Below are 57,671 nucleotides of genomic sequence, written 5' to 3'. Positions count from 1 at the left end.
GTGGAAAACGAAATCCTCACCTATGAAGGCGAACCGATAATCGTCGCCTTTCACGCCGCTTCAAACGGTCATACCCAATCCGCCAAAAACGCATGGGGAGAGGATATCCCATATCTTCTGTCAGTAGACAGCTCCGCTGACAAAGACCTTGACACCACAGAATGTACCCAGACGCTCACCGCCAAGGAATTTCAAGACAAGCTTCTTGACCGCTTCCCCCATATTAATTTCACTCCCCTCGCCAATGCTGACAGTTGGCTCAAAACAAAAACAGACGGCATAGGCTATGTAACGAACCTGACCGTCTGTGGCTATGATATCCAACCCAACACATTCTGCGATATCCTAGATATCTCCTCGCCATGTTTCGAGTTCACCTTTGCCAATACAAAATTCACTTTCACCTCTCACGGCTTCGGACATCTCGTAGGAATGAGCCAGTACGGTGCAAATGCCATGGCAGAAAAAGGCTCAGACTACAAAGCCATTTTGACCCACTATTTCACAGATACAAAGCTGCAAAAATCTACTGAGCTGGCACAACTGCAATAAACACAAGGTCTCTGTCGCCGTCATTGATAAAGCTATGCTCATGACCCTCGGGGCAGTAATGGAAATCTCCTGCCGACAGTCTTTCCTCACCGCTGTCATAAAGCATTTTGCCACTGCCCTCAAGAACATATATCATCTCGCAGTTGCCCTCATGTCTGTGCAGACCGATAGAAGCCCCCGGCTCGAGCCTGCCTTTCATCATCTTGTTCTTTCCGTCAGAATAGGCCCTGCTTGCAAAGCTTTTCTCGCCGCCCTTGAAATTCGGTGCAAGGCTCTCTTTAATATCATCAAAAACTATACGCATAAAAAAACACCTCCGCAGTTTATAAATCAATTATACCACTACCTCGATAAAAAAGCAATAAAAAAAGACCTGTCCCGAAAGACAGGTCTTTAATTATTCTAAGTAAGAATTATCTGAATTACAGATTACTTTCTCTTCTTAGTAGCAACTACAGCAGCACCAGCAAGTGCAACACCTACAGCAGCAAGAGCAGCAGCGCCTGTGCTTGGGTTTGTGTTAGATGCGTTGTTAGCAGCCTTAGAAGATGTAGCAGCAGAGTTAGTCTTAGAATCTGTAGAATCTACGAGAATAACCTTTGACTCGTCAGAATCTGTTGAATCTGTTGACTCTGTTGAATCAGCTGTTGACTCAGAAGAAGCTGGAGCGTCCTTAAGTGTAAGAGCCTTTACGCTTGTAACCTTAGCTGCGAAAGGAATATCGTCATCTGTTGCAGCCTCGAATGCAGACTGAAGATCAAGGAAAAGATCACCGTCTACTGTGAGTGGCTCGTCAAACTTGAGCAGGAATGTGTATGAGCCGTCAGCGTTAACTGTTACAGCCTCTGTTGAGCAACCCTTGTTAGCTGCGTTGCCCTCGCCCCAGTACTGAGGACCATTGTCTGAGAAGATAGCGAAGTTGATAGCGAAATCAACAGGATCTGTGATAGCATCAAATTCAGCTGTTACAGCAATAGCGTCAACGCCCTCGAAATCAGCAGGTGTGATGAGCTTGTCAACGTCTTCGCCCCAAGGATTGTTAACGTTAACTCTTACCTTACCAGTGTCAACCTTAGCCTTACCATTGCCTGCGAGTGTAACTTCTGTAGCATCATATGCGCTGAGGTCAACAGAGTTTCCACCTGGGTTTACGTCAGTGCCCTCGATCTCTTTGCCGTCCTTGTCGAGAAGAACGATCTTAGAGAAGTCGATGTCTCCGCCCCACCACTCACAGAAAGCGATCTGAGCGTACTCACCCTCTGCATCTGAAACGTCAACGTCTGTCCAGAAAGGAGTCTCCTCAAGTCTTGTGATAGACTTTGTAGCTGCATCATACTGAATGTCGTGTGTCTCACTTTCACCGCAACCATTGCACCACTGCTTCTGATTCCAGTTGTTGCTCTTAGAACTGAAAATAAATCCGCCGCCTGCGCCCTGCTCAACAACACCTGCTGCTGAATCAGAGAAGTAAGCTCTAACGCCATAAACATCGCTGATCTTGATATTGTTTGCCTCAGTAAGTGTCTTAACATCATAAATCATGTTTCCGTTAGAATCAGCACCTGTGATAGCAGCGGAAGCGCCCATAGTCATCATTGAAGCTGCGAGAGCCATAGCTGACATACCAGCGAGAATCTTAGAGATTTTCATTTGTTTTTCCTCCATTTTTGTTAATAATTTTTTAGATACATATTGAGCGATATCTCCTCAACATACATCTTGCCTATATTGTAACACACATTTACAAGTATTTCAATAAACGTTTTTCACAAATTAACCACAAATCTTTAGCCACTTTTCACAAATTTGCATATTATTTTTGCTACATACAGCCAAATATATTATCAAATCATGTACAAGCATTCTATATAACGTTAATATTTTTATATTTATTCAGATTTTGTTGTAATCGTATTCAGCCTTTCACGCTCTCTTTTTGAGAAGATACAGCCGCAGTAATCCTGCCTGTAAAGCCCGTATTCTGATGAAAGCTGAATGGAACGCTTGTAGCCCTCACGCTTCTTGAAATCCGCAGGAAGTGCCTTTACATCATATATCTCCCCAAGCTTCTCCGATATCTCGTTGAGCTTCTGAGCATTCTTGTATGGTGAAATAGACAGCGTTGTGGTAAAATAATCCACACCAAGCTCCTTGGCAAGCTGAGCCGTCCGTTCAAGCCTGAGCCTGTAACATCGAAAGCATCTTTCCCCACCCTCAGGTATATTCTCAAAGCCCTTAACAGCCTGAAAAAACTCACCCTCGTCATACCCACGCTCCACGAACGTAACAGGATTTTTCATAGGCATTTGTGCTATGAGCCTTTGAAGCTCCGCCACACGCTTATCGTACTCCTCACGGGGATAAATGTTCGGATTGTAGTAAAACACAGTTATCTTAAAATACTGCGACAGATATTCAAGCACATAAGAAGAACACGGCGCACAACAGCTATGCAAAAGCAAAGTCGGCACTTCGCCCTTTTCCTCGTGTTTTTTTATAATGCCCTCCAGCTTTTTCTGATAATTTACTTTCTGCATTCCTGCCGCTCCCTTTTCGCAAAAAAATCGTACCTGACACACTCCCGTAGGGGCTGGCGTCCTAGACAGCCCATTTCCATTGTCCTTGCACCCCTACAGTATCATACTATATTATATAGTATAGCACATTTCCGCAAATTCCGCAACAGGTCAGATCTTCACCTTGAACTTATTTGCACAGTTAGGGCATTTCACAGTATGTTCACCCTTTACCTTTGGAAGCCTTAACATCTTTTTGCATACACCGCACTTTATATAAACATGAGTCTTTCTGTCAGCGAACTTTCTCTTCCAGAATGAAAATTTTCTGCCGATTCCCCCGAAAGCCCTCTCAAACTTCATGTTTTCCTCGTATCGCTTCTGGCAGTTTCTCGACATCGCCCTCACTACCGCCAGCACCAGCACAGCGTATACCATAAGCTGTAAAATAAGCGACCTTACAAACAAATTCGCCGCACTAAGCACCACAGCCACACCGCAAATGCCGTAAAAAAGCTTGTCTATACCATATCTGCCCTGAAAAAATCTCGCTACCTTATACATAAATCCGTTCATAAGCTTTTACCTCTTTTCTTTTTTATATTATAAATAGTACACCCGAAATTTAAACTGACTATTAACTTTTATCAAATTTCACCTACCTTTCACAAAACTTTCAACGTTCACCCTCAAACAGCGAACGGCATATACTGAAGTGTATTCGTAAAAGCGTATACGGACAAGTACAGCATAAAGGAGCAACAAAAATGAAAAAGAGTCTTATAGCCATGACTTCCATAACCTATGCAATGAAAGCAAAAAACTTGCTGAACAGTTTAAAATACTACTGCGAAATACAGCGCACCCCGAAAGACCTTGGCACAGGCTGCGGCTACTCCATAGCCGTCACCGCACCCCCGGAAGAAATAACCGCCATACTTGAAAAAGAGCGCATACCATTCAGAAACGTGATATTCGAGCAAAAGAGGTGAGAAAAATAAACACCCGAAGCATAATAAACTTTGATAACTCCGCCACCACCTACCCCAAGCCCCCTGCCGTAGCAAAAGCCGTCGCTCAGGCAGTAGAACGCTATGGCGGCAACCCGGGCAGAAGCGGTCATAAGCTTTCCATGCGAGTGTCTGAAAAGATATTCACCGTCAGACAGCAGGCGGCAGAAATGTTTGGAGCACAGACCGAGAACGTGGCTTTCACCGCCAACTGTACCCATGCCCTTAACATGGCGATAAAAGGTGTCATGCAGTACGGTGGTCATATGATAATCTCAGACCACGAGCATAACGCAGTAGCAAGACCCGTCTATGCCCTTTCAAAAACAAGAGGCGTGAAATATTCTATTGCCCGAACAGGGGAAACAGACAGCGAAACAGTAGAAAACTTCCGCCGCCTTATAACCCCCGAAACTAAGTGTATCTGCTGTACAGTGGCTTCAAACGTCACAGGCAGGCTCATGCCGTACCGTGAATTAGCCGCCCTCTGCAAAGCCCACGGCATATGCTTTATAGCCGACGGCGCACAAGCCTGCGGGCTTTTGGAGCTTTCTCTCTCAGACGGCTTCAACTTTCTCTGCACCGCAGGTCACAAAGCCCTCTACGGACCAACAGGCACAGGGCTTCTTATCTCAGACGGCGAATATTCTTTGTCTACCATAATCGAGGGTGGCACAGGTGCGACCTCCGCCCTGCTTGAACAGACTCCTTTCCTCCCCGAAAAGCTTGAAAGCGGCACCATTAACACAGTGGGCATAATCGGTCTTGGCGAGGGACTAAAATTCGTACGTCAAAAGACCCCTGCCGTAATAAAAGCCCACGAAGAAAAACTCTGCAGACAGCTCTACGAACAGCTTTCAGACATAGATAAAATAAAGTTCTATGAAGCAGACCAAAAGAAAGTCCCCATACTTTCATTTAACATCGGTGATATCCCTTCCGCTGAGATCGCCTCCTATCTCAGCGAAAAAGGCTTCGCCCTCCGTGGAGGACTTCAGTGTGCCGCCGTCACCCATACCACCCTCGGCACAATAGAGCAAGGCACAGTGCGTTTCTCACCCTCTGCATTCAGTACCCCTCAGCAGGTAACAGCACTTTCACGAACAATAAAAATATTTGCCGCAAATAACTAAGCATAAGTGGCAGGTCTGATGTAAAATATCACGTCCTGCCGCTCATTCTATTGCAAAAAGTACCTTTAGGTGCTATAATAAGGCATGAGCAAACAATTTTTCACGAAAGAAAGTGGTATTATGTGGTTCGTGTTTGCGCTTCTCTCCGCTGTTTTCGCAGCGCTCACCTCTGTCCTTGCAAAGGTCGGCATTGAAGGAGTAAACTCAAATCTTGCCACCGCACTGCGTACCTGCGTTGTGCTTGCTATGGCATGGCTCATGGTGTTCATCACCCACACACAAAGCGGCATAGGCTCTATAGGCAGAAAAAGCTGGGTATTCCTTATCCTTTCAGGACTTGCAACAGGTGCTTCGTGGCTATGCTATTATAAGGCTATCCAAATGGGCAGCGTTTCAAAGGTCGCCCCCATAGACAAGCTCAGCGTTGTCATCACCCTTATCCTTGCAGTGATATTTCTCCACGAGGACTTCACAGTAAAATCAGCCATAGGTGCGGTGCTTATCACTGCAGGCACAGTATTAATGGTACTATAAGGAGAACGCCATGATAATAAGAACAGTTACCGAGAGAGACGCTCACGAGCTTCTTGAAATATACCGTCCCTACGTTGAAGACACCGCCATAACATTCGAGTATGACGTCCCCTCCGTTGAAGAGTTCGCAGAGCGTATCCGCCGCATATCCGCAAATTATCCCTACATAGCCGCAGTAGAAAACGGCAAAATAGCAGGCTATGCCTATGCAGGCGTTTTCAAAAACAGAGCCGCCTATGATTGGTCGGTCGAAGTCACAGTTTATGTAAATAAAGGGCTTCACCGCAAAGGCATAGGTGCAAAACTCTACTCCGCCCTTGAAAAGCTCCTTGCGGCACAGCATATAACAAACCTCTATGCCTGCGTCGCCTATCCCGAAAAAGAAGACGAGTATCTCACCTTTGACAGCGTAAGGTTCCATGAAAAAATGGGCTATACTATAATAGGTACGTTCCATAGATGTGCCTTTAAGTTCAACAAGTGCTATCATATGGTTTGGCTCGAAAAAATACTCACCCAGACCGATATCACCCCTCTGCCCGTTATCCCATTTTCCAAACTCGATAAAGCCTTAATTAACAAAATAGTTCTTGAATAAAGGCAGAAAATATGATAAAATAATGTCATTCTGTCTGTTAAGGAGCGTAAAAATGGATCTTCAGGAATTAAGAAATGAAATAAACGATATAGACAGCCAGCTTCAGGAGCTTTTCAATAAGCGTATGCAGATAAGCTTCAAGGTGGCTGAGTATAAGATAGCAAACAATATGCCTGTTTTTCAGAGCAAGCGTGAAAACGAGATACTTGACCATGTAACAGAAAGCTCACCAAAGGGCTTGGAAAGTGCGTCAAGAGTGTTCTTCCAAAACATCATGGATATTTCAAAGTGCCGTCAGTATCAGGAGTTTTTTGCAGACTCAGATAAGATAGGGTACAAAAAGTTAGACTTAACAGGTCATAAGACCGTCGCCGTCCCAGGTACAGTGGGCTCATATTCACATATAGCCTGCAAGCAGATATTCAGCGACTTTGAGCCAATGTTCTTTGAAGATTTTGAGGACGTTTTTTCATCAGTTGAAAACGGCTCAGCGGATTTCGGCATACTTCCCATAGCAAATTCCACCGCAGGCTCAGTTGGTCAGACCTACGAGCTTATGAAAAAGCATGACTTCAAGATATGCGCAGCAACTAAGGTAAAGATCTCCCACTGCCTTGCCGTAAAAAAAGGCACACGCTTTGAGGATATCAAAATAGTCTATTCCCACGAGCAGGCGCTCAGCCAGTGTTCTGAGTTTCTTTCTCAGAACGGACTTAAAAGCCATAAATACGCAAATACTGCCCTTGCGGCGTGCTACATAAAAGAAAGCAATGAACCGTATGCGGCTATCTGCTCAGAAGCCTGCGCACAGCAGAACGATCTTGAGATACTCAGGCATAATATAGCCAACGCCGCCGAGAATTACACAAAATTTATTCTCATTTCAAAGGAGACTCTCTGCTCGGAAAATGCTGACATCGTGTCAGTGTCCTTGGCACTGCCACATACCTCATCTGCACTTTACAGACTTCTCACCAAATTCTCCGTGGCAGGTCTTAACCTTTCCATGATAGAGAGCCGCCCTATCGCAAACACCGATTTTGACGTTGTTTTCTATCTTGATTTTGAGGGAGCAATAACCTCTCCTGACGTGGCAAAGCTCATGAGCGAGCTTAATTCAGAGCTTTCATATTTCAAATTTTTAGGTAACTACGAGGAAATATAACAGTACGATTTTTAGGACAGGAGGAACAAAAATGCGTATAGGACACGGCTATGACGTCCACAGACTGACCGAGGGCAGAAAGCTCATTCTCGGCGGCGTGGATATACCATATGAAAAAGGACTTTTAGGACATTCCGATGCAGACGTCCTTGCCCATGCCATAATGGATTCCATACTTGGTGCATTGGCACTGGGAGATATCGGCAAGCTTTTCCCCGATAATGACCCCGACTATGAGGGTGCAGACAGTATGAAGCTCATGGAAAAAGTCATAAGCGTTATGACCGAAAAAGGCTGGAAAATAGGCAATATAGACTCCACCATCTGCGCACAGAAGCCGAAGCTTGCCACCTATATCACCTCCATGCGGGAGCGTATAGCAGAAGCCTGCGGCTGCGATATTTCACAGATATCAGTTAAAGCCACCACCGAAGAAAAACTAGGCTTCACAGGCGAGGAACTAGGCATATCCGCCACAGCGGTCTGCCTGCTTGAAAAAAATTGATACAAAACCAAAAGGACTGCTGTCTGAAACCACAGCAGTCCTTTTTATTGCTATTTTGCCTTATGCGCAACTCCGTCATTGTCAATGTTATATCCGTCAACAGTAGTGTTTATGAGCATCATGCCATAATCATTGAAATAATATCGCTTTCCGCCTATCTTCTTCCAACCTGTCACAACAGTGCCGTTCTTGTTGTTGTAGAACTTCTGCCCACGCCAGCTTACCCAGCCGGACTTTAGATATCCGTCCTCACCGAAGTTGTAATACTTGTCGTCAATGTACACAGGACCTCTCAACGCAACACCATTCTGCAGGAAATATTTCTTTCCGTCAATAGTCGTCCATTCATTCTGCAAAACATGATCGCTGTCAAAATAAAACTCCGTTCCGTCTATTTCTCTCCAGCCTGAAACTGCCTTGCCATCGCCGTCAAAATAATAGGTCTTGTCACCGGCTGTTACCCACTTGTCTTTCTGAGCGCCGTTCTTGTCAATGTAGTAAAGCCCTGAATCATCACTGAACAGCCCCTTTGAAAGCTTGCCGTCATTGTCAAAATGATACAGCTTGTCTTCAATAGTGTGCCAACCTGTAAGTGCAGCCTCGTCCTCACCAATGTAGTAAATTTTTCCCTTTGAAGTAACAAACTCCGACTTAGCCCAAGAGCCGTCCTCTTTCTTGAACTTCCATTCAGCGTCTATCTTAACGATCCCGTCTGCAAGCACGCCCTCGTTTGAGAAGGTGTATTTCTTGTCCCCGTCCTCCTCAAATTCGCCAACAGCCGCCGCACCTGTCAGACCAAAATAATATCTCTTTCCGTCAATGGTCTTCCAGCCCGTAGCCTTCTTGCCGGTTTCCTCATCAAAGTAGAAGTAATAGCCGTTTATTTTATGAAATCCAGTGCAAAGAGTGTGATCAGAGTAGAAATAATACTGATAGAACACCGCCCCGCCGAACTTTTCATAAACCTTTCTGTCATAAGCATTGAATGTCTTTTCGCCGAACTTGTCTGCAAGCTCCTCAAGCTTTTGGGTCTCTTTTTCGTCAGGCTTCTCGTCCTTTTTGTAATCGTCCTTCTCAAACTTCACAAGCTTTGAAACATTGGATTTGAACTCTTTTATTTTCTTTTTCTCATCATCAGTGTACTGATCCGTATTCGTCCAACCTGTTGCCGCTGCATGGGTCTTTTTGTCAAAATAGTAAGTATCTTCGTCAATATCCTCCCAGCCGTCAGCCACAACGCCGCCTCTGCCGAAGTAATAAACATTTTCGCCTATCTCGTTCCAGCCGGAGAGGAGGCGATTTTTCTTATCAAAGTAATAATACTTGTCCTTGATCTTGGTAAAGCCCTTGCCTGCAGAGCCGTCGCCCTTGAAATAATACTTCTCAGGCGGTTCTTCATACCAGCCCTTAGTCATTTTACCGTCATCAGCAAAATGATATCTGTTCTTGTCAATTGTTATCCAGCCCTTGACCATTTCACAGCTATCATTGAAATAATAGCTCTCACCGTCTATCTCCGCAAAGCCCTGAGCGCAAGCCCCTGTAGCTTCATCAGAATAATAATACTTCTTTTCAAGCTCCATCCAGCCCTTGTGAACAGCACCGCTCTCAGAAAAATAATACTTCTTTCCGTCAATGTCCTGCCAGCCTGTGGCCATGTGACCATCGTCATCATCAAAATAGTATATCTTGCCCTCTATCTCAACAAAGCCCTTGGCCATCTCACCGCTCTTTAGAAAATAATACTGAACATTGTTTATCTTTGCCCAGCCTGTCACACGCTTGCCACTCTCGTCATAGTAATAACCGCCGTCGCTGTCAAAACCCGTGTCAGGGAAGCCGTGATCGTCAAAGTAGTATTCACCGCCGTTTATCTCGCAAAGGCCCGTCCTGAAAATGCCAGACTCCTCAGAGAAATAGTATTCCTCTCCCTTTATTTTCATTTTTCCACGCTGAACAACGCCGTCCTTGACATAGTAAGTGTCCCCACGATACTTATGCCAGCCGTCAGCCATAGCGTTTCCCTTGTCGTCAAAAAGATAGCAGGTGTTGTCTATTATCTGATATCCAAGCGCCTTTTCGCCCGTCTCCTTGACAATATAATAAGTCGAGCCGTCATGGGTGTGCCAGCCCGAAGCATAATAAGCGCCGTAGTATAAATATCCGCCAAAGCCTGCTCCCATAACGATAGTGCAAGCTACAGCCGCAGCGATCATTTTTTTCTTATCGCTTTTCAGCACCTCATTATATCTGTTGCAAAAATCATTGCCCTCATTGCTGTTTATACTCATAAAGATCCTTCCTGAATTTACACAGTTCTAGTTAGTACAATTATATCACAACAAAATAATAATTTCAATACCGCCGCCCCAATTTTCACACCCCTCACACATAAAAAGCTGCACAGTCCAAATAACTGTACAGCTCATAAAACAAATACCCAAGATAAATGGGCTGTCGAGGACTCCAGCCCCTACAATTTCTCATGACCGCAATTTATCTGTAGTGGCGAACAACATTCGCCCGTCCACCCCCACAACATCTCGGCTATACCACAACCCCCACGCCACAAGCTTTCTCGCCCTCCCCTTTGTCTATTCTGACAGATAAATTACTCATTTCTTACATCACAATACTTGCGTTCATACAGATAATATGTTATAATATATAATGTATATTTATAAACCTAAAGGAGGCTTATTTATGGATCAGCTTATAAAATTACTGAAAAACAACGCCCGTATCACAAACAGCGAGCTTGCCGTTCTTCTTGATAAAACAGAAGAGCAGGTTGCAGCGGACATCGCCAAGCTTGAAGCAGACGGTGTAATAAAGGGCTATTCCGCGATCGTTGACGAAAGTGCCTATGACCCTAATTCAGTTTTCGCTCTTATAGAACTTAAAGTCACCCCACAGTCACAGTCAGGCTTTGACGAGATAGCAAACCAGATCGCAAGCTATGAGCAGGTGGAGTCCGTCCGCCTTATGTCAGGTGCTTATGATATAATCGTTGCCGTGAACGGTGCAAACATCAGGGACATCTCACAGTTTGTTTCCCAAAGACTTGCAACTATCGACGCTGTCCAGTCCACCGCCACACACTTCGTGCTGAAGGTCTATAAAGACAACGGCATCATGATAAGCACAGATGATAAAGACGAAAGAGGTTTGATCTCCCCATGATAGATTATAATAAAGTGCTTTGCCCTGCCATAAAGGAAATGAAGCCCTCAGGTATCAGAAAATTTTTCGATATCGCACAGCAGCTAGAGGGTGTTATCTCCCTTGGCGTTGGCGAGCCTGACTTCAAAACCCCGTGGCTCATACGTCAGGAAGCTATCTCAACTTTGGAAAAAGGCAAGACCTGCTATACCGCAAACGCAGGTCTGATTGCTCTCCGTGAAGAGATAGCCAAGTATTTTCAGCGTACTATCCACACAAGCTATGACCCTAATAAGGGAATAATCGTCACTGTTGGCGGCTCTGAAGCTATCGACCTTACCATAAGATGCCTTATCCAACCCGGTGATGAAGTCCTTATAGTCGAACCGTCCTTTGTCTGTTATCGTCCTATCGTCTCCCTATGCGGCGGCGTTCCCGTGGTCATAGAAACAAAGGAAGAAAACGAGTTCCGACTTACAGCAGACGAGCTTCGTGAAAAAATAACCGACAAAACCAAGCTCCTTGTCCTGCCCTATCCTAATAACCCAACAGGTGCGATAATGCGCCGTGAAGATCTTGAAGCTATCGCAAAGGTGCTTAAAGATACCAATATCATGATAGCCTCAGACGAGATATATTCCGAGCTTACATATTCAGGCAAGCATTGCTCTATCGCAGAAATAGAGGGTATGCGTGAGCGTACTATCGTCATAAACGGCTTTTCCAAAAGCTTTGCAATGACAGGCTGGCGGCTTGGCTTCCTTGGCGGACCAAAAGAGATAGTGTCCCAAATGCTCAAGCTTCATCAGTATGCTATCATGTCCTCCCCTACTGTCAGCCAGTATGCCGCTATCGTTGCCATGCACAGTTGTCAGAAGGATATAGATGCCATGCGTAACGAGTATAATATCCGCCGTCGCTTTGTGGTGGATTCTTTCAATAAGCTTGGTCTTAAATGCTTTGCACCGCAAGGCGCATTCTATGTTTTCCCTTGTATCAAAAGCACAGGCATGACAAGCACCGACTTCTGCGAAAAGCTTGTTTACACCAAAAAGGTAGCCGTCGTGCCGGGAGATGCTTTCGGCGAGTGCGGAGAGGGCTATGTGCGTGTCTCCTACGCCTATTCCCTTAACCACCTGAGAGAGGCTATCAAACGTATCGGAGAATTTTTAGAGGATATCAAAAATGGTAACGTGCAGTAATTTAAAAATAAAAGCCTACGGAAAAATAAATCTTGCATTGGATATCGTTGGTAAACGTGATGACGGCTACCATATGCTAAATACTGTCATGCAGTCAGTGTCCTGCTTCGACCTCCTGGACTTCACCCTCTCTGAGGGCGAGGGCATAGAGCTTACCTGCAAACTTGACAGCTTTCCAAAAGGCGAGGATAATATCATCACAAAAGCCTACCATGCCTTTGCCGACTTCACCCATATTGACTTCGGCTGTAAAATAACAGTGAATGTGGAGAAAAACCTCCCCTCACAAGCCGGCATGGGCGGAGGAAGTGCAGACGCCGCCGCTACCCTTAGAGCCTTGGACTTCATGTTTGATACAAGGCTCACCGATGAACAGCTCTGCTCCATAGGTGTGGCTCTGGGTGCAGACGTGCCTTTCTGTATTACAGGCGGCACAAGGCTCTGTCAGGGCGTTGGCGAAATAATGAGCAACCTGCCCTCACCCGACTGCGCTTTCGTAATAATAAAACCCGACGTGGGTATCTCCACCCCCGAAGCTTTCAAAAAGTATGACAGCATTTCAAACCCCAAACGCTGTAATATGGACGTCCTGCTGAGATATATCGGCGGTGGAAAGCTTTTCGGCATATGCTCAAACCTTTTCAATGTGCTGGAATATGCCGCCGACCGTGAGGAGATAGCTCATGCAGTGCATGAACTTAAAAACAGCGGAGCTCTCTCCGCCCTTATGACAGGAAGCGGCTCAGCCGTTTTTGGAGTTTTCCCCGATATCGCTTCCGCACAAACAGCCGCAGAAAAGCTGTCAGGCTGGAGCTATAAGTGCGTTTGTCAGCCTGTAAAACAGGGCTGGGAATTTGTATATTAATGAGGTGAAATAATTGAGCAGAAATAAATGCAGAATTTGCGGATACCACTTTAAAAGCGATGATGAGATAATTTGTCCTGAGTGCTTCACAGCCCGTGACGAGGATATAAGCTGTAACAGCTTTTCAGATGACCTGCACTCTCATGATCTCCGTGCCGATAACGAGCAGGACGGCTGGTTCGGTCAGTCTGAAAATGACACCTTCAAAGAAGAAAAGAACGATTTCGTTTCCGAGGAACGTGAAGAGGAAGCAAGGGACGAGAATTTCCAAAGCACCTATACCCCACCTAAAAACCCTACCCCTCCCCCAAGCTATTCAAATTCAAGAGCCGAAAAGCTTGCAGCCCTCAATAACTACAGCCAACAGCGTACAAGCTATAACCGCCCAAACAACAGCTCCTATAGCTTCAACGCCACGAACATAAACCACTCTAACAAAAAGAATGGCGGCAAAGGCTGTGCCACCGCCGTTGTGGTCATAATAATCCTTATGGCTATCCTCCCAACTATCATAGGCTTTGTCTCATCAAAAATAATTTCAAGCAAATATGACGACTATAACTATGACTACGATTATGACGATACCTATAGTGAAGCCGATGATGACTACACCGACCATTCCAACCTCTATGTAGCGCAAGACGCTGAGGACGGTACCTACAGCGTTCAGTATCAAGGCTATACCCTCACCGAACGCAAAGTAAGCGACCTGACCGATGAGGAAAGAAACTCCCTTTCAGGGGGTATTATAAGCGGTGACACAGTATGGGAAATAGACCTCGACCTTGATGTTAATATCAGCGATAGCAACAGACAGGTAAAATTCACCTTTGCCTATAACACCGCCTATGACGAAAACGATAATTCGTTTTTCTCAAACAACTTCTTCCCCGGTGAAAGCGGCTACGAAGACGATATGACCTATACGATCAAGTTCCTTGTCCCAGCCGATTCAAAGCGCACCACGTTCACAGCCTGCTTCCAGAATGACGATTGGATAACAGATTCATTCCAGTTCAATATCCCACTTGACGAAAACACAGACTCATCAGGCGACCTATCCTCTGACTCCTACACCAAAATAGGCGGAGTTGACACAGCGGCATGAACGATATCCTAAAAAGCTGTACCCTCTGCCCAAGAGAGTGCAAAGTGAACAGATACGAGCATAAAGGCTTCTGCGGTGAAACTGCCAAAGTAAGGATAGCCCGAGCCGAGCTTCATATGTGGGAAGAACCTTGTATCAGCGGCACAGAAGGCTCAGGAACAGTATTTTTCTCAGGCTGCTGCCTGAAATGCTGTTTCTGCCAGAACTACGAAATATCCGCTGAGGGCAAAGGCTTTGAGCTTACCGAACAAGAACTTGCAGACACTTTTCTGCGGCTTCAATCAATGGGCGCAAACAACATAAACCTCGTCAATCCCACCCATTTCGTTCCGCAAATAATCAAAGCGCTCGACCTCTGTAAAGATAAGCTCACTATCCCCGTGGTCTATAACAGCGGCGGTTATGAAAACCCCCAAACGCTGGAGCTTCTTCGTGGCTATGTGCAGATATTTTTACCCGACCTTAAATATTTTGATCCTACACTTTCGGATAAATATTCCAAAGCCGCAGACTATTTTGAAAACGCCGCTGCTTCAATACATAAAATGGCGGAGCTTTCAGGCAAGCCAACCTTTGACGAAAAGGGCATAATGCAGAGTGGCACAATAGTCCGCCACCTTGTCCTCCCTACCCACCGTAAAGACTCCATAAAGCTTATGGAGTGGCTAGGCAAAAATTTTGCCAAAAACGAGATAATGATAAGCCTCATGAGCCAGTTCACCCCCGTGTATAAAGCCTTTGACTACAAAGAGCTTTGCCGTAAGACATCAACTTTCGAGTATAACACCGTCATTGACGCCGTGAACAAATACGGTTTTGAGGGTTTTGTCCAAAGCCGCACCTCCGCCGCCAAAGATTTTATCCCCAAATTTTATGACGAAAAATACTACTGATATCCAATTTTTTATCGGACTGTCATGCTAACACAGACAGCCCGATATTTTTGTAATAAAATTGTTATACATTCCCTATTGACATTTTGAACAAAAAAGTTTATAATGTTAATGTAAGTTTGGTAAAACAAACTTGAATGGGGTAACTTATGGGGTAAACATTAGTCACCAACCGTAAAAAAGGGCAGCAAAATTGCCGCCTGCATATAAGTTATCGAAAAGAGGTCATGCAAATGTCAAAGGCTTTCGGTTCAAGATATTCCATTGAAAATTCTGAGGAAGCAAAGGAGTATTTTGAGTTTGTAAAGGACCTGCTTGACAGCGATGTTGTAAACGAAATGAAAAATTTTCGTCATCACTATAGTACGACTTGCTATCAGCATTGCATCAATGTATCCTACTATAACTATCTCGTTTGCAGAAAATTGGGACTAAATTCAAGATCCGCAGCAAGAGCAGGTCTGCTTCACGATCTGTTTCTTTATGATTGGAGGGATCGTGAGAAGAAAAAAGGCGAAATGCCTCACGGAATGACCCACCCAAAGGTCGCACTCAACAATGCGAAACAGCATTTTGAGATAGGCAAACGTGAGGAGGATATGATAGTCAAGCATATGTGGCCGCTGACCCTGAAATTCCCTAAATACGCTGAATCTTACGTTATCGTGTGTATCGACAAATACACCGCAATGTTGGAAATAGGCTCTTATTTGGGTCAGAAAATGAAAGAAAAAGCGAAAGCAATGCGAACAAAACAGCATTAAACCAAAGCGGACAGGCACACACCTGTCCGCTTTCAGTTTGTTGACAAATCCCTAAATAAATGTACAATTAATAGTACAGTTATATAAATGCAAAAAGACCGCCCCTAAGATAAGGGACGGTCTTTCCCGTTTATCAGGCAAAATAAACGGATATTGGTGTTTAGTGAATGTCGTTGTAAAGTGCAATGTAATCCTTGGCGGACTTTGTCCAACTGAAATTCTGCTTGAGCGCAGTGTTCACAAGCCTGCCCCACTTCATCTTGTCATCATAGTATGCCCTGGCTCTAACAACAGCGTCAAGCATATCATGTGCGTTGTAAGACTTGAAAGTAAAGCCGTTTCCACTCTTGTCGCCTGCATCATGGATACTGTCTCTCAAACCGCCTGTCTCTCTTACGATAGGTATAGTACCATATCTCAGAGCGATCATCTGAGCCAAACCGCAAGGCTCGCTCTGCGACGGCATAAGGAACATATCCGCACCAGCGTATATCTTCTTGGACAGCTCAGGCACAAAACCAATGGTCAGACCCACTCTGTCAGGATAACGATAATGCATTTCGCTGAAAAAGTCCTCGTATATCTTCTCGCCTGAACCAAGAATAGCAAACTTGCAGCCAAGTCTGATGATGTCCTCAAACACATACTTGATAAGGTCAAGACCCTTGTGTGAAACAAATCTCGTTACGATACCGATAACAGGCTCTTTTCCATGTGCCATGCCAAGCTCGCTGAGTAAAGCGTGCTTGCAAACAGCCTTGCCCGTCTTGTCATTCAAACTATAATTCTTAGCAATAACAGGATCAGTTGCAGGATCATAGATCTTCTGATCTATTCCATTGAGTATTCCGCAAAGCTTGTATTGCTTGTTCACAAGCTCCCTGTCAAGACCATGTGAATACCATGGATCAAGTATCTCCCAAGCATAGCTTGGCGAAACTGTCGTCACCTTGTCAGCCGTTTCAATAGCAGCCTTCATAAAGTTCACATCACCGTCATATGAAAGCAGATCCGTATGATAAAGCGGAATGCCCATAATATCGTTGATAAGTTCTAAGCCATATTGTCCCTGATACTGAATATTGTGTATGGTAAATACCGTCTTGATATCCTCATAACCCTGCTGATAGCGGTAGAAAATATCATAATAAACAGGAACAAGTGCCGTCTGCCAGTCATTGGCATTTATAACATTTGGCTTAAAGTCGATGTATCTCAGCAGTTCGAGAACTGCCCTTGAGAAGAATATAAATCTCTCAGCGTCATCATAAAAGCCATACAGACCGTTTCTCTGGAAGTAATACTCATTATCCAAAAGATAATAAGTCACTCCGTTCACAACGCCTGTAAAAACGCCGCAGTATTGATTTCTCCATGCCACCGGCACAGTGAAATTCGTAACATATGTCAGCTTGTCCTTAAGCTCCTGCCTGATAGAGCTGTAATAAGGTATCACGACTCTGCAATCGTGACCCTCGGCATTGATAGCCGCAGGCAGTGAGCCTGCAACATCAGCCAATCCACCTGAAGCAATAAAAGGCAAAGCCTCACTTGCAGTATAAAGTATGTTCATATCCGAACCCTCTTTCCTAAGTCATTGCGACCTTTTTATACAGAAGCTCCCTTTCCTACATACATAGGATACTGTGGCGAGCTTGTAAGGATATGGTTTTCACAGATAGAAACGTTCTTGTCTGTGATAAGATAGTTAAGCTCAGCATTGTCACCAACAACAGTGCCCTGCATAAGGATACAGTTCTTGACCTTTGCACCCTTGCCTACCTTAACGCCTCTGAACAGTACAGAGTTCTCTACCTCGCCCTCTATGATACAGCCGTCAGCAATAAGAGAATTTGATACCTTGCTGTCCAGATCGTACTTAACAGGAGCATTGTCGCTTACCTTTGTGTAGATAGAACGCTTTGGAACGAACAGCTTGCGTGCATTCTCAGGTTCAAGCAGAGCCATGTTTGACTTAAAGTAGCTTTCAGGGCTGTTGAGCTTGCTGAAATAGTTATCGTACTCGTAGATCTTTATCTTAAGCTCTCTGCACTTCTCCTGAAGAATATTTCTCTCAAAGCTTACATTTCCTCTGGCCATTGCGTCATTAACAGTTTCAATAAGGAAATCCATTGACATAACGAACACATTAAGGCTCGTTGTGCAAGTGCCGCTGATGTCAGGATTGATAAGAACAGAGGTTACGTTCTTGTCAGCGTCAACGTTGAATACAGTTGAAGTCTTTATATCATCAGAGCTGTAAACGCCAGTGTGTGCAACAGCAGTAATATCAGCACCGCTCTCGATGTGAGCCGCAACGATAGGCTTGTAGTCAATGTTTGTGACAACGTCGCAGTCTGAAAGGATAACATATTTAGCTCTTGAATGCTTGATAAAGCTCATCGCACCATAAAGAGCCTCGATCCTGCCTCTGTAAAGAGTGCTTTCAACGTTGCCGAATGGAGGCAGAATGTAAAGTCCACCCTTTTTTCTTGCCAGATCCCACTCTCTTGCAGAGCCGAGGTGATCCAGAAGTGACTGATAGTTAGATTTTGTTATAACTCCGACCTCGCTTATGCCGCTGTTTACCATGTTAGACAGTGGGAAGTCGATAAGGCGGTATCTTCCGCCGAACATTACAGAACCCATAGTTCTGTTCTTTGTCATGTCGCCAAGAGTCGTGTCGTGCATATTAGCGAAAACAAGACCCAGTACGTTACCCATATTTACATCCATATTTACTCGGTCCTTTCTTAGATATTCTCGTAAATTATTGCCTTTGGTGCAACAACACTGCCGTCAGAAACGGTCAGATTATTGCCCACTACAGCAACGCCCCATGAGTCCTTGTCCTCGATAGTTTCAGGTCTTGCACCGATCTGAGCGTTCTCACCGATAACAGTGTTCTCGCCAACGATAGCATACTCGACCTTTGCACCCTTCTTGACAACTGCGCCAGGCATAAGGATAGAATCCAGTATCTCAGCGCCTTCCTCAACAGTAACGCCGTCAGAGATCATTGAGAACTCGACAGAGCCGTCGATAACGCAGCCCTCTGTTACCATAGAGTTCTGTACCTGAGCGTTCTTGCCTATGCTCTGAGGTGGCATAACAGGGTTTCTTGAGTATATCTTCCAGCTTGTGTCATAAAGATCGATAGGAATGTTAGGATTGATAAGGTCCATATTAGCTTCCCAAAGAGAGTCGATAGTTCCAACGTCCTTCCAGTAGCCGTCAAAACGATAAGCCACAAGCTTCTCGCCTGCTTCTCTCATGTCAGGAATAATGTTCTTGCCGAAGTCCTTTGAAGCTTCCTTGTCGTTCTCATTAGCGATAAGATAAGCTTTCAGCTTCTTCCAAGTGAATATGTAGATACCCATTGAAGCAAGAGTTGAACGAGGGTTCTTTGGCTTCTCCTCGAAGTCTATGATGTTGTCGTCCTCGTCGGTTATCATGATACCGAAACGTGACGCCTCTTCCTTTGGAACGTCCAGAACAGCGATAGTAGCGTCAGCGTTCTTAGCTTTGTGATATTCAAGCATCTTGTTGTAATCCATTTTATAGATATGGTCGCCTGAAAGAACAACAACATACTCAGGGTCATATCTGTCTACAAAAGCGATATTCTGATAAATAGCGTTTGCAGTACCCGAATACCAATCAGCGCCTGAAGCTGTCTGATAAGGAGGAAGCACATGAACGCCTCCGTGTATTCTGTCAAGATCCCAAGGCTGACCGTTTCCAATGTACTCATTGAGTACCAATGGCTGATACTGTGTCAGCACGCCCACTGTGTCGATACCTGAATTGATACAGTTCGAGAGAGGAAAATCAATGATACGATACTTAGCACCGAAAGGTACTGCCGGTTTTGCAACGCTCTGTGTCAGGGCATACAATCTGCTTCCCTGACCGCCTGCCAGCAGCATTGCAACACATTCTTTTTTGTTGAACATAATTAATTCACCCACCAATTTTTATTAAGTCTATATTACTCAGCCTTTTTAGCTGTGGACTTCTTAGTTGTTTTCGCCTTAGCGGCTTTCTTGACAGCAGTTTTCTTAGCCGCTGTCTTTGTTTTTTTCTTTCCCTCTGCCTTTTTCTCAGGCACAGGTCTTTCCTCTTTCTTCACCGTGAAATACATACAAGAGAACGCAGGAATATCGATGCAAACTGACTGGTCAAAGCCGTGCATCTTAACATCTACCGCCTTAACAGTGCCGTTCGTGCAAGGGGATCCGTCAACAGAAGACGAGTTGAACACCTCTGTATAGCTGCCCCAGTAAGGAACGCCAAAGCAGTATGACTTTCTTTCCACAGGAACGAAGTTGCACACAACGATGACCTCTCCGCCGTTTTTGTCGAAACGTCTGAAGATGATGATGCTCTGCTTGAAATCGTCATTTGATATCCAGCTAAAGCCCTCCCAAGAAAAATCTCTCTCCCAGAACTGAGGGTGGTCAAGATAGAAATGATTGAGGTTCTTGGAGTAGTTCAGATAATTGCGGTGGTTCTCATATTCGTCCACCATGAACCATTCCAGACCATTCTCGTAATCCCACTCTCTGAACTGAGCAAAATCAGCACCCATGAACAGAAGCTTCTTACCTGGGTGAGCCATCATATAAGCCATGAACAGCTTGCACTGCTTGAACTTATTGTCGATATCTCCACCATACATTTTATTTACCAATGAAGCCTTACCATGCACCACCTCGTCATGAGAGATAGGCAAAATAAAGTTTTCAGAGAAAGCATAGAAGAATGAGAACGTGAGCATATCATGATGAAAAGCTCTGTCGATAGGGTCAAGAGCCATATATTTGAGCATATCGTTCATCCAGCCCATGTTCCACTTGAAGTTGAAACCAAGACCGCCATCGCTCGCAGGCTTTGTTACCATAGGCCATGAAGTTGACTCTTCGGCTATCATAAGGGTATTAGGGTTTCTTCCGAACACAGCGGTATTGAGATCCTTGAAGAACTGAACAGCTTCAAGATTTTCCTTGCCACCGAACTTGTTAGGCGTCCACTCTCCGTCACGTCTGTCATAGTCAAGATAAAGCATAGACGCAACAGCGTCAACTCTCAGACCGTCAACGTGATATTTTTCTATCCAGTAAAGAGCGTTCGAGATAAGGAATGACTTTACCTCGCCCTTTGAATAATCGAAAACTCTCGTTCCCCAAGTGAGGTGATCTGCCTTTTTCGGGTCAGAGTATTCATATGACGGACCTCCGTCAAACTCGAACAGTCCTGCCTCATCTCTTGGAAAATGCGCAGGCACCCAATCAAGGATAACGCCTATTCCTGCCAAATGGAAAAGGTCTATCATTTTCATGAAGTCATAAGGCGTTCCGAAACGTGAAGTCGGCGCAAAATAGCCGATACCCTGATAGCCCCAAGAGCCGTCAAAAGGATATTCCGCCAGCGGCATAAGCTCGATATGAGTATAGCCCATTTCCTTTATATAAGGGATTATAGTATCTGCAAATCTAACATATGAGAAATATTTTCCGTCAGGACAAGCCTTCCATGAATTGAGATGTACCTCATAGATATTCATAGGACAATTGTAGATATCCTTAGACTTCTTCTCGGTCATCCACTTTTTATCGCTCCAAAGATAATCGTCTATATCGAAAACCTTTGAGCCGGTGTTCGGAGCGACCTCCATGTGTGTGCCGTACGGATCAGCCTTATAATGGGTCTTGCCGTCACAGCCGTGGATACAGTATTTATATGTATCATAAGTCTTAAGCCCTGTAACAAAAGCCTCCCACACCTCTGAGTCGTCTATCTTCTCCATTGGAGTGGCATTTTCGTCCCAGTCATTGAAATCTCCCACAACAGAAATGCCCTCAGCGTGTGCTGCCCAGACTCTAAAATAATATCCTTCTATGCCGTCTTTCTCTCCCTTATGGCAGCCAAGAAACTTATATGTTTCGCAGTTTGTGCCATTGTGGAAAAGATAGAGCGGCAGTTCATAATCCTTTGGAATAATATCTATCACAATTCAGCCTCCCTTGTCTTTTTGTGAAAACCGCTGAATAATTTCGGTGTTTCATACTTACATTTTAATCTTTTTTGAACAATTTTGCAATAGTTTTAGTAGTTATTCTCGTATTCGCACATATTTCAACAGATAGTTTTATATATTTTGCACAATAGATTTTATATAATAACATAGAAAAAGTAAAGTCAAAGTATACAAAAGTAAAAAATTGCAGGCAAAAGTCGGCAAAGTCATTTACATTCATTTTTCATTCTCGTCACGAAGGAAAATTTTTGCGGCAATAATAGTTATATCGTCACGCCTGCCTCCTGTTCGCTGAGCAAGCGCCTTTGCGCCAAGCGCCGTGACTATCTCCTGAGCGTTCATTCCGTTACAGCGGAGTATCTCTCGTGCTGTAGCGTCCTCGACACCGTCTGAGGTCATAAGCAGAACGTCCCCGTCAAAGAGCTTAAGCTCGCTCACATCAGGTGTACACTCCGCAAGTATCCCAGCAGGAAAAGCCTGTCCGCCGATAGCTTTAAGACCGCCGTCACGGAAAAGAAAGCTTTGCGCCGCACCCGATTTTAGAAACTGCACCGTTCCGCCATTAAGCTCCAGCCGCATTATATCAAGGGTCGCAAAAGATTCCTCCCAGCCCTTAACTCTCAGCATGGAATTTATAAGCCTATGGGCTGTCTGCATAGACATTCCCGATCGTATGAGCCTTGTAACAAGACTTACGGAAAACAATGAATCCAGTCTTGCTCTTTTTCCTGTTCCCATGCCGTCTGAAAGGACGATATACTTTTCGTTGACGCTTGAATCGAAGACTTCAAAGCTGTCCCCCGAATATTCTCCGCTTGACGAAGCCGAAAAGCTTTTTATATCAACTGTGAATTTCGGTATTTCCGCAAAGGACATTCTGGTTATATTATCCACCTTGACTATCACAGGCATATCAAGGTCATAATCTATCATTTCTGAAAGCGTAGCCGTCAGCCTTACAAGATCACCCCTGAACTGCGCAGTTATGAAAACGTCCACACGCTGGCAAAGATTTTCGTCTATGTAAACGCAGGCTTTCACATTTGGATAGCCAAGGTTTGAGAAATGCTCCCTTACTCTTGCTGAAAGCTGAGGATCAACGCTTCTCACCTGACCTGCCCTAAAAGAAAGGTCGGATAAGATATCCTCCATGGAGGAAAGCTGTTCGCTTAAAAACTCACGCATTTCACGAACTCTCATGCTGTCGGCACGTTCTGCCACAAAGTCGGTATACAATTCATTGAAGCTTTTGCAAAGAAGGGACTTTCTCACACAGCCACCCAAATGCTTTTCAACGTCGTCAAGGCTGAGGTTATTATATGTACAAACTATGCTTTCAAGCTTTGAAAAGCTGTCATCAAGCTGTACACAACGCTTACTGCACACTGAGTACATATCGCAATCGGTACAAACAACAGATCGTACACGCTTTGACAGTGTAGCTTCCTTTGAGCGTTTATCTATCGCCGCAGTGACCATTGTAAGCTGACCTCTGATACCGCCCAGAGTTCTCGAAGCCATGTTGAGCTTTGAAGAAGTGGTCTGCCCTACAAGGTCAACGGAATTTTTCACTCCCACCACTTTTTTTGCCACCCTTTTTATCACAGGAACAGGCAGGGCGATAAAAAGCACAGAGCCTATAAGCAAATCAGCAAACATTGAAAATGTATCACCGTTCACGCCCATTGCCACAAGGCTCACAAGTGAAACTGCAAGGAAAACAAACACTATCACAAGAGAGCCGAATTGCAGAAAAGCTCCGCAGATAAGTCCTGACGTGGCAAGCAAAAGTGTATTTCTCGCAAGTGACGGAGCACAAAGGAGTACACCGCAGGTGGTCAATGCACCAACGACTGCACCGCCTATATTTCTATACTTTCGCACTGCCATAAGCATAAACAAAGTGCCTGCTATCCTGCCCAGATTCACCACATGGAGCGGTGCGGCAGTGATGGTCGAGATAAACATAATATAAAGTATAGCTGTGAAAACTCCGTTTATTCCTGTAAGGTCAAAAACACCGCTTCGGTTTCTTTGACGTTTTACGGTCAGTGCAATAAAAACAACACAGCCACACATGAGCGAGCTTATCATTCGCAGTGAAGCCGTATATGTATCCGACGGCATTGCCACCGACATTACACAGCTGAAAAGAAGCATTGCTCCTGTTGTGAGGAGCGACACAAAAACGGGGTCGTCCTTATGGTCAGCAGAGGGCATCACAAGCCTTACCGCCCCTATAACAAGTATCGCACAAAGCTGAACGATACCCTCTGAGAATGTTCCGCTTACAAAATATGCAAGTGCAGAGCCTAAAAAAGCAGGTATCACATTAGTTCCCGAAAGCACTGCCACCGCCACGTTCATTGACGATGGGAAGCCTAAGATCTTTCCGAAGCTTGCCGCAAACGCTGCTGCCGCCGATAAAACAGCCATAAGTACATTCGTTTTACCTGAGGTATGAAATTTTGCCGTATGCCGTATTTTTTCCATTGCTTATCACGTCCTATGTTTCCAAAATGTAATAATTACATTTTAGCAGGACTATCAAGCGAAAGGTGTCGCAATATGGGCTTGAAATTGAAATACTGACCAAATTTACGGACAGATCTCAAAGCCACTCCCATACATCTTTTGAAAAAACACAATCAATGTTTGCGTAATAATTTTTAATTTGAGATATCCGAAGAACGGGACGTCTTGCAGAAACTGTGCGACTCCCCTACAATTAGATAAGCTTTCTAAGGGCTTCGGAAAAGGTTATGAATTGTTCCATGGAAAGAGCTTCAGGACGGACGGAGGCAGGCAGGCCGCTTTGCTCTATCGCCTGATTTACTATAGATTTATCTATACCCATTGATGATGATACGGAATTTGAGAGAGTCTTTCTTCGCTGTGAAAATGCTCCCCTAGCGACTTTAAAAAAGAACTTTTCGTCCGTCACGCCCTCGGGGGTCTTATCACGGATATCAAACCTCACCACACAGCTATCAACGTTAGGCGAGGGCATGAAGCTTCCTCGTGATACGTTGAAAAGCAGTTTCGGTACAGAAAAATAATTTATTGCCACTGTGACTGCTCCCATATCTCTTGTACCCATAGGGGCACAAAGACGTGTGCCTGCTTCTTTCTGCACCATGACAGTAACAGACTTTATGGGCAGACGTTCTTCAAGGAGCATCATTAATATGGGCGAGGTTATATAGTAAGGCAGATTTGCACAAACGGCAACGTCCATACCCTGAAATTCCTCGGCAATAAGCTTATGGAGGTCAGTTTCCATGACGTCGGCGTTTATTATCTTCACATTGTCATATTCTGCAAGAGTTTCTGCAAGAACCGGCATAAGCCTGTCGTCAATTTCGATAGCCACCACCTTGTCGGCACGCTTGGCAAGCTCGTTTGTGAGAACGCCTATGCCTGTGCCTATCTCGATTATGCCGAAGCCTTTTTTTGCATTGCCCATTTCGGCTATCTTGGGGCAAACGGAGGGATTCACTAAGAAATTCTGACCGAGAGCCTTGGAGAAAGTGAAATTATGTCTTGCGAGAACATCTTTTATCACACTTATATTAGAAAGATTATCCATTTATTAATACACCTCAGATTAACTGATAAATCGACAAAAAATTAACAAAATAATTATATCATATTAACAAAAGATTGTCAACTGATTTGGAAAAGAATAATATTCCTATGAAGTAAAGAATGACCCAGCGGAGCGATTTCTGCTTTGCAGAAATTCGACGTCCCGACCCCCTCGCACGTCTTTGTACATCTGCATGACTTTATGGTAAATTCAAACCTCGTCACTTCGAGCGGGCTGTCGAGGGCGCCAGCCCCTACAAGCATGATAGGATAGTTTTTTGTTCTGTCCTACAATGGTTGTAATCGTGGACTTGTTTCTTCGACGGGCGAACGCTGTTCGCCCCTACAGATTTGTTGCCGTAATTTTGTGGTTTTGTACGATTTTTATTCAATTTTCAAGCTTCAAACAAGGTGCAGGAAGTGCTTTTCTGTGCGATCAGAACCTCTCATCGTGTTCACCTAACTCACGTTGACAGAATGTGTCCTCATACACTGCTACCTTGCAGGATATTCGATTTGGGATAATATCCTTATACTTATCCCGAAAATCACCACTTTTGTTGCATAAAAAATGCAACAATTGCAGAAATGTTGCCAAATTAAAAGATAAATCATTTGTTTGCATAAATTACGATGTGATAAATTGTGCAGTATCACATATAAGATCGTAAGGGTTTATTATTTTTATTGCCCGGGAAATAATATATGCGGAGGTGATAAAAAATGAAAAACAACTCTTTTGCTCACGGGCAGGAATTGCCGCTGGGGCTGTCTATGGCTCTTGCTCAGGTGCCTGCGGCATATGCTTACTTTGCTAAGCTGGATCCGCTTCAAAGACAGCAGATAATCGACTCGGCACACTGTATTCGCTCCAAAGAGGAAATGCGTGGTCTCGTCAACAGCTTGTCAAACGGTCAGATCACTGATACAAGTATTTTCTGAACAAAAAGTTAATGTAGACAAATTTCACAATAAATCAAAGATTAATTGATATAAATTTTATATAAATATGTGTTGAAATTTATCTATAAATATTGTACAATATTATTGTAAGGCTTTGTATGCTGTTATGGAGAAAATCAGTAAAAAAGCTTTCGCAGACAGTTTTGCTCCGCTTTACTGTCTGGTAATATTGTGCAGTATTTTTTGTATGTATTCAGGAGAGATGTATGACTGAAATGTGCTGTTTTTCATCAATTACATATTCTTTTATGGGTAGGTCTTTAAGTATAATTGCGTCCTGCCTTGATTTTTTGCACTCTAACAATATAATTATGCACTGACTAAAACTGCAACGCCATTGTTGCAGTTTTTTATTTGTAATTTTTTGTTTTACTTGGAGGTATAAATTTATGAAAAAAGTTGCGGTAATAATGGGTTCTGACAGCGATTTTCCTGTTGTCAGCAAGGCTGTTGCTGAACTTAAGGCTTATGGTGTTCCTTACGAATGTCACGTTATGTCTGCTCACAGAACGCCTGCGCTTGCAAGCGATTTTGCTGACAAGGCTAAGGAAAACGGCTTTGGAGTTATAATCTGCGCTGCCGGAATGGCGGCTCATCTTGCGGGAGTTATTGCAGGTCACACAACGCTTCCTGTTATCGGTATTCCTTGCAAGGGTGCTAACTTCGACGGCATGGACGCTCTGCTTGCTACCGTTCAGATGCCTAGTGGTATCCCTGTTGCCACTGTCGCAGTTGACGGCGCTAAGAACGCTGCTATACTTGCTATTCAGATGCTTGCTCTTTCTGACGAGGGTCTGGCTGAGAAGCTTGAAAAGGCTAAGCAGGATATGATAGACGGTGTTGTGGCTAAGGACAAAGCTTTACAAGACAAGCTTGCTGCGCTTTGATTTTTTGATACAGACATATAGCTCGGCTGTATGTTATATTTGATATATCGGGGAAGTTCTGCTGTCGGCAGGCGAACGATGTTCGCCCCTACATATTAAAACGGCAGTGGATATGTTTTCGGTATATCATATAAATAATGTAAATAATTTTATGGAGGAATAAATCTATGGAAAACATTGTAAAGACAGAACAGCTCTATGAGGGCAAGGCTAAGAAAGTATTCGCTACTAACGACCCTGATCTTGTTATCGTTGATTACAAGGACGACGCTACTGCTTTCAACGGCGAGAAGAAAGGCACTATCGTTGGCAAGGGTGCTATCAATAACAAAATGACAAACTATATGTTCAAGCTTCTTGAAAAAGAGGGTATCCCTACTCATCTTGTTGAGGAGATCTCTGACAGAGAGACTATCGTTAAGAAGGTCGAGATCGTTCCGCTGGAAGTTATCGTAAGAAACGTTGCAGCAGGAAGCTTCTCAAAGAAGCTCGGTATCGAGGAAGGCACAAAGCTCAAGCAGCCTACACTTGAGTTCAGCTACAAGTGCGACGAGCTTGGCGACCCATTCATCAACAAGTATTATGCTCTTGGTCTTGGTCTTGCTACTGAGGAAGAGATCGAGGATATCACAAAGTATGCTTTCAAGGTAAATGAGTTCATGCTTGGCTTCTTCAAGAACATCGGCATTGACCTTATCGACTTCAAGATCGAGTTCGGCAGATTCCACGGAAAGATACTTCTTGCTGACGAGATCTCACCTGATACTTGCCGTTTCTGGGATTCTAAGACACATGAGAAGCTCGACAAGGACAGATTCAGAAGAGACATGGGCGGCGTTGAAGAGGCTTACCATGAGATGATAAAGAGAGTAATGGGAGAATAATATCTATGGGCGGTTTTTTCGGAGCTGTTTCAGCTAATGACTGTATTCAGGACGTTTTCTTCGGGACCGACTATCATTCACACTTAGGCACAAGGCGGGGCGGAATGACTTCATTCTCCCCTGAGCTTGGCTTTCAGAGAAATATTCACAGCATTGAAAACTCACCATTTCGTACTAAATTTGAAAAAGACGTTGACAAAATGAGAGGAAACATCTGTATCGGCTGCATAAGCGACACAGATCCTCAGCCGATAATGGTACGCTCGAAGTTAGGACTTTACGCAGTGTGTTCTATCGGTGTAATACAAAATGCCGCTAAACTGGCTGACGAACTGCTTGAAAAGGGCTGCGCAAACTTTGAAACAATGAGCAGCGGCGCTATCAATTCCGCAGGGCTTATCGGTGCGCTGATCGCACAGAAGGACAGCTTTGTTGACGGCATAAGATACGCACAGGACAAGATAGAAGGCACGATGTCACTTGCAATAATGACAGACAAGTCGATGATCGTTGCCAGAGATAAGGACGGACGGCTTCCTATTATAATAGGACAGCGTTCTGACGGATATTGCTTTTCTTTTGAATCATTTGCATATCAGAAGCTTGGATACTCCACCTGTCACGAACTAAAGGCGGGAGAGATAACTGAGATAACCAAGGACGGCTACAATATCCTCAGCGAAGGTACAGACAAGAAAAAGATCTGCACTTTCCTTTGGACTTATTACGGCTACCCTACCGCTTGCTATGAGGGCGTGAACGTGGAGCTTATGCGAACACGCAACGGCGAGATAATGGCGGAGAACGATATGAAAAACGGCAGGCTCCCTGACGTTGATTTCGTTTGCGGAATACCTGATTCGGGCGTTCCTCACGCTATAGGATATGCAAACAAAAGCGGCATACCTTTTGCAAGACCGTTCATTAAGTACACTCCTACATGGCCCAGAAGCTTTATGCCAACAAGCCAGTCTATGAGAAACAGAGTTGCGAAGATGAAGCTTATACCTGTTCACGAACTTATCGAGGGCAAGAAGCTTCTGTTCGTTGACGACAGTATCGTCAGAGGAACTCAGATGAGGGAAACTGTTGAGTTTCTTTATGAGAACGGTGCAAAGGAAGTCCACATGAGATCAGCCTGTCCTCCTATCATGTATGGCTGCAAGTATCTTAACTTTTCACGCAGCACCTCGGAACTTGAACTTATCGCAAGACAGATCATTGATGAGAACGAGGGTATCGAGGGAGTTAAATACATTGAAGAATACAGCGATTCAAGCACTGAGCGTGGCAAGCTCCTCAGGGACGAGATATGCAGGAGACTTAAACTTACCTCTGTTGAATTCCAGTCGCTTGAAGGCACTGTAAAGGCCGTGGGTCTGCCAAGCTGTGAGCTTTGCACCTACTGCTGGAACGGAAGGGAATGATTTAATTGGTAACAGGTATCCATGAAGAATGCGGCGTTTTCGGCATTTATACTAACAAGACAAGCGATGTTGCGGCTCAGACTTATGTATCTCTTTACGCTTTACAGCACAGAGGTCAGGAGAGCTGCGGTATCGTTGTAAACGACGACGGCGTGTTCAGCTATCACAAGGACGTGGGTCTTGTCAATCAGGTTTTTGACAAAGAAACTCTCGAACGGCTCGGCAAGGGCAATATTGCTATAGGTCATGTGAGATATTCGACCACAGGCAACTGCAATGCTTCAAACGCTCAGCCGCTTGTTGTTCGTCACATAAAGGGTCCTATGGCTATCGCTCACAACGGAAATCTTACTAACGCAAGAGAACTCAGAGAGCAATATGAAAACAAGGGCATGATATTCCACAGCACAAATGATACTGAGGTCATATCATACGCCATAACCGAGGAACGTCTTAGAGAACCGTCTATACAGGCGGCGCTTGAAAAGGCTATGTACAGGATAAAGGGTGCGTATTCGCTGCTCGTTATGTCGCCGACAAAGCTTATTGCGGCGAGAGATCCTGACGGCTTCAGACCCCTTTGCCTCGGAAAGATAGACGACGGCTATGTGGTAGCGTCGGAGACCTGTGCTTTTGACAGCATCGGCGCTGAATACATAAGAGATCTTAAACCAGGTGAAATGATAGTTATTGACAAAAACGGTGTGAACTCTATCACAACTCACTGCGGTAAAAAGGGTACTATATGCGTATTTGAATATGTATATTTTGCCAGACCTGACTCTGTTATAGAGGGGTCGAGCGTTCACATGGCAAGGCTCAGGGCAGGAAAATATCTTTGGAGAGAACACCCTGTTGACGCTGATATCGTCATAGGCGTGCCTGACTCGGGACTTGACGCTGCGCTGGGATTTTCTCAGGAAAGCGGCATACCATACGGCATTGGATTTATCAAGAACAGATACATAGGCAGGACGTTCATTCAGCCTAGCCAGACAGAGAGGACAAACTCCGTCAAGATAAAGCTCAACGCTATTTCAAGCACTGTTAAGGGCAAGAGGGTCGTTATGATAGACGACAGTATCGTCAGAGGAACGACTTCGGGACGTATAGTCAAGCTGCTGAGGGACGCAGGTGCAAAGGAAGTTCACGTTCGTATCTCCTCCCCTGCATTCATCGCACCATGCTATTTCGGAACGGATATAGACAGCAAGGAAAATCTTATCGCCTGCAAGATGACCAATGAAGAAATATGCGAATATATCGGTGCAGACAGCTTGGGATATCTCAGTGTTGAAAGCGTTAAAAAGCTTGCGGGAAATTCAAAGTGTGATTTCTGCGTAGGCTGCTTTACAGAGAAATACCCTATCGAAGTTCCTAAGGATATGCCTAAGGACAAATTTGAATCGAAGATATCGGAAAAGAAGTAAATAACTGAAAGGATATTTTATCATGAATACAAACAGTTTTTCAAACAGCTACAAGGAAGCAGGCGTTGACGTAACGGCAGGCTACAAGGCAGTTGAGCTTATGAAGCAGCACGTTGCAAGGACCATGACGAGCGGTGTTCTCAGTGGCATCGGCGGCTTCGGCGGTCTGTTTGAGCTTGACATGACAGGTATCACAAAGCCTGTTCTCGTTTCAGGCACAGACGGCGTTGGCACAAAGCTCAAGATAGCTTTTCTTATGGACAAGCATGACACAGTTGGTATCGACTGCGTGGCAATGTGCGTAAACGACATTATCTGCTGCGGTGCAAAGCCACAGTTTTTCCTTGACTACATCGCTGTTGGCAAGAACTATCCTGAGAAGATAGCTCAGATAGTTTCTGGCGTAGCAGAGGGCTGTGTACAGTCAGGCTGTGCGCTTATCGGTGGCGAAACGGCTGAGATGCCTGGTTTCTACCCTGTTGACGAATATGACCTTGCAGGCTTCTCTGTTGGCGTTGTTGACAAGGACAAGATACTTGACCCAAGCACTCAGAAGGCCGGGGACGTTATGATAGCTATCAAGTCAAGCGGTGTTCACTCAAACGGCTTCTCACTGGTAAGAAAGGTATTCAGCGTTGACGAAAAGACTCTTTCCGTTCACTATGACGAGCTTGGCAAGACACTTGGCGAGACACTGCTCACACCTACAAAGATATATGTAAAGGCTGTTATGAGCCTGCTTGACTCTGTTAAGGTAAAGGCTATATCTCACATCACAGGTGGTGGATTCTATGAGAACATTCCACGTTCACTTCCAAGCGGTCTTTCTGTTAAGATAGCAAGAAGCGACGTTCAGGTGCTTCCTATTTTCGACGTTATCGCAAAGACAGGAAACATTCCTGAGAGAGATATGTTCAACACATTCAACATGGGCGTTGGTATGACAGTTGTTGTTGACAAGGCTGACGCTGACAAGGCTATCGAAGCTATCAAGGCGGCAGGCGAAGAAGCTTACGTTCTGGGCGAGCTTGTTGACTCTGACATGGGCGTTATCATCTGCTAAGGGTAAAGAGATATGAAGAAGATATGCGTTCTTGTTTCGGGCGGCGGAACAAACCTACAGGCGCTTATTGACGCTGAAAAAAGCGGCATTATAAAAAACGGCAAGATAACCTGCGTCATATCCTCGAAGGAGGGTGCTTATGCTCTGGAGAGGGCGAAAAATGCAGGTATCGGCACTGTCGTTATTCCGAGAAAGGAATATGCTGACAGCAAGAGTTACAGCGAGGCTATTCTGGCTGAGCTTAACAGACAAGGTGCTGACCTTATTGTGCTGGCTGGATTTATGATAATTCTTGACGAATGCGTCACAAAGGCTTATCCTTACAGAATAATAAACGTTCACCCTGCACTGATACCGTCATTCTGTGGCGAGGGCTTTTATGGGCTTAGAGTTCATGAAAAGGCTTTGGAATACGGTGTAAAGGTATCGGGTGCGACTATACATTTTGTAAACGAAAAGGCTGACGCCGGAGCGATAATTTTGCAGGGCGCTGTAGATGTAGCCAATGACGAAACGCCTGAGAGTTTACAGAAGAAGATAATGGAAAACGTTGAATGGAAGCTTTTGCCTAAGGCGGTTTCGCTGTTCTGCGAGGACAGGATAAGCATTAAGGACGGCAAGGCTTACGTTGACCTTAAAGACTGAGAAAAATTATGGAGGACAAGATATGAAGACCCTTAATATTTATGACGAGCTTAAAAGCAACTCATATCCGGGCAGAGGAATAGTTATAGGCAAGTCTGCTGACGGAAAGAGTGCGGTAACGGCTTATTTTATCATGGGCAGAAGTGTTAATTCCAGAAACAGAGTTTTCACGGAAACTGAGGACGGCATCAAGACAGAAGCTGCTGACCCTAGCAAGCTTTCTGACCCACACCTTATTATATACTCCCCTGTTCGTGTGCTTGGAAACAAGACTATCGTTACAAACGGCGATCAGACGGACACTATTTATGAGCTTATGGACAAGCAGCAGACTTTTGAGCAATCTCTGAGGACGAGAGAGTATGAGGACGACGCTCCAAACTACACTCCTCGTATTTCAGGTATCATGCACGTTGAGAACGGCGCATATAATTATGCTATGAGCATACTCAAGTCCGCTGACGGAAACCCTGACTGCTGCGAGAGATTTACTTACACATACACCAACCCTCTTGACGGCGTGGGTCATTTTATTCACACTTACATGGGTGACGGCAATCCTCTGCCAAGCTTTGAGGGCGAGCCTAAGAAGGTGGAGATACCTAACGATATCGAGGAGTTCACGGGCAAGCTTTGGGAAGCGCTCAACGAGGACAACAAGGTATCGCTGTTTGTAAGATACATTGATATCGCAAGCGGCAAGGCTGTTTCTAAGGTTATAAATAAGTACAGCAAGTAATATCCCTAAAGCGAAGCAGGAGTATAGAAAAAATGGAGTTAGTTGCATTAAAATGTCCCAAATGCGGCGGCGAGCTTGAAGTTCACGAGGGACAGAAAAAGACGTTCTGCAAATACTGCGGATCGCAGATACTGCTCGATGACGGAAACAGGATAATAAACGTCATTGACGAAGCAAGGCTCAAAGAGATAAAGCTCAATAAAGAGGTATCAGACTTTGACCAGAAGCTTCGTGACGAGGAGGCGAGCGGCAGATACAAGAACGCTTCACAGAAGCAGGGGTGGATAATAGCTTGCATCGTTTTGCACGTTATATTCACGCTTGTATTCAGCGGTGCGGTGATGTATCAGTCTGTATTTGCAATAATCGCTTCCATATGCTTATGGGTGGCTCTGCCTGTGATAATGGCGCTTATTAAACCGAGGAACGCTGGGGGCATGGGCAGGATAAAAACTGCGGTGCTTTTCTACATCACGTTCACTGCGATATTCTTCGGAGTGGGCAAGCTTTACTTACGTTTCATCAAATAGTCAGGGGGGAGCAAGTTGGAACTTATCGCACTTCAGTGCAAAAACTGCGGCGGTGAAATAACGATAGAGGACGATAAGAAGATCGTCTACTGCCCTTACTGCGGCACTCAGAACTACATTGACGACGGCACCAGGACGGTCAAGATAGTTGATGAGGCGAAGCTTGAAGAAGTAAGGCTCAGGCAGGAAGAATTTCTAAAGAGAAAAGCTTCTGAGGAAGAACTCAACGGCATAAGGGACAAAAAGATAAAACAGCGCAGGATATGGCGAGTATTCATGGTGCTGGCGCACATTCTTATTGTGATACCTATTTTTCTGCTCATGAAGAATATGGACGATACGCCGAGCATAAACCTTATACTCGGTATGCTTGGATATCTGCTCATCATGCCGATAATAATGGGTGTGACAAGACCTAGTATCCCCTCGAAGAAGTGGGACGTTAAGGAGAAAAGCAAGGGCAAGCTCATACTGCTTTTCTATATCTCATTCGCTGCGGTACTGCTTGTGGCAGTAATGGCAGGAGTGGCAATATTTGCAATGAACTAAGGCTTATTCATATAAACAGGAGGTAAAAATTATGGCAAATGAAATGCTTTTGAAATACGGCTGCAACCCTAATCAGAAGCCGTCAAGAGTATTTATGGAGGATGGCAAGGATCTCCCTATCGAGGTACTCAACGGCAAGCCCGGTTACATCAATCTGCTTGACGCATTCAACGGCTGGCAGTTGGTAAGAGAGCTTAAAAAGGCAACAGGTATGTGTGCGGCAACTTCTTTCAAGCACGTTTCACCTGCGGGCGCTGCTATCGGCAAGCCTTTGAGCGAGGTCGAAAAGAAGATATATTTTGTTGACGATCTGGGCGAGCTTACTCCACTTGCAAGCGCTTATGCGAGAGCAAGAGGTGCTGACAGAATGTCATCATACGGCGATTTTATCGCACTTTCTGACGAGTGTGACGCTTGCACTGCAAAGATGATTCAGAGAGAGGTTTCTGACGGTATCATTGCACCGGGCTACACTGACGAGGCTCTTGAGATACTCAAGTCAAAGAGAAAGGGTACATACAACATCATCAAGATAGATGAGAACTATATTCCTGCACCTATTGAGAGAAAGCAGGTTTTCGGCGTAACTTTTGAACAGGGTCGAAACGAGCTGAAAATAGACAACGATATGCTCACAAATATCGTGACAGACAACAAGGAGATCCCTGAGGACAAGAAAACTGATCTTGTTATCTCACTTATCACACTTAAATACACACAGTCTAACAGCGTTTGCTATGTAAAGGACGGTCAGGCTATCGGTATCGGTGCAGGTCAGCAGTCAAGAATACACTGCACAAGACTGGCAGGAAACAAGGCTGACATCTGGTGGCTCAGACAGCACCCAAAGGTTCTTGGACTTCAGTTCGTTGACAACATAAGACGTCCTGACAGAGATAACGCTATCGACGTTTACATTTCTGACGAGCATGATGATGTACTGGCTGAGGGCGTATGGCAGAACACATTCAAGGTAAAGCCTGAGGTGCTCACTGAGGCTGAAAAGAAGGAATGGCTTGCAAAGAACACAGGCGTTTGCCTTGGTTCTGACGCTTTCTTCCCATTCGGCGACAACATCGAGAGGGCTAAAAAGAGCGGTGTGGCTTACATTGCCGAGCCAGGCGGATCTATCAGGGACGATCATGTTATCATGACTTGCAACAAGTACAACATGGCAATGGCATTCACTGGAATAAGATTGTTCCATCACTAATTTTTGTGCATTAATGCAAAACAATAAAGGTCAAGAAAAAAAGGAGAAATTTATTATGAAAAAGTTACTTGCATCACTCATGGCACTGTCAATGGTATTCGCAGTTACAGGCTGCTCAGAGTCAAATGATTCTGAGAACGAGTCAAAGGCGGAGGCTAAAACAACAACTACTACAACTACAGCCGCACCTGCTGTCGAGTCTAAGGCTGACACAACAACTACAACTGCTGCACCTGAGGAGTCAGTTGCTGACACAACAACTTCTGCTGACGACACAACAAGCACTGGCGACGAGGCTAAAGGCACATATGAGAATGACGTTTACACAAGCGATCTGTATACTTTCAAGATCGACTCAAAGAAGTGGGCAATGCAGGAGTCCGCTGGTGTTGACGTAATGTTCACATACGCTGACGCAGGCGATGATGCCGAGCTTGAGTCTGCTTCTATCAACGTTATCTCAATGTCAAACGATCTGCTCAATGGTCTTACAGCAAGTGATTATGCTGACCAGATCAAGCAAACATATAATTCCATGGACGGCTACACTGTTACAAACGACAAGGAAGATAAGTTTGCTGGCAAGGACGCTTACATTGTTGACGTAACAGGCGAGATCGGCTCACAGAAGGTACTGCTCAATCAGATAATCACTTCTGACAACGGCAACCTTGTTGTTATAACATATGGTGCAAGCGAGAACGCTTACAGCAAGCTTTCTGACGAGTTCAAGACAGTTCTTGACAACTTTGAGCTTAAGTAATAATATACGAAGTAAATAAATGACGATACCGCACAGCATAGGTGTGCGGTATTGTTATAATTGGAAAAACACACTGAGGAGGTCTGAAAATGGACATATTAGTTGTTGGCGGAGGCGGACGTGAACACGCTATCGTTATGAAGCTTGCGGAGTCCCCTAAGGTAGGAAAGCTTTACTGCACACCCGGAAACGGTGGCATTTCACGCTATGCAGAATGTTTTGATGTTGCGGCAACGGATATCGAGGGCGTTGTGGCTCTGGCAAAGAAGCTTAAAGTAGACATGGTGGCTGTTGCACCTGACGATCCGCTTGTACTTGGAATGGTAGACGCTTTGCAGGCTGAGGGTTTCAAGACCTTTGGTCCTAAGAAAAATGCGGCTATAATCGAGGGTTCAAAGGTGTTTTCTAAGGATCTTATGAAGAAATACAATATTCCTACAGCCAAATACGAGGTGTTCACAAACAGTGAGGACGCTATAAAATATGTCAAGGAACAGAACACATACCCTGCTGTTATAAAGGCTGACGGACTTGCACTTGGCAAGGGCGTTATTCTGGCGGAGAATGAGAAAGAGGCTGTGGAGGCTATACACTCCATGATAGACGACAAGCAGTTCGGTGAGAGCAGTTCCACTATCGTTGTGGAGGAATATCTCACAGGTCCTGAGGTTTCTGTGCTTTCATTCACTGACGGCAAGACTGTTGTTCCTATGATCTCTTCAATGGATCACAAGAGAGCATTGGACGGCGACAAGGGTCTGAACACAGGCGGAATGGGTACTGTTGCACCTAACCCTTACTACACTGAGGACGTTGCCAAAGAGTGCATGGAAAAGATCTTCCTGCCGACTATCAATGCAATGAATGCTGAGGGCAGGACTTTTGAGGGCTGTTTGTATTTCGGACTTATGCTCACCCCTAATGGTCCAAAGGTAATTGAATACAACTGCCGTTTTGGCGACCCTGAAACGCAGGTAGTTCTTCCTATGCTGGAGGGTGATCTTTGCGAGATATTTGAGGCTATTTATGAACACAGGCTGGCTGATGTCAAGATCGGCTGGAAGTCGGGTTACTGCACTTGTGTTGTTATGGCCAGCGGAGGATATCCTGTTAAGTACAAAAAGGGTATCGAGATGTTCGGTATGGACGACAAGGGTCAGGTAGACGGAGCGTTTATTTATCACGCAGGCACTAAGTACGAGAACGGCAAATTTTACACAAACGGCGGCCGTGTTCTGGGTGTTACCTGCAATGCTTACACGCTTCAGGGCGCACTGGACAAGTCTTACGAGGCTGTTTCCAAGATAAAGTTCGAGGGAGAGCATTTCAGAAAAGACATTGGTCAGAAAGCACTCAAGGCACTTCCTAAAGATTCTCTTGATCTTGAATACAAGCAGGACATGGAGGACTACATCGAAGAAAACGGCGTTTATCTAAGACAGTAGGATATATAAAACGGGCGGAGAGATTCCGTCCGTTTTTTTGTACAGATAATACTTTTATAAATACAAAGACCCCCTCGGACATTTCTGTCCAAGGGGGTCTTTGCTATGTGTGGGAAGTAAAAATTACTCGTCTGCTTTTTCAATAGCCGCAGTTTCGTAAATATACTTAACTGAGCTTTCAACGCCATCGGCTGCGCCTGAGAATGTTGTTGAATCCTCGGCTGCTGTCTTGAGAGCGTCAAGTCTGTCAATAAGTCCCTTGAGGTCGTTGTTGTAGATGTCAAGGAGCTTGCCGATGCCCTCGTCCTTATACTTAGCCATGCCGTCTTTAAGGGTCTTTGCACCGCTTTCAAGCTTCTTAACACCAGATGAAAGCTGTGAGCTGCCGTCTTTGAGCTGACCGATACCGCTGAACAGCTCCGCACTGCCGCTTGAAAGTGTTGTTGTACCCTGTGCAAGCTCTACAAGTGATGAATAGAGTGTTGCAGTACCGTCTTTTAGCTGCTTGCTGCCGTTGTCAAGCTGACCAAGACCGCTATCAAGAGTTTTTGCACCGTTTGAAAGCTTTGATACGCCTGTGTTCAGGCTGTCAACGCCCTTATCAAGCTTGCTTGCGCCTGCCTGTGCTGAGTTTACTCCTGCGGAGAGGTTCTTTGTACCTGCGGAAAGTGTAGCTGCACCATTGTTAAGATCCTTGCTGGACTTAGCAAGCGTACCGATACCAGTTTTAAGTGCAGAAGCACCCTCGTTTACTGTTTTAAGTCCTGTATTCAAATTATCAACGCCTGCGACAAGACCTTTCTTCTTATCGTTAAGACCATTGTATATCTGAGTTACGCCGTCAACAAGCTGTTTGCCCTCGGTAGCCATTGTGCCGACACCTGTTGAAACATCGCCAAGGCCGCTCTGTGCGCCCTGCTGATACTGGATAGAGCCATTTACGGCTGCTATCATATTGCTTATGCTAGTATACTCTGCTGAGCCTTCTTCGTAATTGCCGAGAAGCTGCTCAAGTCCTGCGAGTACCTGCTGGTCGTATGCGATAGACTGTGTAAGTGCGTTATCTACCTTTGTTACGCCATTTGAAAGAAGTTCAACGCTTGCAGGGAGTGTCTGCACCTTTTCATAGAGTGTGGAAACGCCTGCATTAAGTGTTGCAACGCCTTTTTTCAGTGCAGTTGAACCGTCATAGGTCTGCTTTGTGCCTGCGGCAAGGTTTTTAGAGCCTGCCTGGAGGTCGCCTACACCTGTAACAAGCTTATTTGTGCCTGCGGCAAGGCTTGCAGCACCGTTATTTACCTGCTGTGCGCCTGAGGATACCTGTGAAAGTCCGCTTGAAAGTGATGATGAGCCATTCTTCAGGGTTGACATACCACTGTTTACCTGATCAAAACCACCGAGGAGGGCTGTTGAACCACTATGAGCTGTGGAGATACCTCTCATAAGCTCACCTGTTGAAGAATCAAGGGTCTTTGCTCCGTCACGAAGCTTTGTTGCACCGCTGTTAAGTGTCTTTGCACCATCGTCAAGTGACTTAGAGCCTGAATAAAGCTTGTCGATACCTGTGATAAGTGTTCCTGAGGAATCGGACAGCTTCTTGATGCCTGCGTAAAGCTCTGCTGTGCCGTCTACAAGCTCGTCTGTAGCATCAGAAAGCTCATCAAGCTTATCCTGAAGATCGTCAGCATCACCGATATCGCTAAGGTCAAGCTTTGAGAAGATGTCAGATGTTGCAACTGTGAGAGAAGTTGTTGACTCAAAGTCCTTTACGTCTGCTGTGAACTCAACGTACTCCGGTATCTCGATATCTTCGTTATCCTGAAGGTCAAGGCTCTTTGTAAGGCCAGGCATTGCAACGCCTATAAGTATCTGTCTGCTTCCGTCTGAAATGAGCTTGCCATTTGTTACTTCAACGTTTGAATAAACGTTAGTATCAAGGATAGCTGTTGTTGCCATAAGGTATGGAACATAGATATCTGTTTTCTTGCCGTTTATCTTGACAGTTTTCTTATCGTTGTTCGTATAGTCATATCTTACTGTAAGCTTACCGCTCTTGCCTGCGAGATCCTCAGGCTTTATCTCCTTGCCGTCAAGGGTATATGTTACCTTTACATCAACCGGGAGTGCCTTATCGGTATAGCCCTTATAGTAGATATCTCCGCCCTCGGTATCCCATGTGAGCTTATCACCATTGGCTGTAAAGCCCTCGTCTGTTTTAACATTCTCGATATCTGTCAGGTTGGAAACATCCTCCAGCTTCTTTACGCCCTGTGGGTTTTTCAGCCAGTTGGAAACGACTGTTTTTGTCTTGTTGCCGGAAGCGTCAGTGATAACATAAACTGTTTCTTCCTTAGCCTGCTTTTCTGTATCACTGTCAGACTTATCAGCTTTCTTTGTATCTTTTGTATCTTTTTTATCTGATTCGTTCTTTGTTGTTGAGGCAGTGCTGTCGGCAGCGGAAGAGCTGTCTGACTGAGCTGCTGCATAAAGACCTGTGCAGCCTGCGGAAAGAAGTACGGCAAGTATGCCTGCAAGAACTCTTGAATACTTTTTCATAACTATATCTCCTTTACGAATTAGTTTATTTCAGGAAGCTTATAAAGCTTATTTTCTTTTTTCTTCATGCCCATTGTTGTATTGATTATTACCTTATCGAACAGCATAAGCATTGAAGGAAGTATGCAGATAACAGTTATCATACTGATTATTGCACCTCTTGACATGAGCGTACAAAGCTGTGAGATCATATCTACGCTTGAATATACGCCAACACCGAATGTTGAAGCGAAGAAGCCAAGTGCGCTGACCATGATAGACTTCATTGAAGTGGTAAGTGCGATAGTGACAGCTTCGTGTTTATCTTTGCCTGCGTTACGCTCGGTCTTATATCTTGTTGTCATAAGGATAGCGTAGTCAACTGTTGCACCAAGCTGGATAGTACCGATTACTACCGACGCTATGAACGGTATGGTGGTATTCGTAAAGCACGGAACACCCATGTTTACTGTGATAGCAAATTCGATAACGGCTACCAGAATGATAGGCAGTGAAACTGAACGCAGTGCAATAAGAATGATGATGAAGATAGCGGCGATAGAAACTATATTTACTACCTTGAAGTCATGATCTGTTATGTCGATAAGGTCTTTTGTTGCCGCCGCCTCACCGATAAGCATTCCGTCCTTATCGTAGGATTTAAGTATCTTGCTAAGCTCATCTATCTGGGCATTCTCTTCATCAGAAGCTACCTTGTATTCAGAACCTATTAGCATAAGCTGCCATTTGTCGCTTTTGAGTATTTTTGTTACTGAATCAGGAACTATCTCACGAGGGATAGACGGACCGATAAGAGTATCCAGTGACATTGAGAAGCTTACACCATCAACCTTGCCCATTTCGTCGAGCATAGAGTTTACTTCCTTTGGCTCCATATCAGCATCAACCAGGAGCATATGGGTCGTTGCCATGTTGTATTCCTCATCTAGCTTTGTGTTTGCGATAACACTGTTGAGATCCTTTGGAAGAGTATCTGTCAGGTTATAGTAGACATTGGTGTTTATCTGTCCATATACGGCAGGTATAAGTACAACTATAAAGAGTACGATAAATGCTGCATGGTGCTTGATAATGAACTTTGAAGGCTTTTCAAGGCTTGGAACAAGGTCTTTGTGCATTGTTTTTTCAAGTGCCTTATCGAAGACAAGTATCATTGACGGGAGAACTGTTATGCAGCAGATAACGCCAATAACAACGCCCTTTGCCATTACGATACCCATGTCCATGCCAAGCTCGTAGCTCATGAAGCAAAGTGCAAGGAAGCCTGCAACTGTTGTTATGGAGCTTGAAACAACTGAGGTGATAGTTTTGCCGATGGCGACTGCCATAGCCTCCTTGTTGTCACCAGGGTGCTTTTCTTTCTCCTCTTTGTAGCTGTGCCACAGGAAGATCGAGTAGTCTATCGTTACCGCAAGCTGAAGCACGGCTGCAAGAGCTTCGGTGATGAACGATATCTCACCTTGTATGAAGTTCGTTCCCATGTTATAGATTATCGCCATGCCCACGCTGAGCATAAAGAACAGTGGGATAAGGAACGAATCCATTGTAAGAGCAAGTATGATACTTGTAAGTATTACTGCGATAACAACATACATCGGAGCTTCCTGCATTGTCAGATCCTTGATATCCTCAACTACCGACGACATACCGCTTACGAAACACTGTTCACCGGCGATGCTTCTTATCTCCTTGACAGCTTCAAGTGAGCCGTCAGCGGAGGTCGCTTCGTCAAAAAAGACAGCCATCATTGTGGAGTTATCTGTGTTGAAGAAATCGTAAATATCATCAGGAAGAACTTCCTTTGGAAGTGAAACGTCTGCCAAGGTGTCATACCAGAGAACATCGCAAACGTGGTCTACCTTTTCGATCTTCTCCTTGACCTTTTCAACGTCCTTATCATCCATGCCGTCAAGCATTACCAGCGAAAAGCCACCCTTGCCGAACTCGTCAAGCATTATATCCTGACCTTTCATGGTTTCAATGTCTGACGGGAGGTATGAAAGAATATCATAGTTTATTCTTGTGCTGACAAATCCGAATATTGACGGTATCAGCAGCAGAACGCTGACTATGAGTATCGGTACTCGGAGCTTTACAACTCCTCTGCCAAATTTCTGCATCAAATGTCATTCCCTTCACATAGTTTTGACCCCTCGGTCTTATTACATCTCATAGTATACATCAAAAATGACCAACAGTCAATAGTAAAATGACCATTAGTCATTCTTTTTGTAGAGTTGCACAAAATGACCAACGGTCACAAGTGACTATTGGTCATTTTGCTCCGTTGACTTTGAGGCGGTTTTGTATTATAATAGATTTAAGGTCAACCACAGTAAACCTGTGTATGTGTGGCATACAAATTGTATATATTGTAATAAGGAAGGACGTGTTAAAATGGGCAAGCTTGATACCAATAAAAAGGTAAAGGAGGACTCTCTGCTTAACACGGCTTTTAGTCTTTTTACCACCAAGGGAGTGAGCAAGACCTCTATTTCAGACATTGTGAACAACGCTGGTGTGGCGAAAGGAACGTTTTATCTTTATTTCAAGGACAAATATGACATAAGAAACAAGCTTGTTTCTCATAAGTCGTCACAGCTTTTCAGAAACGCTATCGAGGCATTAAATGCGAGCGGCAAGAAGCTCACCTTTAACGAACGAATTATTTTTATTGTTGACAACATCATCAACCAGCTAAACGAGAACAAGTCGCTTTTGACTTTTATTGCAAAGAATCTTAGCTGGGGCGTTTTCAAGCACGCTCTTACGTCGCCTATAAAGGACGATGACATCGACTTCCGCAACATTTATGACGCTATGCTAGCTGACGCTCCATATGATATTGTTCAGCCTGAGGTCATGATATTCATGATAGTTGAGCTTGTAAGCTCAACCTGCTACTCGTCCATACTTTACAACGAGCCTGTGGACATTGGCGAGCTTAAGCCTTATCTTTACATATGTATAAACAACATTATCGACACTCATGCAGGCACTGTAAAAGCATAAAAAAGACACGTTTACAAGATCGTAAGCGTGTCTTTTTTTGTACAAAAAAACGGACGGAAGATATCCGTCCGTTTGGTGTTTTTATTACTTTGCCTTAACAGCATCTCTTGCCTTTGCAACGATATTGTCTGCGCACAGACCGTACTCCTTGAGCAGATCTACTGCCGGGCCTGAGTGACCGAACTCGTCATTAACGCCGATCTTAACAAGCTTTGCAGGGTGTCTTGCTGCAAGAACGTCTGCAACGGCTGAGCCAAGTCCGCCGATAACGCTATGCTCCTCAACTGTAAGAAGAAGTCCTGTGTTCTTTGCGGCTTCAACGATGATATCCTCGTCGATTGGCTTGATAGTGTGGATATTGATAACTGTTGCTTCGATACCCTCAGCTGCCAGTGTTTTTGCAGCCTCGATAGCTTCATAAACCATAAGGCCTGTCGCAACGATAGCTATATCCTTGCCGTCACGGAGCTTAACGCCCTTGCCAAGCTCAAACTTATATGTTTCAGGGTCGTTGAAAACAGGTGTAGCAAGTCTGCCGAAACGGAGATAAACCGGACCTTCATGGAGGATAGCGGCTTCAACGGCAGCCTTTGCTTCAACGTCGTCGGCAGGGTTTATTACCACCATGCCAGGGATAGTTCTCATAAGAGCGATATCCTCGTTGCACTGATGTGTTGCACCGTCTTCACCTACAGAGATACCTGCGTGTGTTGCACCTATCTTCACGTTGAGGTGAGGATAACCGATAGAGTTTCTTACCTGCTCAAATGCTCTGCCTGCGGCGAACATTGCAAATGTAGAAGCAAATGGTATCTTGCCTGTTGCAGCCATACCTGCTGCAACGCCCATCATATTTGACTCGGCGATACCGCAGTCAAAAAATCTGTCAGGGAATTTCTTCTTGAATATACCTGTTTTTGTTGCAGCAGCAAGGTCTGCGTCAAAAACATAGAGGTTATCGTACTTATCGCCAAGCTCTGCAAGAGCCTCGCCGTAGCTTTCTCTTGTAGCTTTCTTCTTCAATTCTGCCATTGCTTAACCCTCCAGACTTTTAAGCTGTTCGTTTATTTCTGCCACAGCCTGCTCATACTGCTCCTTGTTAGGTGCTGAACCATGCCATGAAACGTTGTTTTCCATAAATGAAACGCCCTTGCCCTTGATACTCTTCATTACGATAACGCAAGGCTGACCGCATACTGTTTCTGCCTCGTTGAATGCTCTTTCAAGTGAGTCAAAATCGTGAGCGTCGGCTGTGATAACGTGCCAGCCAAATGCTGCAAACTTGTCAACGATAGGATATGGCGACATTACGTCCTCTATCTTTCCGTCGATCTGAAGTCCGTTATTATCCACAACAGCAACGAGGTTATCAAGCTTATAATGAGCAGCAAACATTGCAGCCTCCCATACCTGACCCTCTTCTATCTCACCATCGCCAAGGATAGTATACACCTTATAGGTATCGCTTGTGAGCTTGCCTGAAAGCGCCATACCACAGGCAACAGAAATGCCCTGTCCAAGGGATCCAGAGGACATATCAACGCCAGGGATAGAGATACAAGGGTGACCCTGAAGCATTGCACCGATATGTCTGAGGGACTTCAGCTCCTCCTTTGGAAAAAAGCCTTTTTCTGCAAGAGTTGCATAGAGTGCAGGTGCTGTGTGACCCTTTGAAAGCACAAGTCTATCTCTCTCAGGCTCTTCCGGCTTATCAGGATATACGTTCATCTTGGCAAAATAGAGATAAGTGAGCAGATCTGCTATAGAGAGCGATCCGCCCGGATGACCCGACTTTGCGTTGAATACTCCCTCGAGTATTCCAAGACGAACCTTGCAGGCTGTGATCTCAAGCTGTTTCTTTAATGTTTCGTCCATACTTTTGACCTCCAAAAATATTATTTCTTCAGTTTTTCAAAAATTTCATCTATGACTGCGGCAATAAAATCCTCCTCGCAGGACTGCTCAAAGACCTTATCCGCAACCTTTTTGACCTCCTCTGCCGCATTTGACGGACAATATGCCACGTCAGCCGCTTGAAGAAGTTCAATATCATTATTATAGTCGCCTGCTGCCACGAAAGTAAAATCCTCCATGCCACAAGCTTTTCTCAGCTCCTCAAGAGCCGTACCTTTTGATATATTCTGTGGAAGTATCTCGTAATACTCGATACTTGAACGCACAAAATCTACTCCTTTGTAGCCTTTTTTTGCCACATAGTTTATAAGCTCGTCCATACGCTCAGGCTCAACTGCAAAAAGCACCTTGTACCAGTTCTTGTCAGGTATCTCGTCAACGGCGCACTGAACGGGAATGAGCTTACAGATCTCGTTATGGCGCTTTTCCATAGGGGTCATGCTTGGCACATAGACCTCGTTGACAGTAAGCACTTCACAGCCAACATAAGGATTATCGGCAAGTATCTCCTTGACGATATCCGCCGCAAAGCTTGGCAGAAAGACGTTATATATCTGCTCTTTCGTATGGATATCATAGACCATTCCACCGTTTGACATTATGATAGGACAATTCACATTCACCATGTCAAAATACTGTCTAGCCGCCTGAATGGCTCTGCCTGTAGCGATAGAGAATCTGCCCCCAGCCTCTTCAAAACGCTTGACAGCGGCGAGAGTTTTCGGGGTAGGTATCTTGCTTGCGGGGAGAAAAGTTCCGTCCATATCCGTTATAAGCAGGACTTTTGATATATCTTCAAACATAAAATCACTTCCGTGGGTCAATTCCCTGCTCTGAGTTTTTTCAGCACCGCCTGAAAATAATCGGGCAATTCGCTGTCAAACTCCATATATTCCTTGGTCGCAGGGTGTATAAAACCAATTTTCTTTGCGTGGAGGCACTGCCCCTCGATTCCCTTTACAGCTTTGCCGTAAACATCGTCGCCGTAGACAGGGTGACCGATATAGGCGGAATGTACTCTTATCTGGTGGGTTCGACCTGTTTCAAGGCGGAATTTCACCAGTGAACACTGCCCGAACTCCTCCAGCACCTCATAATGGGTAACTGCGTGTTTGGAGTTTTGCTCTGTCACGCACATTTTCTTTCTGTCATATTTGCTTCTGCCGATAGGTGCGTCAACTGTGCCGGTAGGGGTCTTTAGGCGACCGCCTGTGAGTACAGCTTCATACTCTCTTGTAAAGCTATGCTCTTTTATCTGAGCCGCAAGAAAGTTATGTGCGCTGTCGGTCTTGGCAACGATCAGCAGACCGCTTGTATTTTTGTCTATCCTATGGACTATCCCAGGGCGAATGACGCCGTTTATTGAAGAAAGCCTGCCCTGACAATGATAAAGCAATGCGTTCACCAAAGTGCCATCGGGATTGCCTGCGGCTGGATGCACCACCATGCCTTTAGGTTTATTCACCACAATCAGCTCGCTGTCCTCATAGACTATTTCCACGGGGATATCCTGTGGCTTGACGTCAAGCTCCACAGGGTCGGGAATAATTATCTCAACGCTGTCACTGTTATGCAGCTTATAATTTTTCGCTACTTTTTTGCCTCCAACTGTGACGCCACCGTCCTCGATAAGCTTCTGCACAGCGGAACGTGTAAGACCTGTATCCTGCGCTGACAAAAATCTGTCGATACGCTCGCCTGTTTCCTCGGCAGTGACAATAAAATCAAGCTTTGTCATTTTCGTCTTTGACCTTTATATCGTCACGGATCGGCTTTTTCTTTTCGTCCAAAAAGCAGAAGCAGATGACGAACAAGATTCCGCCGATAACGATACAGATATCCGCAAAGTTGAAGATAGGGAAATTGATAGGCTCGAACTTGATATAGTCCACAACTTCTTTTACCCTTATTCTGTCGATAAGGTTGCCGATACCGCCTGCAAGCACCATAGCCAGCGACACAAGCTCCAGCTTTGAGCCTTTGCGTATCTTATACATATAGATCACCGCCGCGATCAGTACGACAACAGGCAGACCGATAAGAAACCAGGTCTTTCCTGACATCATGCTCCATGCTGCTCCTGAGTTTCTTATATGGGTCAGGCTAAACACCTTAAAGCTACCGAACTTTATGACCTCGACAGGCTGACCATTCAACGGCAGGTTATTTGTCACGGCAAGCTTTATGAGCTGGTCGGCGGCAACGAGAACTGCCATGATAACAAGCGAAATTACAAACATCTATTCCCTACTCCATTTATGAACAGTAAGGCTCTGCGAAAAACAGAGCCTTTGAATTAGTTATTTTTTCCAAATTTAAGCTCAGCAGGAGCTGTCTTTGGTATAACAGGGTCGAAAGAACCAGTGTTAAGTATCTTCTCAACGTGCTCACTGTCAGTAACAGGTGCAGATTCAGTCTCAACAGTTTCCTCCGGCTCGGCTGTTTCCTCTGCCTGCTCCCCTTCGGCTTCCTGAGTTTCCTCGACTGTTTCTTCTTCCTCAGACTCCTCTGCTGTATCCTCGGCAGGCTCTGACGCAGGAATTTCCATAATAAGTCTTATCTGCTTATTATAAAGCTGAGTAAGGTCAGCCTTGAACTGAGTTACCTCAGCCTTGAGGTTCTCAAACTTAGCAAGCTCCTCGTCATAAGCGGCTCTTACTTCATTTATCTTCTTTTCTGTTATCTCGGTATTAGTTCTGATAAGCTCAGCGCACTTTTCCTTATGCTCCTTAACTATTCTCTCACACTCAGAGGCACTCTGCTCTGCAAGTCTTACCTGCTCTGTTTTGGCAGACTCGATCATATCGTGAGCCTGAGTTTTGGCCTCAGTAAGTATCTTATTTGACTCTTTCTGAGCCACGACAAGAGCCTGCTGGATAGCTTCCTCGTCCTCTCTGTACTCGTTTATCTTCTCAACGAGCTTGATTATCTTAGCTTCGGTATCCTGATTTGCCTTTACGACTTCGGCATAATCCTCGGCTACCTGCCCGAGAAATTCTTTTACGTCTTCTTTTGAATAACCGTTTTTCTCGGTATCAAAAGTTTTTCCTTTAATATTATTTGGATTTAACATACTAGGACCTCCGTGATCTTTACACAAATTTATTTAAAGTTATATGTATTCTGTCTTTTTTAGTTGTGCCGTCAACTGAAAGCAGCTTGAATTTTCCGTATCCTCTCACTGAAAATGTACAGCCCTCTTCAAGAAGTATTTTCGGTGAATTTTTCAGCATATGGTCTATTTCGATGCCCACGTTTTTTATAAGCTGTGCTGACTTTTCTCGTGATATCCTTGCGGCAAGACTTAAGATACAATCTGCACGCATGGAAGCCACAGTACCGCTTATTTCCTGAGTTTTCTGCTCAATATGTATACTGCCGTCATAGCCCTCCCGGAGCTTCACTCCTGCTCTGCCGACCTTTGTCAGGACGCTTGTAACCTCGCCTGCCACAGAAGAACGCAGGAACACCGCCGACTTTCCCTCTCCCACAAGAATGTCGCCAACGCTGTCTCTTTTTATTCTTAGTCCCATAAGCGAGCCCAGGATATCTCTGTGAGTTATTTTATCCTCTTTGCGATACAGCAGTGTAATTGCGGTGATAGGAAAATCCTCACTTTCTGCCTCGCCATATTCAGGATAGACGCACAGCATACGCCTTGCGGCATTTTCATATCCGCCCCAAAGCCTATAATTCTCATATTTCACAGACGCCATGATTTTTTCGCACAGCAGACACTGCCTTTCATCGAGAAACGCAGAAAACTTTGTTATATACTTTTCATCAGCCGCCATTATCCAATCGGAAACTCTGTCTAACAGACGGATATCGTCCTCAGACAAGTCGGGCAAAAACTGATATTTAGCACGAGCCATTTTTAGAAACTGTAGCCGTTATTTTCAAGCTCGCTCATAAGGTCAACTCCTGAGAAGCCAACGTTTCTAGGCATGATAGCGAATGTTTTCTGAGCCATCATCTTGATGTCTGCACCATTTGCATACGCAACGCCTGAGATAAAGTCAAGTATTCTCTTTGCGTCCTCGCTCTTGACAGTTTCCAGGTTAAGAAGAACTGTCTTTCCCTCATTTATATCGCCGCCGATAGACTTGACCTCTGAAAAATCGTTTGGTCTTGCAAGAACTATCTGCAAAGTCGTGGTTTGCTCCATTCTTACCGGACGTGCGTTATTGACATATGCACCTGTGTTCTTTGGTGCTTCGTTGTATTCTGTTTTATTCTCATACATCGGCCGCTGATACATTGCGTCCTCCTGCTCAAGTTCATCTTCGCCTACAAAGAGATTTTTTAATTTCTGCATTGCACCCATTTTTAATCCTCCAAATATTTTCTAGCTCCGAAAAGCTTTGTTCCGATCCTCACCAAATTTGAGCCATGCTTTATGGCAAGCTCATAGTCCCCAGACATTCCCATTGAGAGAATATCCATAGACACGTTCGGTATATCCTTTTCCTTTACACTAAGAAAGATACCGTGCATTTTTTCAAAAACGTCCTCCCCTGAGCCAACAGGCGGTATTGCCATAAGACCCTTTACGGAAACGTTAGGCAGCTGCGCTGTCTGTCTTACAAGCTCCTCAGCCATTTCAGCGGAAACGCCGCTTTTAGTAGCCTCGTCGCCTATATTTATTTCCACAAGGACGTTCATAGTTTTATTATTCTTCACTGCAAGCCTGCTTATCTCATGAGCAAGCTTCAGGTTATCGACAGACTGTATCAGAGTAACGTCATTGATTATATATTTCACCTTATTGGTCTGCAAATGTCCGATAAACTGCACTTCTGCACTTTTATCGTAAGCTTCCTTCTTGGAAAGAAACTCCTGCACCCTGTTTTCGCCCAGCAACTTAAAGCCCTGAGCCACAGCGAAATTCACCTTTTCAGGCGGCACTGTCTTTGTGACAGCCATTATCCTAACTTCTTCGTCAGGCTTACGCCATTTTGCTTTGGCGTTCTCTACATTATAACATATTTCCTTACAGTTTTCAAGAACCTCCGGAAAATAATTATCCTGAGGTGACAGCGTTGCTGTCTGATCTACTTTGCTGCACATCTTCATCTGATACCACCTCTAACAAAATTTGATCGTAAAGCAGCAGATAATCCTCGTTTGAGGTATTTTCAGAGAGCACATAATCATCGCCCTCGTAAATAACATTGATCTTCTTAAAGGTAACGTCCTTGCCGAGTATCACATAAACGCCCTTCTGATCGCCCTGAAAACGTATCGCACTTCTTGGAACTTTAAGGCCCTGATACTCGTCGAAGATAAGCTCCGCAGACTGCACTCTTGACTCAACAAGAGCTTCGTCAAGTCTGTCACAGGAAAGCACGACAACCACTTTGTTCTCATCGTCCTCACAAGGCTTAACAGACTCCACCTTAACGTCATAGATGTTTTTTGTGGTACTGAGCGTCATTCTAAGCCATGCGCCCTCTGTTATCCTTTTATCGTTTTCCATGATCCCTGCTATCCTGCATGAATAGTCGGAAAACATTTTGCCAATGGCGTTCGGTGCGTCCTTACTAGGCTGGTCGATGACCTTTTGTATATCCTTGTCAGTGAGCTGGGAAGCGTTCTCCATAGTAAGCTCGCTCTCATAGCCGTCTGCATAAGAAACAAAATAGCCTGTTTCGTCAGCAGTGATCGTTTTTCCTGAGCCTGAGGTCTGTTCCTCCAGCTCCTTGACTTTCGCCTGAAGCTGGCTTATCCTTTCGTCATAGCTCTTCTCGGTCTTTGTGACGATATTATAAATATTCATCACAAGGGACATATCCTCTCTTGTTTTTGCAAACTCAGAGAAATTATCCTGGGAAGAATATGAGAGAAGCTCCTTATATTCCTTATCTATCTTGCTTTTGAGCGTTTCAGGCTGAACATAATTCGTTGTACCCGGATTTTGTGCTCTTTCAAGGGCGGCTATCTCGCTTTCAAGTATCTTTATCTTGTTTTTCGCTGTAACAGCGTCCTCAGAAGAATAAACTGACGCTATGGTATTGCCAACAGATATTTTACTGCCGTCGGAATAGGTATAATCCAAAACTCCGCCGCCGTCATAGGTGACCACCTTTTCATCTCTGATTATAACACCCTTAAAAGCAATATCCTCATTGATAGTAACAAGCACAGCTTCCTCGGTATCATGACGCTCTGTAAGTGCACTGTATATCTGACTGCCGATAGTTGTGATTATCAGCACAGAAAGCAGACCGGTAAGTATTTTAACGGTCAGAGAATTCATTTTTTACTGCCCTCTTAAATATCTGAATTGCCTGCGGCGTCAAGAACATTGATATATCTTGACGGAACGATAGTTGAGATAGCATGCTTATAAACTATGTTCTGCTTGCCCTCGCAATCGAGAACTACAACATAGCTGTCAAAGCCCTTTACAACACCTTTGAACTGGTAGCCGTTCATAAGGATAAAAGTTGACGCTATCTTGTCTTTTCTGATCTGGTTGAGTATAACGTCCTGAAGATTAAGATTCTTATTCATAAATAACACTCCTAAAAATTTTTACAGCAATGTATTGCTTTTTTTACTATAAAATCTTTCAAATTATATTATATCACATAATTTCCGATTTGGCTATAATATTTTTGATATTTTCTATAATTTTTTGAAAACTATCAAATTTATCTGTTTCCACCCACTGAATTCCGTCAACTCGTCTAAACCAGGTAAGCTGTCTTTTGGCATAATGACGGCTTTCCTGTTTGATTTTGTCGAGGCATTCACAAAGCTCAGCTTTGCCTTCAAAATACGGCACGAGCTCCTTATAGCCTATCGCCTGATAAGCTGTAGCAGGGGTAAAGCTGTCATAAAAGGCTCTGCACTCCTCTATAAGCCCGTTTTCCACCATTACATCAACACGGCGGTTTATACGGTCATAGAGATACTGTCTGTCGGAAGCTGTAAGACCGATAATGCAGGCGTTATATGGCGACTTCTCACGACGGCTGTTCACCTTATGCTGTGAAAGCGGTATACCTGTAGTTTCAAAGACTTCAAGTCCTCGTATGACTCTTGGCAGGTTGTTCTCATGGACTTTCTCCGCAGTTTCGGGATCGACCTCTCTGAGCCTTTCCCACAAAGCGTGACCGCCCAGCGTCTTGGCTTCCTCCTCAAGACGTTTTCTGACTGAGCCGTCCGTTTCGGTATCGTCAAAGATCACGTTGTTCACAAGTGAGCTTATATATAGTCCTGTTCCCCCGCAGAGAATAGGAACTTTGCCACGGCTGTGTATCTCTCTGATACGCTCACCTGCGAGCTTCACATAATCTGCCACGGAAAAAGCCTGCTCAGGCTCGAGAAAATCTATAAGATAATGTGGCACGCCCTGCATTTCCTCTTTGGTAGGCTTGGCAGTGGCGATGCTCAGACCCTTATATATCTGCATAGAGTCTGCGGAAACTATCTCACCGTCATATATCTTTGCAAGCTCCACTGCGCAGGCGGTCTTTCCGCTGGCGGTAGGCCCTGCAATGACAAGGAGAGGTATTTTATTTTCCATAGCTTTCGCCTCCTGCATTTTTTATAGAACTCGTCTGAACTGCTTTTCGATATCTCTTTTGGTGAGGGTTATCATAACAGGTCTGCCATGAGGGCAATATCTGATATTTTCCTGACCATAAACGGCGTTCACGAGCGCCTGCAATTCTATTCCGCTGTTGGTATCGTTCGCCTTTATTGCCGCTTTGCAGGCGATAGAATGGTAGAGGTCGTCAAAAAGCTCTATTTGCGGATTGAGTTTATTCTCGATAAAATTCTTTGCAAGTTCGCTGATTATATCCGCAGGGTTATCGTCACCAAGAATGATAGGCACGCCCTTTACTGCAACAGTTGGCGCAACGTCCGGCTCTATCTCAAAGCCAAGCTGTGACACCTTATCGAGGTTTGCGGTGAGAGCGTCATACTCGTCATAGGAAAGCAACACCATGATAGGCTCCAGGAACATTTGCGTTTCAAGCTGTTCGGCGTCGCTTTTTATCTTCTCGAAAATATATCTCTCATGGGCGGCATGCTTATCCATAAGTATCATTTCGTCGCCCACCTGTGCCACAACATAGGTCTTGAAAAGCTCGCCCACCACAACAGGCTTCGGCTTTTCAGGCTCTTTCTCCTCCACGATAACGGAAACAGGCTTTTTCTTTGTGAAGCTTTGAGCGTCGATAAACTTGAAAGCTTCTCCGCTCTGCTCCTCCGGCTCTTCGGGGAGAGGTATCTCGCTTATCGCCTTGTTTATCTCCTCCACTGTCACCTTATGGGGCTTCGGCTCAGGGCCTGAAAGCTCTGTGATAGCTGTTTCTCTCTTTGCAGGCTGTTCAAGGCTTGCAAGAAACATATCGTCACTGCCGCTGAGTTTTTCTTTCTCCTCAGGCGTAATGCTCCTGCTCTCCACAGTTTTAAGCGTTGGTGCAGGCTTCTGATAGCTGTACGAATTTTCGTACTGCTTCTCTGTCTGCGGCTTTTGGGCAGGTATCTCAGCCTTTTGAACGGCAGGCTTTTGACTATTATCCTCCATGGCGAATTTAAGCTGAACGCTGTTATCCTTTTTAGGTATATCAAAAAGCTCTCTATCGGTGAAATTACGCTTGTTTTCAAGGTGCATCTCATTAGGTCTGTCATTCTTCATAAGGGAATTTTTCACCGCAAAGAACACAGCCTCGTGCATAAGCTTTTCGTCTGAAAAACGCACTTCTATTTTAGTAGGGTGGACGTTCACATCTATGGTATTCGGTGGGATATCAATATAAAGCACACAAGCTGGGAATTTTCCCGTCATAAGAAGATTTCTGTAGGCTTCTTCAAGTGCTGCCGCACAAGCCCTTGATTTCACATATCTTTTGTTCACAAAGAAATTCTGAAAACGTCTGTTAGGCTTTGCAGACAGAGGCTTCACAGTGAAGCCTGTTATGTGCATACCCTGCCATGTATAGTCAACTTCAAGCATGGAGTTTGCAAAATCTCTGCCATAAACTGAATAAACTACGGAATATATTTTGCCGTCCCCTGCGGTCAATATCTCAACTTTATTATCCCTGATGAACTTGAATGATATCTCAGGGTGTGAAAGGGTAAGCTTTGTAACAAGGTCTGCGGCAAAATTGCCCTCTGAAACGTCCTTTTTCAGAAACTTTAGTCTTGCAGGAACATTATAGAAAATATCCCTGACAACGAAAGTCGTGCCGTCAGGACAGCCGCACTCTTCGCAGGTCTTTTCCACTGCGCCCTCGATAACATAATGTGTACCGTAATCCTCCTCGGGACGTTTCGTAAGCACGTCTACCTTGGATACGGCACAGATAGAAGCAAGTGCTTCACCTCTGAAGCCGAGGGTCATAATACTGTCAAGGTCATTTTTTACTGATATCTTACTTGTTGCATGACGAAGAAAGGCTATAGGCAGATCATCTTTTGAGATACCCTTGCCGTTATCCGTCACTCTTATATAGGTGCGGCCACCGTTTTTTATCTCAACGGTGATGACGTTCGCACCTGCGTCTATTGCGTTTTCAAGAAGCTCCTTTATTATTGAAGCAGGTCTGTCTATTACCTCGCCTGCCGCAATAAGTTCGGAAACTTCCTTGCTCAGAACTTTTATTTCTGACATTTTTCTATCCTTTTCTATGGCTCTTTCCAAAAGCCGCCTGTATGAAAATTCTCCTTGCCTGTCGGCTTTGCTGTCAAGCGGAACATGACACAGCCGTCAGGACAGACGATAGTTTTTGTATATTTGCTGTCGCCGCCTATCTTAGTCATATCGCCGCCGCTGCGGACAGCTTCCATAATGGGATAAAGCATCATCATTGTTTTACTGCAAATGCCATAGCCGTTCTTATTCACAGGACAGCCATAGGTACAGAAATATTTATCCCCTATCTCCTCGCCGTTTCGGCAATATCTTTCAGTATGGTCGCCATGGAGAAATCCAGTGACCTCTATTTCAAACTCGTACTCCTCGTCATACCACTTTTTCATAACGCTCACCTAAACATATCTCAGCAAGTCTTTCACAAAATCTCTAAGCTCGCTGTCGGTCATTTCGTCTATGTTGGTTTTTCTAAGTCTGTCGGTAACGATGCTGTCGCTTATTTTGTCAAAGGATATCTGGTCGCTTTCTATCTGCTGAGCGGCAAGTCTTGCCTTTTTGTTTTCCGCTTCAAGCTGTTCGAGAAGCTCTTTGGCTCTGTTTATTATCTTGTTTGGCAGACCCGCAAGCTTTGCAACTTCTATGCCGTAGCTTTCGTCAACTCCGCCCGGAACTATCTTTCTAAGGAACTTGATACTATCCCCCTGACGCTTTACTGCGACGGAGAAATTTCTCACGCCCTCGAGCTCTTTTTCAAGGCTTATAAGCTCATGATAGTGTGTTGCAAACAGGGTCTTGCAGCCCATTGATCTGTTGGTGGAGATATACTCCGACACTGCCCTTGCAATGGAGATTCCGTCAAAGGTTGAAGTACCTCTGCCCACCTCATCGAGGATAACAAGGCTGTTTTTTGTGGCGTGCTTTACGATATCTGCAACCTCGCTCATTTCCACCATGAAGGTAGACTGACCTGCGGTAAGGTCATCAGAAGCGCCTATTCTTGTGAAAATCTGGTCGACCACAGATATTTTTGCATAGTCCGCAGGTACAAAGCAACCTATCTGCGCCATAAGGGTGATAAGAGCAACCTGACGCATATAAGTTGATTTACCTGACATATTCGGACCTGTTATGACTGCCATTCTGTTGCTTGTAAGATCAAGATATGTGTCGTTAGGCACGAAAACCTCATCTTTCTGCATAAGCTCAACAACGGGGTGTCTGCCGTTTTTGATATCAATAATGCCGTCAATGGCTATCTCAGGCTTTGTATAGTTATTGTTCACCGCCGCAGTTGCAAACGAGCAAAGCACGTCTATCTGCGCCACTGCTGTGGCAGTTTCCTGCACAAGTCTAAGCTGTGTGGCTGCAAAATCTCTTATCTCCGCAAATATCTCCTGCTCAAGAGTTGCTATCTTATCGCTTGCACCGAGAATAGTGTTCTCTGCGACTTTAAGCTCGTCCGTGATAAAACGCTCGCAGTTGGCAAGGGTCTGTTTTCTTATATAGTTGTCAGGCACAAGGTCATAGTAAGACTTTGTTACCTCGATATAATATCCGAAAACTCGGTTATAGCCTATTTTCAGATTTTTGATACCCGTTTTTTCTCTTTCACGCTCTGCAATATCATCAATTATACCCTTGCCTCCTGAGATTATATTTCTCAGTCCGTCAAGCTGTTCGTTGAAGCCGTCTTTGATAACGTTGCCGTCCTTGACATTAACAGGCGGTTCGTCAACAATGGCGTTCTCAACAAGGTTTGAGATAGCTTCAAGGGTGGATATTTTATTGTTGCAGTTTGCAAGAAGCTTTGAATCAAAACCTTTGAGAAGCTCCTTTATCTCAGGGAGTTTAAGTGCTGTCAGCGACAGTGATTTAAGATCTCTAGGGGTAGCGGTCTTATACATTACCCTTGTCATGAGTCTTTCAAGGTCATAGACTCCTCCCAGTATCTCTTTTAGCTCTCCAAGTTCAACAGGCTTCATTGTGAGCTGTTCAACAGCGTCAAGTCTGTCGATTATCTTTGCAGGATTGACAAGGGGCTGTTCCAGGAAGGATTTTAGCATACGCTTGCCCATGGAAGTTTTGGTATGGTCGAGCACCCACAGGAGCGAGCCTTTTTTCTCTTTATTTCTGAGAGTTTCTGTAAGTTCCAGATTTCTTCTTGCAGTGAAGCCGATAGTCATGATAGGGTCGGCGTCATGCTTTATTATCTCGGAAAATCTGCCCACCAGTGCTTTCTGTGTATCGTGTATGTATGCAAAAAGTCCGCACACCGCAAAGGCTGCAACTGTGTCAGGCTTTACGCCGATAGATTCAAGGCTGTTTGTGGAAAACTGTTTCAGCACCTCTTCTGTATGTATCTCAGGGGAAAAATCGTTCTCCTCCAAAAGTTGAACGCTG

55 protein-coding genes (2 of these 55 cut by a window edge) are annotated in these 57,671 nt (G+C 44.7%); 27 read left to right on the top strand and 28 right to left on the bottom strand.

The features are described from left to right. Positions 1 to 552: the 3' portion of a stage II sporulation protein D gene (gene spoIID, locus RBI_RS11040; protein ID WP_041337218.1), read on the top strand. Its footprint begins 435 nt before the window's first position; only the last 552 of its 987 coding nucleotides appear in the window; its start codon lies beyond the left edge, outside the window; its stop codon occupies positions 550 to 552. On the opposite strand, the gene RBI_RS11035 is transcribed toward spoIID, so the two are convergent. From RBI_RS11035 to RBI_RS11020, 4 genes are all read right to left on the bottom strand, one after another. After that, on the bottom strand, positions 527 to 856 hold the full coding sequence (locus RBI_RS11035) for a cupin domain-containing protein (protein WP_041337217.1): 330 nt from the start codon (positions 854 to 856) through the stop codon (positions 527 to 529). The genes spoIID and RBI_RS11035 overlap by 26 nt on opposite strands. A 125-nt stretch (positions 857 to 981) precedes the next feature. After that, positions 982 to 2,202: an NPXTG-anchored protein gene (locus RBI_RS11030; RefSeq protein ID WP_041337216.1), complete on the bottom strand. Its 1,221-nt coding sequence runs from the start codon at positions 2,200 to 2,202 to the stop codon at positions 982 to 984. A 239-nt stretch (positions 2,203 to 2,441) separates the two neighbouring features. Then, a complete protein-coding gene (locus tag RBI_RS11025) occupies positions 2,442 to 3,089 on the bottom strand; it encodes an epoxyqueuosine reductase QueH (protein ID WP_041337215.1) in 648 nt (215 codons plus the stop codon). 150 nt (positions 3,090 to 3,239) lie between these two features. Further along, a complete protein-coding gene (locus RBI_RS11020) occupies positions 3,240 to 3,644 on the bottom strand; it encodes a hypothetical protein (RefSeq protein WP_041337214.1) in 405 nt (134 codons plus the stop codon). Between the two features lie 191 nt (positions 3,645 to 3,835). On the opposite strand from RBI_RS11020, the gene RBI_RS11015 reads away from it, so the two are divergent. The 6 genes from RBI_RS11015 (at position 3,836) to ispF (ending at position 8,013) form a co-directional block, all read left to right on the top strand. Then, positions 3,836 to 4,060 carry a DUF3343 domain-containing protein gene (locus RBI_RS11015; RefSeq protein ID WP_022287071.1) on the top strand — a complete coding sequence of 75 codons (225 nt, stop codon included), beginning with the start codon at positions 3,836 to 3,838 and terminating at the stop codon, positions 4,058 to 4,060. Further along, positions 4,057 to 5,211, top strand: a complete 1,155-nt coding sequence (locus RBI_RS11010; RefSeq protein ID WP_242843701.1) for an aminotransferase class V-fold PLP-dependent enzyme — start codon at positions 4,057 to 4,059, stop codon at positions 5,209 to 5,211. Before RBI_RS11015 ends, RBI_RS11010 begins: the two co-directional genes overlap by 4 nt. Positions 5,212 to 5,331: 120 nt before the next feature. Then, positions 5,332 to 5,745 (top strand): EamA family transporter, encoded by a 414-nt coding sequence (locus RBI_RS11005; protein WP_041337213.1) that lies wholly within the window; start codon positions 5,332 to 5,334, stop codon positions 5,743 to 5,745. 10 nt (positions 5,746 to 5,755) lie between these two features. Next, positions 5,756 to 6,343: a GNAT family N-acetyltransferase gene (locus tag RBI_RS11000; protein ID WP_041337212.1), complete on the top strand. Its 588-nt coding sequence runs from the start codon at positions 5,756 to 5,758 to the stop codon at positions 6,341 to 6,343. A gap of 52 nt (positions 6,344 to 6,395) precedes the next feature. After that, the gene (locus tag RBI_RS10995) at positions 6,396 to 7,508 is read left to right on the top strand and encodes a bifunctional chorismate mutase/prephenate dehydratase (RefSeq protein WP_041337211.1); all 1,113 of its coding nucleotides are present in this window, start codon (positions 6,396 to 6,398) and stop codon (positions 7,506 to 7,508) included. Between the two features lie 31 nt (positions 7,509 to 7,539). Next, a complete protein-coding gene (gene ispF, locus RBI_RS10990) occupies positions 7,540 to 8,013 on the top strand; it encodes a 2-C-methyl-D-erythritol 2,4-cyclodiphosphate synthase (RefSeq protein WP_041337210.1) in 474 nt (157 codons plus the stop codon). A 50-nt stretch (positions 8,014 to 8,063) separates the two neighbouring features. Here the strand turns inward: ispF and RBI_RS10985 are convergent, their stop codons facing one another. Next, positions 8,064 to 10,304: a hypothetical protein gene (locus tag RBI_RS10985; protein WP_051706857.1), complete on the bottom strand. Its 2,241-nt coding sequence runs from the start codon at positions 10,302 to 10,304 to the stop codon at positions 8,064 to 8,066. Positions 10,305 to 10,716: 412 nt separating this feature from the next. Here RBI_RS10985 and RBI_RS10980 point away from each other — a divergent pair, with 412 nt between their 5' ends. The 6 genes from RBI_RS10980 (at position 10,717) to RBI_RS10955 (ending at position 16,007) form a co-directional block, all read left to right on the top strand. Beyond that, a complete protein-coding gene (locus RBI_RS10980) occupies positions 10,717 to 11,196 on the top strand; it encodes an Lrp/AsnC family transcriptional regulator (RefSeq protein ID WP_022287945.1) in 480 nt (159 codons plus the stop codon). Next, positions 11,193 to 12,377 carry an aminotransferase class I/II-fold pyridoxal phosphate-dependent enzyme gene (locus RBI_RS10975; RefSeq protein WP_178086267.1) on the top strand — a complete coding sequence of 395 codons (1,185 nt, stop codon included), beginning with the start codon at positions 11,193 to 11,195 and terminating at the stop codon, positions 12,375 to 12,377. Before RBI_RS10980 ends, RBI_RS10975 begins: the two co-directional genes overlap by 4 nt. Continuing rightward, positions 12,361 to 13,242: a 4-(cytidine 5'-diphospho)-2-C-methyl-D-erythritol kinase gene (gene ispE, locus RBI_RS10970; RefSeq protein ID WP_041337209.1), complete on the top strand. Its 882-nt coding sequence runs from the start codon at positions 12,361 to 12,363 to the stop codon at positions 13,240 to 13,242. The genes RBI_RS10975 and ispE overlap by 17 nt, the downstream gene beginning before the upstream one ends. 13 nt (positions 13,243 to 13,255) lie before the next feature. Then, complete coding sequence (locus RBI_RS10965; RefSeq protein WP_041337208.1) at positions 13,256 to 14,350, top strand: hypothetical protein; 1,095 nt, start codon at positions 13,256 to 13,258, stop codon at positions 14,348 to 14,350. Continuing rightward, positions 14,347 to 15,243: a radical SAM protein gene (locus RBI_RS10960; protein ID WP_041337207.1), complete on the top strand. Its 897-nt coding sequence runs from the start codon at positions 14,347 to 14,349 to the stop codon at positions 15,241 to 15,243. Before RBI_RS10965 ends, RBI_RS10960 begins: the two co-directional genes overlap by 4 nt. A 233-nt stretch (positions 15,244 to 15,476) precedes the next feature. Continuing rightward, complete coding sequence (locus RBI_RS10955; RefSeq protein ID WP_022287950.1) at positions 15,477 to 16,007, top strand: HDIG domain-containing metalloprotein; 531 nt, start codon at positions 15,477 to 15,479, stop codon at positions 16,005 to 16,007. A 160-nt stretch (positions 16,008 to 16,167) separates the two neighbouring features. Here the strand turns inward: RBI_RS10955 and RBI_RS10950 are convergent, their stop codons facing one another. The 6 genes from RBI_RS10950 to rsmA all read right to left on the bottom strand — a co-directional run bounded on the left by RBI_RS10950 (position 16,168) and on the right by rsmA (position 25,636). Next, positions 16,168 to 17,580 (bottom strand): glycogen synthase, encoded by a 1,413-nt coding sequence (locus tag RBI_RS10950; protein ID WP_041337206.1) that lies wholly within the window; start codon positions 17,578 to 17,580, stop codon positions 16,168 to 16,170. A gap of 35 nt (positions 17,581 to 17,615) precedes the next feature. Next, positions 17,616 to 18,743 carry a glucose-1-phosphate adenylyltransferase subunit GlgD gene (gene glgD / locus RBI_RS10945; RefSeq protein WP_022287952.1) on the bottom strand — a complete coding sequence of 376 codons (1,128 nt, stop codon included), beginning with the start codon at positions 18,741 to 18,743 and terminating at the stop codon, positions 17,616 to 17,618. Positions 18,744 to 18,760: 17 nt separating this feature from the next. After that, complete coding sequence (locus tag RBI_RS10940) at positions 18,761 to 19,963, bottom strand: glucose-1-phosphate adenylyltransferase (RefSeq protein WP_022287953.1); 1,203 nt, start codon at positions 19,961 to 19,963, stop codon at positions 18,761 to 18,763. Between the two features lie 35 nt (positions 19,964 to 19,998). Then, a complete protein-coding gene (glgB, locus tag RBI_RS10935; RefSeq protein ID WP_178086270.1) occupies positions 19,999 to 22,017 on the bottom strand; it encodes a 1,4-alpha-glucan branching protein GlgB in 2,019 nt (672 codons plus the stop codon). A 246-nt stretch (positions 22,018 to 22,263) separates the two neighbouring features. Further along, positions 22,264 to 24,540: a SpoIIE family protein phosphatase gene (locus RBI_RS10925; protein WP_051706855.1), complete on the bottom strand. Its 2,277-nt coding sequence runs from the start codon at positions 24,538 to 24,540 to the stop codon at positions 22,264 to 22,266. A gap of 235 nt (positions 24,541 to 24,775) precedes the next feature. Then, positions 24,776 to 25,636, bottom strand: a complete 861-nt coding sequence (rsmA, locus tag RBI_RS10920) for a 16S rRNA (adenine(1518)-N(6)/adenine(1519)-N(6))-dimethyltransferase RsmA (protein ID WP_041337202.1) — start codon at positions 25,634 to 25,636, stop codon at positions 24,776 to 24,778. A gap of 722 nt (positions 25,637 to 26,358) precedes the next feature. Here rsmA and RBI_RS10915 point away from each other — a divergent pair. The 13 genes from RBI_RS10915 to purD all read left to right on the top strand — a co-directional run bounded on the left by RBI_RS10915 (position 26,359) and on the right by purD (position 38,173). Continuing rightward, positions 26,359 to 26,577: a YdeI/OmpD-associated family protein gene (locus RBI_RS10915; protein WP_022288720.1), complete on the top strand. Its 219-nt coding sequence runs from the start codon at positions 26,359 to 26,361 to the stop codon at positions 26,575 to 26,577. A 410-nt stretch (positions 26,578 to 26,987) separates the two neighbouring features. Then, positions 26,988 to 27,485: a 5-(carboxyamino)imidazole ribonucleotide mutase gene (purE, locus tag RBI_RS10910; RefSeq protein WP_041337200.1), complete on the top strand. Its 498-nt coding sequence runs from the start codon at positions 26,988 to 26,990 to the stop codon at positions 27,483 to 27,485. A 167-nt stretch (positions 27,486 to 27,652) separates the two neighbouring features. Next, complete coding sequence (gene purC, locus RBI_RS10905) at positions 27,653 to 28,369, top strand: phosphoribosylaminoimidazolesuccinocarboxamide synthase (protein ID WP_022287346.1); 717 nt, start codon at positions 27,653 to 27,655, stop codon at positions 28,367 to 28,369. A gap of 5 nt (positions 28,370 to 28,374) precedes the next feature. Then, entirely contained in the window at positions 28,375 to 29,796 is a 1,422-nt protein-coding gene (locus RBI_RS10900; protein WP_041337198.1) for an amidophosphoribosyltransferase, read from the top strand. 5 nt (positions 29,797 to 29,801) lie between these two features. Continuing rightward, positions 29,802 to 31,226, top strand: a complete 1,425-nt coding sequence (gene purF, locus RBI_RS10895) for an amidophosphoribosyltransferase (protein ID WP_041337197.1) — start codon at positions 29,802 to 29,804, stop codon at positions 31,224 to 31,226. 22 nt (positions 31,227 to 31,248) lie between these two features. Further along, a complete protein-coding gene (purM, locus tag RBI_RS10890) occupies positions 31,249 to 32,289 on the top strand; it encodes a phosphoribosylformylglycinamidine cyclo-ligase (RefSeq protein WP_022287349.1) in 1,041 nt (346 codons plus the stop codon). 12 nt (positions 32,290 to 32,301) lie between these two features. After that, positions 32,302 to 32,934: a phosphoribosylglycinamide formyltransferase gene (purN, locus tag RBI_RS10885; protein ID WP_041337196.1), complete on the top strand. Its 633-nt coding sequence runs from the start codon at positions 32,302 to 32,304 to the stop codon at positions 32,932 to 32,934. 22 nt (positions 32,935 to 32,956) lie between these two features. Then, complete coding sequence (locus tag RBI_RS10880; RefSeq protein WP_041337195.1) at positions 32,957 to 33,673, top strand: IMP cyclohydrolase; 717 nt, start codon at positions 32,957 to 32,959, stop codon at positions 33,671 to 33,673. Positions 33,674 to 33,705: 32 nt separating this feature from the next. Further along, complete coding sequence (locus RBI_RS10875; RefSeq protein WP_022287352.1) at positions 33,706 to 34,203, top strand: zinc ribbon domain protein; 498 nt, start codon at positions 33,706 to 33,708, stop codon at positions 34,201 to 34,203. Positions 34,204 to 34,218: 15 nt separating this feature from the next. After that, entirely contained in the window at positions 34,219 to 34,752 is a 534-nt protein-coding gene (locus RBI_RS10870; protein WP_041337194.1) for a hypothetical protein, read from the top strand. A 31-nt stretch (positions 34,753 to 34,783) separates the two neighbouring features. Continuing rightward, positions 34,784 to 35,965, top strand: a complete 1,182-nt coding sequence (locus RBI_RS10865) for a phosphoribosylaminoimidazolecarboxamide formyltransferase (RefSeq protein ID WP_041337193.1) — start codon at positions 34,784 to 34,786, stop codon at positions 35,963 to 35,965. A 55-nt stretch (positions 35,966 to 36,020) separates the two neighbouring features. Then, complete coding sequence (locus tag RBI_RS10860; protein WP_041337192.1) at positions 36,021 to 36,728, top strand: PsbP-related protein; 708 nt, start codon at positions 36,021 to 36,023, stop codon at positions 36,726 to 36,728. 89 nt (positions 36,729 to 36,817) lie between these two features. Then, positions 36,818 to 38,173 carry a phosphoribosylamine--glycine ligase gene (purD, locus tag RBI_RS10855; protein ID WP_041337191.1) on the top strand — a complete coding sequence of 452 codons (1,356 nt, stop codon included), beginning with the start codon at positions 36,818 to 36,820 and terminating at the stop codon, positions 38,171 to 38,173. A gap of 123 nt (positions 38,174 to 38,296) precedes the next feature. Here purD and RBI_RS10850 read toward each other — a convergent pair whose 3' ends face one another. Beyond that, positions 38,297 to 40,729: a hypothetical protein gene (locus RBI_RS10850; protein ID WP_041337189.1), complete on the bottom strand. Its 2,433-nt coding sequence runs from the start codon at positions 40,727 to 40,729 to the stop codon at positions 38,297 to 38,299. Between the two features lie 20 nt (positions 40,730 to 40,749). Next, the gene (locus RBI_RS10845; protein WP_041337188.1) at positions 40,750 to 42,849 is read right to left on the bottom strand and encodes an efflux RND transporter permease subunit; all 2,100 of its coding nucleotides are present in this window, start codon (positions 42,847 to 42,849) and stop codon (positions 40,750 to 40,752) included. 277 nt (positions 42,850 to 43,126) lie between these two features. Here RBI_RS10845 and RBI_RS10840 point away from each other — a divergent pair, with 277 nt between their 5' ends. After that, complete coding sequence (locus RBI_RS10840) at positions 43,127 to 43,741, top strand: TetR/AcrR family transcriptional regulator (protein WP_022287359.1); 615 nt, start codon at positions 43,127 to 43,129, stop codon at positions 43,739 to 43,741. Positions 43,742 to 43,825: 84 nt separating this feature from the next. Here the strand turns inward: RBI_RS10840 and RBI_RS10835 are convergent, their stop codons facing one another. From RBI_RS10835 to mutS, 15 genes are all read right to left on the bottom strand, one after another. Then, positions 43,826 to 44,773 carry a transketolase family protein gene (locus RBI_RS10835; RefSeq protein WP_022287360.1) on the bottom strand — a complete coding sequence of 316 codons (948 nt, stop codon included), beginning with the start codon at positions 44,771 to 44,773 and terminating at the stop codon, positions 43,826 to 43,828. A gap of 3 nt (positions 44,774 to 44,776) precedes the next feature. Further along, a complete protein-coding gene (locus RBI_RS10830; protein WP_041337187.1) occupies positions 44,777 to 45,616 on the bottom strand; it encodes a transketolase in 840 nt (279 codons plus the stop codon). Positions 45,617 to 45,636: 20 nt separating this feature from the next. Then, positions 45,637 to 46,458, bottom strand: a complete 822-nt coding sequence (locus tag RBI_RS10825; RefSeq protein WP_041337186.1) for a Cof-type HAD-IIB family hydrolase — start codon at positions 46,456 to 46,458, stop codon at positions 45,637 to 45,639. Between the two features lie 17 nt (positions 46,459 to 46,475). Next, complete coding sequence (locus RBI_RS10820; protein ID WP_041337185.1) at positions 46,476 to 47,393, bottom strand: RluA family pseudouridine synthase; 918 nt, start codon at positions 47,391 to 47,393, stop codon at positions 46,476 to 46,478. Next, a complete protein-coding gene (gene lspA, locus RBI_RS10815) occupies positions 47,380 to 47,895 on the bottom strand; it encodes a signal peptidase II (RefSeq protein ID WP_041337184.1) in 516 nt (171 codons plus the stop codon). The genes RBI_RS10820 and lspA overlap by 14 nt, the downstream gene beginning before the upstream one ends. Before the next feature lie 56 nt (positions 47,896 to 47,951). Beyond that, positions 47,952 to 48,728: a DivIVA domain-containing protein gene (locus RBI_RS10810; protein ID WP_041337183.1), complete on the bottom strand. Its 777-nt coding sequence runs from the start codon at positions 48,726 to 48,728 to the stop codon at positions 47,952 to 47,954. Between the two features lie 19 nt (positions 48,729 to 48,747). Beyond that, positions 48,748 to 49,530 (bottom strand): RNA-binding protein, encoded by a 783-nt coding sequence (locus RBI_RS10805; RefSeq protein ID WP_041337182.1) that lies wholly within the window; start codon positions 49,528 to 49,530, stop codon positions 48,748 to 48,750. 2 nt (positions 49,531 to 49,532) lie between these two features. Next, positions 49,533 to 49,982, bottom strand: coding sequence for a cell division protein SepF (locus RBI_RS14645; protein WP_041337181.1), 450 nt, complete (start codon positions 49,980 to 49,982; stop codon positions 49,533 to 49,535). A gap of 2 nt (positions 49,983 to 49,984) precedes the next feature. After that, a complete protein-coding gene (locus RBI_RS10795; RefSeq protein ID WP_022287368.1) occupies positions 49,985 to 50,731 on the bottom strand; it encodes a YggS family pyridoxal phosphate-dependent enzyme in 747 nt (248 codons plus the stop codon). Then, positions 50,679 to 51,914 carry an HlyD family efflux transporter periplasmic adaptor subunit gene (locus tag RBI_RS10790; protein WP_041337180.1) on the bottom strand — a complete coding sequence of 412 codons (1,236 nt, stop codon included), beginning with the start codon at positions 51,912 to 51,914 and terminating at the stop codon, positions 50,679 to 50,681. Before RBI_RS10790 ends, RBI_RS10795 begins: the two co-directional genes overlap by 53 nt. Before the next feature lie 14 nt (positions 51,915 to 51,928). Continuing rightward, entirely contained in the window at positions 51,929 to 52,171 is a 243-nt protein-coding gene (gene hfq, locus RBI_RS10785; RefSeq protein ID WP_022287370.1) for an RNA chaperone Hfq, read from the bottom strand. A 73-nt stretch (positions 52,172 to 52,244) separates the two neighbouring features. Next, the gene (gene miaA, locus RBI_RS10780) at positions 52,245 to 53,189 is read right to left on the bottom strand and encodes a tRNA (adenosine(37)-N6)-dimethylallyltransferase MiaA (RefSeq protein ID WP_041337179.1); all 945 of its coding nucleotides are present in this window, start codon (positions 53,187 to 53,189) and stop codon (positions 52,245 to 52,247) included. Between the two features lie 21 nt (positions 53,190 to 53,210). Next, the gene (mutL, locus tag RBI_RS10775) at positions 53,211 to 55,289 is read right to left on the bottom strand and encodes a DNA mismatch repair endonuclease MutL (RefSeq protein ID WP_041337664.1); all 2,079 of its coding nucleotides are present in this window, start codon (positions 55,287 to 55,289) and stop codon (positions 53,211 to 53,213) included. 14 nt (positions 55,290 to 55,303) lie between these two features. Further along, positions 55,304 to 55,657 (bottom strand): TIGR04076 family protein, encoded by a 354-nt coding sequence (locus RBI_RS10770; RefSeq protein ID WP_041337178.1) that lies wholly within the window; start codon positions 55,655 to 55,657, stop codon positions 55,304 to 55,306. A 9-nt stretch (positions 55,658 to 55,666) separates the two neighbouring features. Further along, positions 55,667 to 57,671, bottom strand: the 3' portion of a protein-coding gene (mutS, locus tag RBI_RS10765) for a DNA mismatch repair protein MutS (protein WP_041337177.1). Its footprint extends 611 nt past the window's final position; only the last 2,005 of its 2,616 coding nucleotides appear in the window; its start codon lies beyond the right edge, outside the window; the stop codon is at positions 55,667 to 55,669.

This window comes from Ruminococcus bicirculans (ex Wegman et al. 2014), assembly GCF_000723465.1.
In the GTDB taxonomy this organism is placed as follows: Bacteria; Bacillota; Clostridia; order Oscillospirales; family Ruminococcaceae; genus Hominimerdicola; species Hominimerdicola aceti.
Note: the sequence above shows the minus strand (reverse complement) of the source record. Positions and strands in the feature narration are given on the sequence as shown.

Excerpts from the sequence above, each read along its gene's own strand:
- lspA (WP_041337184.1), bottom strand. The coding sequence starts at position 47,895 with ATGTTTGTAATTTCGCTTGTTATCATGGCAGTTCTCGTTGCCGCCGAC.
- RBI_RS10770 (WP_041337178.1), bottom strand. The coding sequence starts at position 55,657 with ATGAAAAAGTGGTATGACGAGGAGTACGAGTTTGAAATAGAGGTCACT.
- RBI_RS10980 (WP_022287945.1), top strand. The coding sequence starts at position 10,717 with ATGGATCAGCTTATAAAATTACTGAAAAACAACGCCCGTATCACAAAC.
- RBI_RS10950 (WP_041337206.1), bottom strand. The coding sequence starts at position 17,580 with ATGAACATACTTTATACTGCAAGTGAGGCTTTGCCTTTTATTGCTTCA.
- RBI_RS10795 (WP_022287368.1), bottom strand. The coding sequence starts at position 50,731 with ATGAAGATGTGCAGCAAAGTAGATCAGACAGCAACGCTGTCACCTCAG.
- RBI_RS10995 (WP_041337211.1), top strand. The coding sequence starts at position 6,396 with ATGGATCTTCAGGAATTAAGAAATGAAATAAACGATATAGACAGCCAG.
- RBI_RS11025 (WP_041337215.1), bottom strand. The coding sequence starts at position 3,089 with ATGCAGAAAGTAAATTATCAGAAAAAGCTGGAGGGCATTATAAAAAAA.
- RBI_RS10850 (WP_041337189.1), bottom strand. The coding sequence starts at position 40,729 with ATGAAAAAGTATTCAAGAGTTCTTGCAGGCATACTTGCCGTACTTCTT.
- RBI_RS10820 (WP_041337185.1), bottom strand. The coding sequence starts at position 47,393 with ATGACAAAGCTTGATTTTATTGTCACTGCCGAGGAAACAGGCGAGCGT.
- RBI_RS10840 (WP_022287359.1), top strand. The coding sequence starts at position 43,127 with ATGGGCAAGCTTGATACCAATAAAAAGGTAAAGGAGGACTCTCTGCTT.
- RBI_RS10915 (WP_022288720.1), top strand. The coding sequence starts at position 26,359 with ATGAAAAACAACTCTTTTGCTCACGGGCAGGAATTGCCGCTGGGGCTG.
- RBI_RS10860 (WP_041337192.1), top strand. The coding sequence starts at position 36,021 with ATGAAAAAGTTACTTGCATCACTCATGGCACTGTCAATGGTATTCGCA.
- RBI_RS10805 (WP_041337182.1), bottom strand. The coding sequence starts at position 49,530 with ATGGCTCGTGCTAAATATCAGTTTTTGCCCGACTTGTCTGAGGACGAT.
- RBI_RS10960 (WP_041337207.1), top strand. The coding sequence starts at position 14,347 with ATGAACGATATCCTAAAAAGCTGTACCCTCTGCCCAAGAGAGTGCAAA.
- rsmA (WP_041337202.1), bottom strand. The coding sequence starts at position 25,636 with ATGGATAATCTTTCTAATATAAGTGTGATAAAAGATGTTCTCGCAAGA.
- RBI_RS10835 (WP_022287360.1), bottom strand. The coding sequence starts at position 44,773 with ATGGCAGAATTGAAGAAGAAAGCTACAAGAGAAAGCTACGGCGAGGCT.
- RBI_RS10880 (WP_041337195.1), top strand. The coding sequence starts at position 32,957 with ATGAAGACCCTTAATATTTATGACGAGCTTAAAAGCAACTCATATCCG.
- RBI_RS11005 (WP_041337213.1), top strand. The coding sequence starts at position 5,332 with ATGTGGTTCGTGTTTGCGCTTCTCTCCGCTGTTTTCGCAGCGCTCACC.
- RBI_RS10790 (WP_041337180.1), bottom strand. The coding sequence starts at position 51,914 with ATGAATTCTCTGACCGTTAAAATACTTACCGGTCTGCTTTCTGTGCTG.
- mutL (WP_041337664.1), bottom strand. The coding sequence starts at position 55,289 with ATGTCAGAAATAAAAGTTCTGAGCAAGGAAGTTTCCGAACTTATTGCG.
- RBI_RS14645 (WP_041337181.1), bottom strand. The coding sequence starts at position 49,982 with ATGGGTGCAATGCAGAAATTAAAAAATCTCTTTGTAGGCGAAGATGAA.
- ispF (WP_041337210.1), top strand. The coding sequence starts at position 7,540 with ATGCGTATAGGACACGGCTATGACGTCCACAGACTGACCGAGGGCAGA.
- RBI_RS11020 (WP_041337214.1), bottom strand. The coding sequence starts at position 3,644 with ATGAACGGATTTATGTATAAGGTAGCGAGATTTTTTCAGGGCAGATAT.
- purC (WP_022287346.1), top strand. The coding sequence starts at position 27,653 with ATGGAAAACATTGTAAAGACAGAACAGCTCTATGAGGGCAAGGCTAAG.
- ispE (WP_041337209.1), top strand. The coding sequence starts at position 12,361 with ATGGTAACGTGCAGTAATTTAAAAATAAAAGCCTACGGAAAAATAAAT.
- purM (WP_022287349.1), top strand. The coding sequence starts at position 31,249 with ATGAATACAAACAGTTTTTCAAACAGCTACAAGGAAGCAGGCGTTGAC.
- RBI_RS10865 (WP_041337193.1), top strand. The coding sequence starts at position 34,784 with ATGGCAAATGAAATGCTTTTGAAATACGGCTGCAACCCTAATCAGAAG.
- RBI_RS10975 (WP_178086267.1), top strand. The coding sequence starts at position 11,193 with ATGATAGATTATAATAAAGTGCTTTGCCCTGCCATAAAGGAAATGAAG.
- RBI_RS11015 (WP_022287071.1), top strand. The coding sequence starts at position 3,836 with ATGAAAAAGAGTCTTATAGCCATGACTTCCATAACCTATGCAATGAAA.
- hfq (WP_022287370.1), bottom strand. The coding sequence starts at position 52,171 with ATGAATAAGAATCTTAATCTTCAGGACGTTATACTCAACCAGATCAGA.
- RBI_RS10955 (WP_022287950.1), top strand. The coding sequence starts at position 15,477 with ATGTCAAAGGCTTTCGGTTCAAGATATTCCATTGAAAATTCTGAGGAA.
- RBI_RS10845 (WP_041337188.1), bottom strand. The coding sequence starts at position 42,849 with ATGCAGAAATTTGGCAGAGGAGTTGTAAAGCTCCGAGTACCGATACTC.
- glgD (WP_022287952.1), bottom strand. The coding sequence starts at position 18,743 with ATGGATGTAAATATGGGTAACGTACTGGGTCTTGTTTTCGCTAATATG.
- RBI_RS10825 (WP_041337186.1), bottom strand. The coding sequence starts at position 46,458 with ATGTTTGAAGATATATCAAAAGTCCTGCTTATAACGGATATGGACGGA.
- purD (WP_041337191.1), top strand. The coding sequence starts at position 36,818 with ATGGACATATTAGTTGTTGGCGGAGGCGGACGTGAACACGCTATCGTT.
- RBI_RS10830 (WP_041337187.1), bottom strand. The coding sequence starts at position 45,616 with ATGGACGAAACATTAAAGAAACAGCTTGAGATCACAGCCTGCAAGGTT.
- miaA (WP_041337179.1), bottom strand. The coding sequence starts at position 53,189 with ATGGAAAATAAAATACCTCTCCTTGTCATTGCAGGGCCTACCGCCAGC.
- purN (WP_041337196.1), top strand. The coding sequence starts at position 32,302 with ATGAAGAAGATATGCGTTCTTGTTTCGGGCGGCGGAACAAACCTACAG.
- RBI_RS10900 (WP_041337198.1), top strand. The coding sequence starts at position 28,375 with ATGGGCGGTTTTTTCGGAGCTGTTTCAGCTAATGACTGTATTCAGGAC.
- RBI_RS10940 (WP_022287953.1), bottom strand. The coding sequence starts at position 19,963 with ATGTTCAACAAAAAAGAATGTGTTGCAATGCTGCTGGCAGGCGGTCAG.
- RBI_RS10925 (WP_051706855.1), bottom strand. The coding sequence starts at position 24,540 with ATGGAAAAAATACGGCATACGGCAAAATTTCATACCTCAGGTAAAACG.
- RBI_RS10985 (WP_051706857.1), bottom strand. The coding sequence starts at position 10,304 with ATGAGTATAAACAGCAATGAGGGCAATGATTTTTGCAACAGATATAAT.
- RBI_RS10810 (WP_041337183.1), bottom strand. The coding sequence starts at position 48,728 with ATGTTAAATCCAAATAATATTAAAGGAAAAACTTTTGATACCGAGAAA.
- RBI_RS10875 (WP_022287352.1), top strand. The coding sequence starts at position 33,706 with ATGGAGTTAGTTGCATTAAAATGTCCCAAATGCGGCGGCGAGCTTGAA.
- purE (WP_041337200.1), top strand. The coding sequence starts at position 26,988 with ATGAAAAAAGTTGCGGTAATAATGGGTTCTGACAGCGATTTTCCTGTT.
- RBI_RS11030 (WP_041337216.1), bottom strand. The coding sequence starts at position 2,202 with ATGAAAATCTCTAAGATTCTCGCTGGTATGTCAGCTATGGCTCTCGCA.
- RBI_RS11035 (WP_041337217.1), bottom strand. The coding sequence starts at position 856 with ATGCGTATAGTTTTTGATGATATTAAAGAGAGCCTTGCACCGAATTTC.
- RBI_RS11000 (WP_041337212.1), top strand. The coding sequence starts at position 5,756 with ATGATAATAAGAACAGTTACCGAGAGAGACGCTCACGAGCTTCTTGAA.